The sequence below is a fragment of the Streptomyces sp. NPDC005151 genome (genome assembly GCF_053599875.1).
The window spans coordinates 119,585-177,255 of the sequence record NZ_JBSFYR010000002.1; the positions used below are offsets into that span (position 1 = coordinate 119,585).

At 69.2% G+C, this 57,671-nt stretch carries 49 protein-coding genes and 4 pseudogenes (1 of these 53 cut by a window edge); 38 read left to right on the forward strand and 15 right to left on the reverse strand.

Annotated elements, in window-relative coordinates:
* The 5 genes and pseudogenes from ACWD6R_RS02085 to ACWD6R_RS02105 form a co-directional block, all read left to right on the forward strand.
* Positions 1-668 (forward strand): MSMEG_4193 family putative phosphomutase (locus tag ACWD6R_RS02085; protein ID WP_451816918.1); only part of this gene is annotated, 668 nt, incomplete at its 5' end.
* 106 nt (positions 669-774) lie between these two features.
* Entirely contained in the window at positions 775-1,365 is a 591-nt protein-coding gene (locus tag ACWD6R_RS02090; protein ID WP_451816919.1) for a DUF3090 domain-containing protein, read from the forward strand.
* Positions 1,329-2,174: an SCO1664 family protein gene (locus ACWD6R_RS02095; RefSeq protein WP_451816920.1), complete on the forward strand. Its 846-nt coding sequence runs from the start codon at positions 1,329-1,331 to the stop codon at positions 2,172-2,174. The genes ACWD6R_RS02090 and ACWD6R_RS02095 overlap by 37 nt, the downstream gene beginning before the upstream one ends.
* Before the next feature lie 580 nt (positions 2,175-2,754).
* A complete protein-coding gene (gene mshC, locus ACWD6R_RS02100; RefSeq protein ID WP_451816921.1) occupies positions 2,755-3,984 on the forward strand; it encodes a cysteine--1-D-myo-inosityl 2-amino-2-deoxy-alpha-D-glucopyranoside ligase in 1,230 nt (409 codons plus the stop codon).
* 245 nt (positions 3,985-4,229) lie between these two features.
* A pseudogene (locus tag ACWD6R_RS02105) lies at positions 4,230-5,608 on the forward strand (DUF5110 domain-containing protein); the annotation flags it as partial.
* 136 nt (positions 5,609-5,744) lie between these two features.
* Here ACWD6R_RS02105 and ACWD6R_RS02110 read toward each other — a convergent pair.
* Complete coding sequence (locus tag ACWD6R_RS02110; RefSeq protein ID WP_451816922.1) at positions 5,745-6,794, reverse strand: PAC2 family protein; 1,050 nt, start codon at positions 6,792-6,794, stop codon at positions 5,745-5,747.
* Positions 6,795-7,050: 256 nt separating this feature from the next.
* On the opposite strand from ACWD6R_RS02110, the gene ACWD6R_RS02115 reads away from it, so the two are divergent.
* The 5 genes from ACWD6R_RS02115 (at position 7,051) to ACWD6R_RS02135 (ending at position 12,990) form a co-directional block, all read left to right on the forward strand.
* Positions 7,051-8,394 (forward strand): L-fuconate dehydratase, encoded by a 1,344-nt coding sequence (locus tag ACWD6R_RS02115; RefSeq protein ID WP_451816923.1) that lies wholly within the window; start codon positions 7,051-7,053, stop codon positions 8,392-8,394.
* Entirely contained in the window at positions 8,394-9,173 is a 780-nt protein-coding gene (locus tag ACWD6R_RS02120) for an SDR family NAD(P)-dependent oxidoreductase (protein WP_451816924.1), read from the forward strand. Before ACWD6R_RS02115 ends, ACWD6R_RS02120 begins: the two co-directional genes overlap by 1 nt.
* Positions 9,174-9,246: 73 nt before the next feature.
* Complete coding sequence (locus ACWD6R_RS02125) at positions 9,247-10,287, forward strand: sugar ABC transporter substrate-binding protein (RefSeq protein WP_451816925.1); 1,041 nt, start codon at positions 9,247-9,249, stop codon at positions 10,285-10,287.
* Between the two features lie 133 nt (positions 10,288-10,420).
* Positions 10,421-11,941, forward strand: coding sequence for a sugar ABC transporter ATP-binding protein (locus ACWD6R_RS02130; protein WP_451816926.1), 1,521 nt, complete (start codon positions 10,421-10,423; stop codon positions 11,939-11,941).
* Entirely contained in the window at positions 11,938-12,990 is a 1,053-nt protein-coding gene (locus ACWD6R_RS02135) for an ABC transporter permease (RefSeq protein ID WP_451816927.1), read from the forward strand. Before ACWD6R_RS02130 ends, ACWD6R_RS02135 begins: the two co-directional genes overlap by 4 nt.
* Before the next feature lie 218 nt (positions 12,991-13,208).
* Here ACWD6R_RS02135 and ACWD6R_RS02140 read toward each other — a convergent pair whose 3' ends face one another.
* The 5 genes from ACWD6R_RS02140 to ACWD6R_RS02160 form a co-directional block, all read right to left on the reverse strand.
* Positions 13,209-13,880, reverse strand: a complete 672-nt coding sequence (locus tag ACWD6R_RS02140; protein ID WP_451816928.1) for a FadR/GntR family transcriptional regulator — start codon at positions 13,878-13,880, stop codon at positions 13,209-13,211.
* Between the two features lie 761 nt (positions 13,881-14,641).
* The gene (locus ACWD6R_RS02145; RefSeq protein ID WP_451816929.1) at positions 14,642-16,252 is read right to left on the reverse strand and encodes an FAD-dependent oxidoreductase; all 1,611 of its coding nucleotides are present in this window, start codon (positions 16,250-16,252) and stop codon (positions 14,642-14,644) included.
* 5 nt (positions 16,253-16,257) lie between these two features.
* Complete coding sequence (glpK, locus tag ACWD6R_RS02150) at positions 16,258-17,784, reverse strand: glycerol kinase GlpK (RefSeq protein WP_451816930.1); 1,527 nt, start codon at positions 17,782-17,784, stop codon at positions 16,258-16,260.
* Between the two features lie 55 nt (positions 17,785-17,839).
* On the reverse strand, positions 17,840-18,631 hold the full coding sequence (locus tag ACWD6R_RS02155) for an MIP/aquaporin family protein (protein ID WP_451816931.1): 792 nt from the start codon (positions 18,629-18,631) through the stop codon (positions 17,840-17,842).
* A 231-nt stretch (positions 18,632-18,862) separates the two neighbouring features.
* Positions 18,863-19,627, reverse strand: a complete 765-nt coding sequence (locus ACWD6R_RS02160) for an IclR family transcriptional regulator (RefSeq protein WP_451816932.1) — start codon at positions 19,625-19,627, stop codon at positions 18,863-18,865.
* 239 nt (positions 19,628-19,866) lie between these two features.
* Here ACWD6R_RS02160 and metH point away from each other — a divergent pair, with 239 nt between their 5' ends.
* The 3 genes from metH to ACWD6R_RS02175 all read left to right on the forward strand — a co-directional run bounded on the left by metH (position 19,867) and on the right by ACWD6R_RS02175 (position 26,165).
* Entirely contained in the window at positions 19,867-23,379 is a 3,513-nt protein-coding gene (metH, locus tag ACWD6R_RS02165; protein ID WP_451816933.1) for a methionine synthase, read from the forward strand.
* Positions 23,380-23,499: 120 nt separating this feature from the next.
* Positions 23,500-24,201, forward strand: coding sequence for an HAD family hydrolase (locus ACWD6R_RS02170; RefSeq protein ID WP_451816934.1), 702 nt, complete (start codon positions 23,500-23,502; stop codon positions 24,199-24,201).
* Positions 24,202-24,563: 362 nt separating this feature from the next.
* On the forward strand, positions 24,564-26,165 hold the full coding sequence (locus ACWD6R_RS02175; protein ID WP_451816935.1) for an ABC transporter substrate-binding protein: 1,602 nt from the start codon (positions 24,564-24,566) through the stop codon (positions 26,163-26,165).
* 46 nt (positions 26,166-26,211) lie between these two features.
* On the opposite strand, the gene ACWD6R_RS02180 is transcribed toward ACWD6R_RS02175, so the two are convergent.
* Both ACWD6R_RS02180 and ACWD6R_RS02185 read right to left on the reverse strand, forming a co-directional pair.
* A complete protein-coding gene (locus tag ACWD6R_RS02180; protein WP_451816936.1) occupies positions 26,212-26,883 on the reverse strand; it encodes a response regulator in 672 nt (223 codons plus the stop codon).
* A 9-nt stretch (positions 26,884-26,892) separates the two neighbouring features.
* Positions 26,893-27,738 carry a RecB family exonuclease gene (locus ACWD6R_RS02185; RefSeq protein ID WP_451817065.1) on the reverse strand — a complete coding sequence of 282 codons (846 nt, stop codon included), beginning with the start codon at positions 27,736-27,738 and terminating at the stop codon, positions 26,893-26,895.
* Positions 27,739-27,941: 203 nt separating this feature from the next.
* Here ACWD6R_RS02185 and ACWD6R_RS02190 point away from each other — a divergent pair, with 203 nt between their 5' ends.
* The 3 genes from ACWD6R_RS02190 to ACWD6R_RS02200 all read left to right on the forward strand — a co-directional run bounded on the left by ACWD6R_RS02190 (position 27,942) and on the right by ACWD6R_RS02200 (position 31,189).
* Positions 27,942-29,189, forward strand: a complete 1,248-nt coding sequence (locus ACWD6R_RS02190; protein WP_451817066.1) for a site-2 protease family protein — start codon at positions 27,942-27,944, stop codon at positions 29,187-29,189.
* Positions 29,190-29,468: 279 nt separating this feature from the next.
* The gene (locus ACWD6R_RS02195) at positions 29,469-30,377 is read left to right on the forward strand and encodes a tRNA (adenine-N1)-methyltransferase (RefSeq protein ID WP_037700492.1); all 909 of its coding nucleotides are present in this window, start codon (positions 29,469-29,471) and stop codon (positions 30,375-30,377) included.
* A 230-nt stretch (positions 30,378-30,607) separates the two neighbouring features.
* Positions 30,608-31,189 carry a hypothetical protein gene (locus ACWD6R_RS02200; protein ID WP_451817067.1) on the forward strand — a complete coding sequence of 194 codons (582 nt, stop codon included), beginning with the start codon at positions 30,608-30,610 and terminating at the stop codon, positions 31,187-31,189.
* Positions 31,190-31,228: 39 nt separating this feature from the next.
* On the opposite strand, the gene ACWD6R_RS02205 is transcribed toward ACWD6R_RS02200, so the two are convergent.
* The gene (locus ACWD6R_RS02205; protein WP_327247296.1) at positions 31,229-31,540 is read right to left on the reverse strand and encodes a ferredoxin; all 312 of its coding nucleotides are present in this window, start codon (positions 31,538-31,540) and stop codon (positions 31,229-31,231) included.
* Positions 31,541-31,781: 241 nt separating this feature from the next.
* Here ACWD6R_RS02205 and arc point away from each other — a divergent pair, with 241 nt between their 5' ends.
* The 6 genes from arc (at position 31,782) to prcA (ending at position 37,939) form a co-directional block, all read left to right on the forward strand.
* Positions 31,782-33,548 (forward strand): proteasome ATPase, encoded by a 1,767-nt coding sequence (gene arc / locus ACWD6R_RS02210; protein WP_451816937.1) that lies wholly within the window; start codon positions 31,782-31,784, stop codon positions 33,546-33,548.
* 236 nt (positions 33,549-33,784) lie between these two features.
* On the forward strand, positions 33,785-35,296 hold the full coding sequence (dop, locus tag ACWD6R_RS02215) for a depupylase/deamidase Dop (protein ID WP_451816938.1): 1,512 nt from the start codon (positions 33,785-33,787) through the stop codon (positions 35,294-35,296).
* Between the two features lie 121 nt (positions 35,297-35,417).
* Positions 35,418-35,636, forward strand: a complete 219-nt coding sequence (locus ACWD6R_RS02220; RefSeq protein WP_383753714.1) for a ubiquitin-like protein Pup — start codon at positions 35,418-35,420, stop codon at positions 35,634-35,636.
* A gap of 5 nt (positions 35,637-35,641) precedes the next feature.
* Positions 35,642-36,247, forward strand: a complete 606-nt coding sequence (locus ACWD6R_RS02225) for an endonuclease VII domain-containing protein (RefSeq protein WP_451816939.1) — start codon at positions 35,642-35,644, stop codon at positions 36,245-36,247.
* Positions 36,199-37,044 (forward strand): proteasome subunit beta, encoded by an 846-nt coding sequence (gene prcB / locus ACWD6R_RS02230; protein WP_451816940.1) that lies wholly within the window; start codon positions 36,199-36,201, stop codon positions 37,042-37,044. Before ACWD6R_RS02225 ends, prcB begins: the two co-directional genes overlap by 49 nt.
* 58 nt (positions 37,045-37,102) lie before the next feature.
* Positions 37,103-37,939, forward strand: a complete 837-nt coding sequence (gene prcA / locus ACWD6R_RS02235; RefSeq protein WP_451816941.1) for a proteasome subunit alpha — start codon at positions 37,103-37,105, stop codon at positions 37,937-37,939.
* Positions 37,940-37,994: 55 nt separating this feature from the next.
* On the opposite strand, the gene ACWD6R_RS02240 is transcribed toward prcA, so the two are convergent.
* Positions 37,995-39,026 (reverse strand): LacI family DNA-binding transcriptional regulator, encoded by a 1,032-nt coding sequence (locus ACWD6R_RS02240; RefSeq protein ID WP_451816942.1) that lies wholly within the window; start codon positions 39,024-39,026, stop codon positions 37,995-37,997.
* Between the two features lie 141 nt (positions 39,027-39,167).
* Between ACWD6R_RS02240 and ACWD6R_RS02245 the strand changes: the two genes are divergently transcribed.
* The 13 genes and pseudogenes from ACWD6R_RS02245 to ACWD6R_RS02305 form a co-directional block, all read left to right on the forward strand.
* Complete coding sequence (locus ACWD6R_RS02245) at positions 39,168-40,427, forward strand: MFS transporter (protein ID WP_451816943.1); 1,260 nt, start codon at positions 39,168-39,170, stop codon at positions 40,425-40,427.
* A gap of 9 nt (positions 40,428-40,436) precedes the next feature.
* Positions 40,437-41,798, forward strand: a complete 1,362-nt coding sequence (gene pafA, locus ACWD6R_RS02250; protein WP_393300360.1) for a Pup--protein ligase — start codon at positions 40,437-40,439, stop codon at positions 41,796-41,798.
* A 126-nt stretch (positions 41,799-41,924) separates the two neighbouring features.
* Entirely contained in the window at positions 41,925-42,872 is a 948-nt protein-coding gene (locus ACWD6R_RS02255) for an FKBP-type peptidyl-prolyl cis-trans isomerase (RefSeq protein ID WP_451816944.1), read from the forward strand.
* A gap of 43 nt (positions 42,873-42,915) precedes the next feature.
* Complete coding sequence (locus tag ACWD6R_RS02260; protein ID WP_451816945.1) at positions 42,916-43,287, forward strand: FKBP-type peptidyl-prolyl cis-trans isomerase; 372 nt, start codon at positions 42,916-42,918, stop codon at positions 43,285-43,287.
* A gap of 197 nt (positions 43,288-43,484) precedes the next feature.
* Positions 43,485-44,438, forward strand: coding sequence for a helix-turn-helix transcriptional regulator (locus ACWD6R_RS02265; protein WP_451816946.1), 954 nt, complete (start codon positions 43,485-43,487; stop codon positions 44,436-44,438).
* A 15-nt stretch (positions 44,439-44,453) separates the two neighbouring features.
* Positions 44,454-45,410, forward strand: a complete 957-nt coding sequence (locus tag ACWD6R_RS02270; protein ID WP_266987641.1) for a helix-turn-helix transcriptional regulator — start codon at positions 44,454-44,456, stop codon at positions 45,408-45,410.
* Between the two features lie 18 nt (positions 45,411-45,428).
* Complete coding sequence (locus tag ACWD6R_RS02275) at positions 45,429-45,707, forward strand: hypothetical protein (RefSeq protein WP_451816947.1); 279 nt, start codon at positions 45,429-45,431, stop codon at positions 45,705-45,707.
* 51 nt (positions 45,708-45,758) lie between these two features.
* Positions 45,759-45,956, forward strand: a complete 198-nt coding sequence (locus ACWD6R_RS02280) for a hypothetical protein (protein ID WP_037700534.1) — start codon at positions 45,759-45,761, stop codon at positions 45,954-45,956.
* Positions 45,957-46,204: 248 nt separating this feature from the next.
* Positions 46,205-46,495: a Sec-independent protein translocase subunit TatA gene (gene tatA / locus ACWD6R_RS02285; protein WP_451816948.1), complete on the forward strand. Its 291-nt coding sequence runs from the start codon at positions 46,205-46,207 to the stop codon at positions 46,493-46,495.
* 61 nt (positions 46,496-46,556) lie between these two features.
* Positions 46,557-47,507, forward strand: a complete 951-nt coding sequence (tatC, locus tag ACWD6R_RS02290; protein WP_451816949.1) for a twin-arginine translocase subunit TatC — start codon at positions 46,557-46,559, stop codon at positions 47,505-47,507.
* A gap of 18 nt (positions 47,508-47,525) precedes the next feature.
* Positions 47,526-48,416 carry a diacylglycerol kinase gene (locus ACWD6R_RS02295; protein WP_451816950.1) on the forward strand — a complete coding sequence of 297 codons (891 nt, stop codon included), beginning with the start codon at positions 47,526-47,528 and terminating at the stop codon, positions 48,414-48,416.
* Positions 48,417-48,466: 50 nt separating this feature from the next.
* Positions 48,467-51,301, forward strand: a complete 2,835-nt coding sequence (locus tag ACWD6R_RS02300; protein ID WP_451816951.1) for a DEAD/DEAH box helicase — start codon at positions 48,467-48,469, stop codon at positions 51,299-51,301.
* A gap of 135 nt (positions 51,302-51,436) precedes the next feature.
* Positions 51,437-51,547 (forward strand): annotated as a pseudogene (locus ACWD6R_RS02305) (TetR family transcriptional regulator); the annotation flags it as partial.
* A 130-nt stretch (positions 51,548-51,677) separates the two neighbouring features.
* Here ACWD6R_RS02305 and ACWD6R_RS02310 read toward each other — a convergent pair.
* Entirely contained in the window at positions 51,678-52,115 is a 438-nt protein-coding gene (locus ACWD6R_RS02310; RefSeq protein ID WP_451816952.1) for an SPW repeat protein, read from the reverse strand.
* Positions 52,116-52,303: 188 nt separating this feature from the next.
* Positions 52,304-53,392 (reverse strand): annotated as a pseudogene (locus ACWD6R_RS02315) (molybdopterin-dependent oxidoreductase); the annotation flags it as partial.
* 186 nt (positions 53,393-53,578) lie between these two features.
* Here ACWD6R_RS02315 and ACWD6R_RS02320 point away from each other — a divergent pair.
* Positions 53,579-53,680, forward strand: a pseudogene (locus ACWD6R_RS02320) (DUF1295 domain-containing protein); the annotation flags it as partial.
* Between the two features lie 38 nt (positions 53,681-53,718).
* Here ACWD6R_RS02320 and ACWD6R_RS02325 read toward each other — a convergent pair.
* The 3 genes from ACWD6R_RS02325 to ACWD6R_RS02335 are packed head-to-tail and all read right to left on the reverse strand — an operon-like array spanning position 53,719 to position 56,451.
* Positions 53,719-55,083, reverse strand: coding sequence for a cryptochrome/photolyase family protein (locus ACWD6R_RS02325; RefSeq protein WP_451816953.1), 1,365 nt, complete (start codon positions 55,081-55,083; stop codon positions 53,719-53,721).
* A gap of 13 nt (positions 55,084-55,096) precedes the next feature.
* The gene (locus ACWD6R_RS02330) at positions 55,097-55,852 is read right to left on the reverse strand and encodes an anti-sigma factor (protein ID WP_451816954.1); all 756 of its coding nucleotides are present in this window, start codon (positions 55,850-55,852) and stop codon (positions 55,097-55,099) included.
* A gap of 14 nt (positions 55,853-55,866) precedes the next feature.
* Positions 55,867-56,451 carry a sigma-70 family RNA polymerase sigma factor gene (locus tag ACWD6R_RS02335; protein WP_451816955.1) on the reverse strand — a complete coding sequence of 195 codons (585 nt, stop codon included), beginning with the start codon at positions 56,449-56,451 and terminating at the stop codon, positions 55,867-55,869.
* 206 nt (positions 56,452-56,657) lie between these two features.
* Here ACWD6R_RS02335 and ACWD6R_RS02340 point away from each other — a divergent pair, with 206 nt between their 5' ends.
* Complete coding sequence (locus ACWD6R_RS02340; RefSeq protein WP_451816956.1) at positions 56,658-57,320, forward strand: PadR family transcriptional regulator; 663 nt, start codon at positions 56,658-56,660, stop codon at positions 57,318-57,320.
* A 202-nt stretch (positions 57,321-57,522) separates the two neighbouring features.
* Positions 57,523-57,671: the start of an ATP-binding cassette domain-containing protein gene (locus ACWD6R_RS02345; protein WP_451816957.1), read on the forward strand. Its footprint extends 865 nt past the window's final position; only the first 149 of its 1,014 coding nucleotides appear in the window; its start codon is at positions 57,523-57,525; the stop codon falls past the right edge of the window.

The following is a 57,671-nucleotide window of genomic DNA, read 5'->3' on the forward strand; positions in this document are numbered from 1 at the left end:
CCGGGCGGTGGGGGCGCGGCGCCGGCGGCGGCCCGGGGGTGAGGCCGGGGGGGGGCGCCGGGCGGCCCCCGCCCTGCGCCCCGCGGCTCGCCTCCCTGCCCCTCGCCGCCGCCGTCAGCAGCCCGCTGCAGCGCTGCCGGGAGACTCTGCAGCCGCTGCTCGACGCCCGGCCGGGGCTGCCGCTGCACACCGAGGAGCGGATCAGCGAATGCGACTACGGCGACTGGGCGGGGCGCAAACTCGCGGAACTCACCGACGAGCCGCTGATGGCCGTCGTGCAGCAGCACCCCTCGGCCGCGGCCTTTCCCGGCGGTGAGTCGATGCGGGTGATGCAGGCGCGGGCCGTCGATGCCGTACGGGAGTGGAATGCCCGGATCGAGGCCGAGCACGGTGACGGCGCGGTGTACGTGATGTGCTCGCACGGCGACATCATCAAGTCCGTCGTCGCCGATGCGCTCGGGATGCATCTCGACCTCTTCCAGCGGATCCAGGCCGAACCCTGCTCGGTCACCGCGATCCGCTACACGCGGCTGCGGCCCTTCCTGCTGCGGCTCGGCGACACCGGGGACTTCGCGTCGCTGGAGCCGCGCGAGGAGAGCGCCGGCGCGGCCACGGATACGGAAGCAGGTACGGATGCGGTGGTCGGCGGCGGCGCTGGGGCGCCGTGATCGCTCCGCGCAGTAGGGTGGACGCGCCGTAGGCGCCCTTCCCTCCGGGACTCTCCCGGAACCCGGCCGCCCCTCATTTGCCGTCAATTCTCAAGGGAGACAGGACGTGTCCCGTCAGGTGTTCCTCTACGACCCCCCGGACCGTTTCGTGGCCGGTACGGTCGGGCAGCCTGGACGCCGTACGTTCTTCCTGCAGGCTTCCTCAGGCGGACGTGTCACCAGCGTGGCCCTGGAGAAGACCCAGGTCGCCGCGCTTGCCGAGCGGATCGACGAACTGCTCGACGAGGTCGTGCGGAGGACCGGCGGGAACTCGCCGGTGCCCGCAGTGGCCCCGATGGACGTCACCGACACCGCTCCGCTCGACGTGCCCGTCGAGGAGGAGTTCCGGGTCGGGACGATGGCTCTCGCCTGGGACGGCGAGGAACAGCGCATGATCGTCGAGGCGCAGGCCCTGGTCGAGCTGGACGCGGACTCCGACGACGATCTCGCGGAGGCCGAGGAACGGATGCTGCAGGACGAGGAGAACGGTCCGCCGATGCTCCGGGTCCGGCTCAGCGGCGCGCAGGCGCGCGCGTTCGCCAAGCGCGCCCTGGACGTCGTGAACGCCGGCCGTCCGCCTTGCCCGCTGTGCAGCCTGCCGCTCGACCCGGAAGGACACGTATGCCCGCGCCAGAACGGATACCGACGGGGAGCCTGACGGACACCCGGCTGATCACTCTGCTCACCGAGGGACAGCTCACTGTCCGCGGTCAGATCCGTGACGCGTCCAATGCGGTGCTCTACTGCACGGTCGCGTACGAGGGCGAGGAGCGCACCTGCGTATACAAGCCCGTCGCCGGGGAACAGCCGCTGTGGGACTTCCCCGACGGCACGCTCGCCGGGCGCGAGGTCGCCGCGTACGCGATCTCCGAGGTGACGGGGTGGGGGCTGGTGCCGCCGACCGTGCTGCGGGACGGGCCGTACGGGGAGGGGATGTGCCAGCTGTGGATCGAGGCGCCCTCGGAGGCAGCCCCGGACGGTGAGCCTCCGCTGCTGGCGCTCGTCGAGGACGAGGGGCCGGGGGACGGGTGGAAGGCCGTTGCCCAGGCCGAGGTGGGCGAGGGGAGGACGGCTCTGCTGGTGCACGCGGACGATCCGCGGCTGCGGCGGCTGGCGGTCCTCGACGCGGTGATCAACAACGCCGACCGGAAGGGCGGGCACCTGCTGCCGGCGCCGGACGGCCGGCTGTACGGCATCGACCACGGAGTGACGTTCAATGCGGACGACAAGCTGCGGACGCTGCTGTGGGGGTGGGCGGGGGAACCGCTGACGGCCGAGGCCGTCGATGTGCTGGACCGGCTGGCGGAAGAGCTGGCCCCGGGGACGGCGCTGGTCACCCGACTGGCGGAGCTGATCACTGCGGCGGAGATCGATGCGTTGCGGGGGCGGGTGGAGGCGCTGCGGGTGACGGGGCGGCACCCGGGGCCGAGTGGCGGGTGGCCCGCGATCCCCTGGCCACCGGTGTGACGGGCCGGGGGCCGTTTCCCCTGCCCGCTCCTCCCCGGACCCGGAGGCGCCGCCCCCCGACCTCCGCTTCTCAAGCGCCGGAGGGGCTGGTTTTCGGGGGCTCTGCCCCGGACCCCGTCCCGTGAAGGTCCGGGCGGAATCTTCCCGGCGGTGGGTGGCCGAAAATCGAGCCCGTCCGGCGTTGGAGAACGTCCTTGAGCCCGCCCGGCGTCGAGGGCGTCCTTACGGCTTCCCCCACGACAGGGAGTGGGCTCCCGACGCCCTGCGACTCCGCTTGCGGCGTTGTTGTCGGTCACCGACGCTCCGCGTCGACTCGGTCCTCCGCCTTGCCGTCGAAGCCGCATGACGCCGCTCGCTGATCCACTCCCCGTCGTGGGGGAGGCCGTTACGCCGTCCGAGGGGGCCTGCGGGCCTCGCACAGCCCGTCCGGCGACGGAGGGACCGGGGGCCCGGACAGAGCCACGGTTCCGGGACGCGGCGGGGTGGGGGAGCGAGCACCGCGGAAGCGCAAGACCGTCTCTCCGGCCAGGATCCCGTATCCGGTTCGTATCCGGAAGCGACGTCCGGTTACGCTCATGACATGTATGCCTGGCCCGCTTCTGAGGTCCCCGCCCTGCCTGGCAAGGGCCGCGACCTTCGGATCCACGACACCGCGACCGGCGGACGGATCACTCTTGACCCCGGTCCCGTCGCCCGCATCTACGTCTGCGGCATCACGCCGTACGACGCGACCCACATGGGTCATGCGGCGACCTACAACGCGTTCGACCTCGTTCAGCGCGTGTGGCTCGACACCAAGCGGCAGGTTCACTATGTCCAGAATGTGACCGACGTGGACGATCCGCTGCTGGAGCGGGCCGTGCGCGACGGTCAGGACTGGACCGAGCTCGCCGAGCGCGAGACGGCCCTCTTCCGCGAGGACATGACCGCCCTGCGCATGCTTCCGCCGAAGCACTACATCGGCGCGGTGGAGGCGATACCCGGCATCGTCCCGCTCGTCGAACGGCTCCGGGACGCCGGTGCCGCCTACGAACTCGACGGAGACGTGTACTTCTCCGTCGAGACCGACCCGCACTTCGGCGAGGTGTCCAACCTGGACGCCGAGGCGATGCGGCTGCTCTCCGCAGAGCGCGGGGGCGACCCGGAGCGCCCGGGGAAGAAGAACCCGCTCGACCCGATGCTCTGGATGGCCGCCCGCAAGGGTGAGCCGAGCTGGGACGGTGCCTCGCTCGGTGCCGGCCGGCCCGGCTGGCACATCGAGTGCGTGGCCATCGCCCTGGACCACCTCGGCATGGGCTTCGACGTCCAGGGAGGCGGGTCCGACCTCGCCTTCCCGCACCACGAGATGGGCGCCTCGCATGCCCAGGTGCTGACCGGCGAGCACCCGTTCGCCCAGGCGTACGTGCACGCCGGCATGGTCGCTCTGGACGGCGAGAAGATGTCCAAGTCCCGGGGCAACCTGGTCTTCGTGTCGGCGCTGCGCCGCGACGGCGTGGATCCGGCCGCGATCAGGCTGGCGCTGCTCTCGCACCACTACCGGTCGGACTGGGAGTGGACCGACCAGGTGCTCGCCGACGCCGTCGAGCGGCTCGCACGGTGGCGTTCCGCCGTCTCCCGGCCCGACGGACTGTCCGCCGACGCCCTCGTCGAAGAGGTCCGCGAGGCCCTCGCCGACGACCTGGACGCACCGGCCGCTCTGGCCGCCGTGGACCGCTGGGCCGAGCGCCAGAACGCCGAGGGCGGTACGGACGAGGGTGCACCGGGCCTCGTCTCGCGCACCGCCGACGCGCTGCTGGGTGTCGCGCTGTAACACCCTGTAACAACCCGTCTTTCTCCGCCTGTCGGCCGGCCTCGGACTTCTCCACGAAGTTCGGGGCCGGTTCCGTTTTGTCCATGGTCAAATGCTTGTAGCTGCGCTAAAAGCTCTCTATACAATCATCAACGCGCATCAGAGTGGTGGCAGTTGCAGCTTTGCTGGGACTGGTCGCCGTGTTTGCGGGACCCGGCAGCGCACAGGCCGAACCCGCCGCGCCCGAGGCCACGACGGTCGGCGATCTGAGCGGTTTCTCCGCCGACGGGTCCGTCTACCACCTCAGAGCCGGCTCCGCCGAGGCCCGGGTCAGCTTCGTCACCGACGAGACCTTCCGTATCGAACTCGCCCCGGACGGTACGTTCTCCGACCCGACCGGCGACGACATCGTCCTGCCGCAGGGCGCCCCGCCGCACACCCGGTGGAAGGAGAAGAGCGACCGGTACGAGCTGTCCACCGGCAGCGTCACGCTGCGCGCCTACAAGTCGCCGCTGCGCTTCGAGCTCCACCGGGCCGACGGCAGCCTCGTCTGGTCCGAGGCCAAGGGGCTGAGCTGGGACGGGAAGCGCACCACCCAGACGCTGGCCCGCGGCGCCGACGAGCAGTTCTACGGCGCCGGCATGCAGAACGGGCGCGGCAACACCTCGCACCGCGACAAGACCGTCGAGGTCGGCGTCGACTACAACTGGAACGACGGCGGTCACCCCAACTCCGTGCCGTTCTACCTCTCCTCCGCCGGGTACGGCGTACCCACCGAGACGGGATCTATCTGCCGAAGGGCACCTGGATCGACTACTGGAGCGGCCGCACCTACCAGGGGCCCACGACCGTCGACCACTACAGCGCCCCGCTCGACACCCTGCCGCCCTTCGTGAAGGCCGGAGCCAGTGTGACGATGTGGCCGGGCATCCGCTCGTACCAGGACCGGACCGCCGACTCCTCGCTGGCCTGGGACATCTACCCGCAGGGCGCGTCCTCCTTCACGCTGTACGAGGACGACGGTGTCACCCGGCAGCACCGCGACGGCAGGTACGCCACCCAGCGGGCGGACGTCGACGCACCCGTCCGGGGCGCGGGCGACATCACTGTGAACATCGCTGAGAGCAAGGGGGACTTCACCGGCAAGCAGAGCAGGCGGCCGTACGAGTTCAGCGTGCACACCGGGTCCGCGCCGAGCGCGGTGAAGCTCGACGGCAAGCTGCCCCGGCTGGGTTCCGCGGCCGCGTACAAGACCGCGAAGCAGGGCTGGTGGTACGACCGGGACGACCGCGGCGGAGTCGTGAAGATCAAGACCGCACCGCTCTCCACCGGCAAGAAGTTCAGCGTGAAGCTGGAGGACACCAGCGCCGTCGGCGGGAAGAACGCGGCCGCCACGGCTGTCGTCTCCGCGCCGGACGGGCAGGAGGTCGGGGCGGGCGTCGCGGGCACGGTGGCCGTCGACGTCACCGCGGGCAGCGCCGATGTGACGGACGCCGCGGTCAGCCTGGACGTCCCCGAGGGCTGGCAGGTCACCCCGGCGAATACCGTGGACCGGATCCCGGCGGGCACCACCCGGCGGGTCGAGGTGGCGGTCACCCCGGCGAAGGACGCCACGGCCGGCGAGGCCCCGATCACCGCGCTCGCCCTGAAGGTCACCGACACCAACGGATCCAAGACCGGTGACCACGGGGACTGGGCCGCGGCGCGCTTCAGCTGCTCCTGAGCGGCCGGCTGGGCAGTGGTGCGCCGGGCGGGTCGAGTGCCCGCCCGGCGCACTGCCGTCAGTCCTCCGATGAACCTTCGGAGTCGTTGTCGTCGTCGGAGGGTTGCTCCTGAGTGGGCTCACCAGAGGTTCCCGGTGGTGTCCCCGTCTCCGGCCGCGACGGCTTCGGCGGCCTGGTGCGGCCGCTCGACGTGTCGCGCAGATACGCGGCGTCGCCGCCCTCCGTCGCATGCCCGCCCGGCGCCTGGCCCGGTCCGGAGCCCGGGCCGATGTCCCGGTGCCGCAGATACCGCTCGAACTCCCGGGCGATGGCTTCGCCCGTCGCCTCGGGAAGCTCCGCGGTGTCCCGGGCCTCCTCCAGCGTCTGCACGTACTCCGCCACTTCGCTGTCCTCGGCGGCCAGTTGATCGACCCCGAGCTGCCAGGCCCGCGCGTCCTCGGGCAGCTCGCCCAGCGGGATGCGCAGTCCGAGCAGGTCCTCCAGGCGGTTCAGCAGTGCCATGGTGGCCTTCGGGTTGGGCGGTTGCGACACATAGTGCGGCACGGCCGCCCAGAGGCTCACCGCGGGCACACCCGCATGCGTGCACGCCTCCTGAAGGATGCCGACGATGCCCGTCGGTCCCTCGTACCGGGTCTCCTCCAGATCCATGGCCCGTGCCAGATCCGGGTCGGAGGTGACTCCGCTGACCGGCACCGGGCGGGTGTGCGGGGTGTCGCCGAGCAGCGCGCCCAGCACCACCACCATCTCGACGCCCAGCTCATGGGCGAAGCCCAGGATCTCGTTGCAGAACGAGCGCCAGCGCATCGACGGCTCGATACCGCGGACCAGGACGAGATCGCGGGGCTTGTCCCCGCCGATACGGACCACGGAGAGCCGCGTGGTGGGCCAGGTGATCTTGCGTACCCCGCCGTCCAGCCAGACCGTCGGCCGGTTGACCTGGAAGTCGTAGTAGTCCTCGGCGTCGAGCGCCGCGAACACCTCGCCCTTCCACTCCCGGTCCAGGTGCGCGACCGCTGTGGAGGCGGCGTCACCTGCGTCGTTCCACCCCTCGAACGCGGCCACCATGACCGGGTCGATCAGCTCGGGAACCCCCGCGAGCTCGATCACCCAGGCCTCCTTCCGAAGTTCCCTTGCGTACGCACCAACCTTACGGCGTCGGGGCTCCATCGCCGCAGCCCCTGTCCACTGCCGGGTGAACCTGGCCCCAGGGGGTGCATCACCGGCCCAACCAGGGCACCGGCCTCCGAATTCATCCGAGCTGTGTCCCGTCAATTTCGGCTCAACTCTGGACGTTGGTGCCTTCGTGACGCTATACATCGGATGACCAGAGCAGAGGTCCGATGTTATTCCCCTGGGGGCGCACATGAGTCAGACCGTCACGGACTTCGAGGTCCACGACATCCGTTTCCCGACCTCGGAGCAACTGGACGGCTCGGACGCCATGAACCCCGATCCCGACTACTCCGCCGCCTATGTCGTACTGCGTACAGATGCCCCGGACAGCTCGGACGACGACGGAGCCGCTATCGAGGGTCATGGCTTCTGCTTCACCATCGGGCGCGGCAACGAGGTGATGGCGGCCGCGATCGACGCGCTGCGCCCGTACGTGGTCGGCCGTCCGGCGCCCCGTACCGCCGCCGATCTCGGCGCGCTGTACCGCGAGCTCACCCATGACTCGCAATTGCGCTGGCTCGGCCCGGAGAAGGGCGTAATGCACATGGCGGCGGGCGCGGTCGTCAACGCCGCATGGGACCTGGCCGCGAGGCAGGCGGGCAGACCCGTCTGGCAGTTCCTCGCGGAAATGACTCCGGAGGAGCTCGTCTCCCTCGTCGATTTCCGCTATCTCACCGATGTCCTCACCCCGGACGAGGCCCTCGAGATCCTCCGGACGGCCGAACCGGGCCGCGCCGGGCGAGCCGAACGGCTGCGTGCCGAGGGCTACCCCGCGTACACCACGTCGCCCGGCTGGCTCGGCTACGCCGACGACAAGCTGGTCCGACTGGCGAAGGAGGCCGTCGCGGACGGCTTCACCCAGATCAAGCTGAAGGTCGGCGGAGACCTCGGCGACGACGTCCGCAGGCTCTCCCTGGCCCGCGAGGCCGTCGGACCGGACATCAGGATCGCCGTCGACGCCAACCAGCGGTGGGACGTCGCCGACGCGGTGGAGTGGCTGACCGCGCTCGCGCCGTTCGACCCGCACTGGATCGAGGAGCCGACCAGCCCCGACGACATCCTCGGGCACGCCGCAGTCCGGGCCGGGCAGCCGGTCAAGGTCGCCACCGGTGAACACGTCGCCAACCGCGTCGTGTTCAAGCAGCTGCTCCAGGCCGGCGCCGTCGACTTCGTCCAGATCGACGCGGCGCGCGTCGCGGGCGTCAACGAGAACCTGGCGATCCTGCTGCTCGCCGCCAAGTTCGGCGTACCGGTCTGCCCGCACGCGGGCGGCGTCGGACTGTGCGAGCTGGTGCAGCATCTGTCGATGTTCGACTACGTGGCGGTCTCCGGCAGCTGGGAGAACCGCGTGATCGAGTACGTCGACCACCTCCACGAACACTTCGCCGACCCCACCGTGATCGAAGGGGGCCGCTACGTCGCCCCGAGCTCCCCGGGCTTCTCCGCCCGGATGCTCCCCGACTCGATCGCCGCACACCGTTACCCGGAGGGCCCCGTATGGCAGGCCCGCCGCACGCCCGAGGAGGCCAACTGATGGCCGGAACAAGCGACTTCGAGGGGATGTCCGCCCTGGTGACGGGCGGTGCCTCCGGTATCGGAGCCGCCGTCGCGACACTGCTGCTGGAACGCGGCGCGCGCGTGGCTGTGCTCGACCGGGAGACCGCGGGCGCCCCCGAGGGCACCCTCGCCGTGAAGGCGGACGTCACCGACGACGACGCCGTGCGCGAGGCGGTGGACCGGGCAGCCGCCGAACTGGGCTCGCTGCACACCGTCGTGTCCAACGCGGGCATCGGCTCGATCGGCACCGTCGAGGACAACGCCGACGACGAGTGGACCCGGGTCCTGGACATCAATGTCCTCGGCATGGTCCGCACCGCCCGGCACGCCCTGCCCCATCTGCGGCGTGCGGCGGCCGACCGGCCCGGCGCCGTCTCGATCACCCACACCTGTTCCATCGCGGCGACCGCCGGACTGCCGCAGCGCGCCCTGTACAGCGCCAGCAAGGGCGCGGTGCTCTCGCTGACCCTCGCCATGGCCGCCGACCACGTCCGCGAAGGTGTACGCGTCAACTGCGTCAACCCCGGCACCGCGGACACCCCGTGGATCGGCCGGCTCCTCGGCCAGGCCGACGACCCGGCCGCCGAACGCGCTGCACTCGACGCCCGTCAGCCGCTGGGACGACTCGTGTCGGCCGACGAGGTCGCCGCCGCGATCGTCTACCTCGCCAGCCCCGCCGCCGCCTCCGTCACGGGCACGGCACTCGCGGTCGACGGCGGAATGCAGGGCCTGCGCCTGCGGCCCGCCGGCAACTGAACCACCCCACCGAACCCGAGCCGCACCATCCAACCGAGCACCGAGCCAGTACTCCACGAAGGACGGGACACCAATGAGAGTGCGTACGACGAGTGCGGCAGCCTGCGCCGTGCTGCTGGCCGTCACTGCCCTCGCGGGCTGCAACCGCGAGTCCACCGATGACGGCGCGGGCGCCGGGAAGGTCGGTATCGACCTGCCGCGCAGCGACAGCGACTTCTGGAACTCGTACCAGAACTACATCGAGAAGGGCGTCAAGGCGGGTGAGGTCAAGGCACTTCCGCTGACCAACTCGCAGAACGACATCGGCAAGCTCGTCGCCAATGTCCAGACGTTCACCGACCAGGGCGCCAAGGCCGTCGTGATGGCCCCGCAGGACACCGGCGCCATCGCCGAGTCGCTGAACTCGCTGAACGACAAGAAGATCCCGGTCATCAGCGTCGACACCCGCCCCGACAAGGGCAACGTCTACATGGTCGTCCGCGCCGACAACAAGGCGTACGGAACCAACGCCTGCAAGTACCTCGGCGAGCAGCTGAAGGGCAAGGGCAAGGTCGTCGAGTTCCAGGGCGACCTGTCCTCGATCAACGGCCGCGACCGGTCCGAGGCGTTCAAGGCCTGCATGGACAAGGACTACCCGGGCATCAAGGTCTTCGAGCTGGCCACCGACTGGAAGGGCGACGTCGCGTCCGCCAAGCTCCAGTCCACGCTCGCCGCGCACCCCGACATCAACGGAATCTACATGCAGGCCGGCGGTGTCTTCCTGCAGCCGACCCTCGCGCTGCTGGAGCAGAAGAAGCTGCTGAAGCCGGCCGGTACGGCGGGCCACATCACGATCATCTCCAACGACGGCATCCCGGAGGAGTTCGACGCCATCAGGGCGGGCAAGATCGACGCGACGATCTCACAGCCCGCCGACCTGTACGCGAAGTACGCGCTGTACTACGCCAAGGCGGCCCTGGACGGTAAGACCTTCAAGGAAGGCCCGACCGACCACGACTCGAACATCATCAAGATTCCCAATGGTTTCGAGGACCAGCTTCCCGCGCCCCTGGTGACCAAGGACAACGTGGACGACCCGAAACTGTGGGCCAATCAGCTAGAGAAGAAGAGCTAGCCGTGACTCCTCCCTCTCGTTGCCGAGAGGGCTTCCCTCTCGGCAACGAAGAGCCGAGACGCGGCCAAGCCCTGACCGCCGCCCGAGGGCAGGGCACCGACATCACTACAGCGCTTCGCTGAGAAGGGGTCTGATGGAAAAGGCACCACCTGCCGTACAGGCGGAAGGCGTCGTCAAACGCTTCGGGCCCACCGTGGCGCTCGACGGTGTGCAGCTCACCGTGCAGCCCGGGGAGTCCCATGCCCTCGTCGGCCGTAACGGCGCGGGCAAGTCCACGCTGGTCAGCGTCCTGACGGGGCTGCACAAGGCGGACGCGGGCACGGTCCGCTTCGGCGAGGAGCCCGCGCCCGCCTTCGGGGACACCACGGCCTGGCAGTCGAAGGTCGCCTGCGTCTACCAGAAGTCCATGGTCGTCCCCGATCTGACCGTCGCCGAGAACCTCTTCCTCGGCCGGCTGGACGACGAGTCGCGGTGGATCAGCTGGGGGAGACTCCGCAGGCGTGCGGAGCAGCTCCTCGCCGAGTACGGGGTCCAGGTCGACCCCAACACCCGGGCCAGGGATCTGGCCGTGGAGCAGCGGCAGTTCGTCGAGATCGCCCGGGCGCTGTCCTTCGGCGCCCGGCTGATCATCCTCGACGAACCGACCGCCCAGCTCGACGCCCGCGGCATCGGGCGGCTCTTCGACAAGCTCAGGGAGCTGCAGAGCCAGGGAGTGGCGTTCCTCTTCATCTCCCACCATCTGCAGGAGGTGTACGACCTGTGCACCGCGGTCACCGTCTACCGCGACGCCCGCCACGTCCTGACCGCCCCGGTCACCGACCTCACCAAGACCGAACTGGTCACGGCGATGACGGGCGAGAAGGGCAGCGGACCCGCCGCCTGGCACGCGGGCGGTGACAGGGCAGCGGTACGGGACGCGTCGGCGGAGCCCGTCCTGCGCACCGAAGGGCTTTCCCTGGAGGGCCAGTTCGAGCCGCTGGACCTCCAGGTCCGCCCCGGCGAGGTGCTCGGCCTCGCCGGATCCGCGGCCAGCGGCAACACCGCACTCGGTGAGGCGCTCGCCGGGATGCGGAAGGCCGGCGGCGGCACGGTCTACGTACACGGGAGGACGGTGCCGTCCGGCAGCGTGCCGCACGCGCTGGACGCCGGGATCGGATACATCCCCGAGGACCGACACGACCAGGGCCTCGTCCTGGGACGCAGCGTCGCCGAGAACGCCACCCTCACGGTCACCGACCAGCTCGGGCCGTGGGGGACCGTACTGCCGTCCCGCACCAGGGAGTTCGCACGGTCGATGATCGAGTCGCTGGATATCAAGACACAGGGACCCGAACAGCCCGTCGCCGGGCTGTCGGGCGGCAACCAGCAGAAGGTGGTGGTCGCCCGCGCACTGGCCCGCAAGCCGAGCGTGCTGGTCGCGGTCCGGCCCACCGCGGGTGTGGACGTCAAGTCCAAGGACTCGCTGCTCGGCGTCGTCCGGCGGGTCGCCGACGAGGGCAATGCCGCAGTCGTCGTCTCGGACGAGCTGGACGATCTGCGGGTCTGCGACCGGGTGCTCGCCCTGTTCCACGGGCGCGTGGTCGGGGCGTTCGGAAGCGGGTGGACCGACGGGGAACTCGTCGCCGCCATGGAAGGTGTGGGGGAAAGGGAATGACCGGCACGATACGGCCGTCGACGGCCGACGACATCAACGGGGGACTCAAGGGCGGGCTCGGCGACGACAGCCCGCTGAGCCGGCTCAAGCTGATCCGGTGGAGCGACTTCTCCCTGGTGCCGGTGATCCTGGTGCTGATGGTGATCGGCTTCATCGTCTCGCCGGTCTTCCTCACCTCCGACAACCTGATCAGCGTCGTCCAGCAGTCCTCCGAACTCAGCCTGCTGGTCCTCGGCCAGGCCCTGATCCTCATCTGCGGACGGATGGACCTGTCGCTGGAGTCGACGATCGGTATCGCGCCCGTCGTCGCCATGTGGCTGGTGCTGCCCACCGAGGGCGGCCGCTTCGCCGGCCTCGGCCTGCTGCCCACCTGGTCGGCGATCCCGCTCTGCCTGCTGGTGGGGCTCGCGATCGGCGCGATCAACGGCTTCCTGATGCTGAAGCTGCGGGTCAACGGCTTCATCGCCACGCTCGGCATGCTCACCATGCTGCGCGGACTCCACATCGGCATCACCGAGGGCAAGTCCATCACCGACGTCCCGGAGTCGTTCCGCTACCTCGGCAAGAGCGAGTGGCTCGGCGCACCGGCCGCGGTCTGGATCTGCCTGGTGCTCTTCGCGATCGGCGGTGCGGCGCTGGCCTGGCTGCGCCACGGGCGTTCGCTGTACGCGATCGGGGGCAACCCGGAAGCGGCACGGGCCGCGGGCATCCGGGTCGACCGGGTCACCTGGATCGTGCTTGCCATCGGCGGTCTGCTGGCGGCCTTCGCGGGCATCCTCTACACCGGCCACTACGGGGCGGTCGCCGCGACGCAGGGCAACGGCTGGATCTTCCAGGTGTTCGCCGCGGCGGTCATCGGCGGCATCAGCCTCAAGGGTGGCCGTGGCACGCTGTTCGGTGCGCTGACCGGCGTACTGACGCTGCAGCTGGTGGTCAATGTGATGACCCTCGGCGGCGTCCCCGCGCTGTGGAACCAGTTCCTCAACGGCGCGATCATCATCGTCGCCCTGGTCATCTCGCGCTTCGCGAGCGGCGAGAAGCAGGACTGAGACCGGCCGGCAAATGGGGGGCGGCGTCGCGGGGCTGGGCACGCACATCTGCCGCGTTGTCGTCAATCACCATGGCTCCGCCATGTCTCAATCCTCCGCCTTGCAGCTGCACGCACGCAGCCCCGCTCCTTCTCCCACCCCCCATTTGCCGGCCGGTCTGAACCGGGGTCCGTACGGGCCGGTGCGCGGAACCCTCCGCGCACCGGCCCGTACACATGTCACAGCGTCGACCTCAGCCACTGCTCCACGCTCGCCACATGCACCGTCGCCCAGGCCCGCGCAGCCTCCGCATCCCGGTCCCGCAGCGCCGACACGATCGCCCGGTGCTCGTGCAGCGTCCGGCTGACCGCGTCCTCCTGCGTCAGTCCGCGCCAGACACGGGCCCGCGTCGTCGGCCCGGAGAGACCGTCGAGCAGCGAGCAGAGCACCGAATTACCGGACGACTGCACGATGCCGCGGTGGAACTCCAGGTCGCAGGCGACCAGTTCCTCCACCGACGGCTGCGCGCCCAGCGCGTCCAGCTGGGAGCTCAGCACATCCAGCTGCGCCTCGCTGATCCGCGTCGCCGCCATCGCCGTCGCGGCGGGCTCCAGGATCCGGCGGACCGCCAGGAACTCCAGCACCGTGTCGTCGCGGTGGAAGTCCACGACGAAGCTCAGCGCCTCCAGCAGCAGCTGCGGGTCGAGGCTGGTGACGTACGTGCCGTCGCCCTGCCGGACGTCGAGGATGCGGATCAGCGACAGGGCGCGGACGGCCTCCCGCAGCGAGTTGCGGGAGAGCCCGAGTTCCGCCGCGAGTTCGCTCTCCTTGGGCAGCCGGTCGCCTGGCCGTAGCGCACCCGAGACGATCATTTCCTTGATCTTCTCGATCGCCTCGTCGGTGACAGCCATGACGGTCCTCCTGGATTCGGACGGGATCAGACCCCGGCACAAGACATCCGATGTATCCCTTCATTATGGGGGTACACAACTGCTGGGCGGGCAAGTCGTTTTGGCGCAGTTGGGCACGTTTGAGTGAACGGCGTGACGATCTGCTGGTGTGCCTGGTGGGGTGTGCGTAGCGTGGTCGGTGCGATCTGGGACGCCGGGTGTGGTGTCAGCAGTCGGGGCCCCCGTGTCACCAGCGAGATGGTTCGGGGCCTCCCCGTCGCCTTTGGCCTCACCCATATGGCCAGGTCGTGAGGGATTCCGCCCGTCTGGGAGGGACCGCATACGGGATATGCGTCGCCGCCCAGGACGAGAAAGCGGAGGACCAGTGCGCCCAAGACCGTTCGGGGCGTGCCAGTGAGACAGGACTCACTCCTGCTCACTGTTCAGGAACGGTCGGATCAGACGGAAGAACCCCGTCTGCCGGAGGAGGCGATCGATCGCTCACTTCCAGAGCGTCGAGGGAGCCTCGCGCCGTACCACCGGAGCGACTTCCTCCGCGAAGCGCTGCAGCGTCTCGATCTGTTCGGGGTGGCTCAGCCCGAACCCGCTCGATCTGGCCGCGGGAGATCTGGCCGAGCGTCGCGAAGTCCTCGGCGACCCGCACCGGACAGCGGTATGGCACGTCCACCGGCCGCCCCAGGTCACAGCGGGTACGCGGGCGGGGGCGGCTCCCCCCGTGGGAACCGCCCCCGCCCGTGCGTGCGTGCGTCAGCCGGTGCCGGTCAGCCCTTGTCGGCCAGCATTCCCTCGACCCTGGTCCGGATCTCGTCCGTGGCCAGGCCCCGGATCGTCAGCGTCGTGCGGCGGCGCAGCACGTCGTCGGCCGTCTCCGCCCACTCGTGGTCACGCGCGTAGGCGACCTGTGCCCAGATCTCCGGCGCGTCCGGGTGGATGCGCTCGCCCAGCGCCGGGTTCTCGTTCGCCAGCCGCGCGATGTCGAAGGAGAGCGAGCCGTAGTGCGTGGCGAGGTGCCGGGCGGTGTCGGCGGACATCCGCGGTCCGGGCGTTCCGCCGTCGATCAGCAGCCGGTGCGCGACCGCGTTCGGGTTGGCGATACCGGGCAGCGGGAGCTTCTTCGGCAGATGCGCCATGGGCTCCATGTCATCGGCCAGCGGGTGCCCGGGGAGCGCGGCCAGCTTGTTCATCACCGTACGGCCGATGTGGCGGAACGTCGTCCACTTGCCGCCCGCGACCGACAGCATCCCGCCGCGGCCCTCCGTCACGACCGTCTCGCGCTTGGCCTTGGAGGTGTCGCCGGGACCGCCCGGCAGCACCCGCAGGCCTGCGAAGGAGTACGTGATCAGATCGCGCGACAGCTGCTGGTCCTTGATCGAGAACGCCGCCTCGTCCAGGATCTGCGCGGTGTCCTTCTCGTTGACCGCGACGTCCGCCGGATCGCCCTCGTACTCCTCGTCCGTCGTACCGAGCAGCAGCATGTCCTCCCAGGGCAGGGCGAACGTGATGCGGTACTTGTCGATCGGGGTGGCGAGCGCGGCCTTCCAGGGGCGGGTGCGCTTCAGGACGAGGTGCGCGCCCTTGGACAGACGTATCGAAGGCGCCGCGTTCGGGTCCTCCATCTTCCGCAGGTGGTCGACCCACGGGCCGGTGGCGTTCAGCACGAGCCGGGCGGTGACGCCGAACTCCGTGCCGTCCGTACGGTCCTCCAGGTCGGCGCCCGTCACCCGGCCCTTGGTGAACCGCAGCCCGGTCACCGCGGCGTGGTTGAGGACGACCGCGCCCGCGTCGACGGCCGCGCGGACCGTCATCAGTGCCATCCGGGCGTCGTTCATCTGGTCGTCGCCGTAGACCGCGACCGCCTTCAGATTGTCCGTACGCAGCTCCGGCACATCGCGCTGCGCCTTCGCCGGGCTGATCACATGGCCGACGCCGTCACCGAACGCGGACAGCGCCGAGTACGCGAACACACCCGCACCCAGCTTGGCCGCGCCGTGCGGTCCGCCCTTGTAGACGGGCAGGTAGAAGGTGAGCGGGTTGGCCAGGTGCGGGGCCACCTGACGGGACACCGCACGTCGCTCGAAGTGGTTCTCCGCGACCAGCTTCACCGCGCCGGTCTGCAGGTAGCGCAGGCCGCCGTGGAGCAGCTTGGAGGAGGCGGAGGAGGTGGCGCCGGCGAAGTCGCCGGCGTCCACCAGGGCCACCCGCAGCCCGGACTGCGCGGCGTGCCAGGCGGTGGAGATGCCCAGGATGCCGCCACCGATCACCAGGAGGTCGTACGTCGCCTTGGAGAGCTGCTCCCGAGTCTCGGCGCGGCTCGGAAGGGAGCCGGAGGCCGGGTGCGTCCCGAGGGCCGGGACGCTCTGCAGGGTGGTCATGTCGATTACTCCTCGTCTTCGATCCAGCCCATGGTCCGTTCCACGGCCTTGAGCCAGCTCTTGTACTCGCGTGCGCGGGTGTCCGCGTCCATGCGGGGGGTCCACTCGGCGGCCCGGCGCCAGTTGGCGCGCAGCGCGTCGGTGTCCGGCCAGAAGCCGACGGCGAGACCGGCGGCGTAGGCGGCGCCGAGGCAGGTCGTCTCGGCGACCATGGGCCGCACCACGGGCGCGTCCAGGAAGTCGGCGAGCGTCTGCATCAGCAAGTTGTTGGAGGTCATACCGCCGTCGACCTTGAGGGCGGCCAGCTCGACACCGGAGTCCTTGGTCATGGCGTCGGTGATCTCGCGGGTCTGCCAGGCGGTGGCCTCGAGGACGGCACGGGCGATGTGCGCCTTGGTGACGTACCTGGTGAGTCCGGTGATGACACCGCGGGCGTCGGAGCGCCAGTACGGGGCGAAGAGACCGGAGAAGGCGGGCACGAAGTACGCGCCGCCGTTGTCCTCGACCGACGAGGCCAGCGTCTCGATCTCGGCGGCGGACTTGATCAGACCCATCTGGTCGCGCATCCACTGCACGAGCGAACCGGTGACGGCGATGGAGCCTTCCAGGGCGTAGACCGGCTTCTGGTCGCCGATCCGGTACCCGACGGTCGTCAGCAGTCCGTTGTACGAGTTGACGGGCGTTTCGCCGGTGTTCATGAGCATGAAGGTGCCCGTGCCGTACGTGGACTTGGCCTCGCCCTCGGAGAAGCAGGTCTGGCCGAAGAGGGCCGCCTGCTGGTCGCCGAGCGCGGACGCGACCGGGACGCCGGCCAGGACGCCGTCCTTGGCGACGCCGTACACCTCGGCGGAGGACCGGATCTCCGGCAGCACGGCGGCGGGGATCTCCATCGACTGGAGGATCCGCTGGTCCCACGTCAACTCGTTCAGGTTCATCAGGAGGGTGCGCGAGGCGTTCGTGACGTCGGTGACGTGCACGCCGCCGTCGGCGCCGCCGGTCAGGTTCCAGATGACCCAGGAGTCCATGGTGCCGAAGAGGATGTCGCCGCGCTCGGCGCGCTCGCGCAGTCCCTCGACGTTGTCGAGCAGCCAGCGGACCTTGGGTCCGGAGAAGTACGAGGCAAGCGGCAGCCCGGTCTCGCGGCGGAACCGGTCCTGGCCGACATTGCGGCCGAGCTCCTTGCAGAGCGCGTCGGTGCGGGTGTCCTGCCAGACGATCGCGTTGTGGACGGGCTCACCGGTGTTCTTGTCCCAGAGCACCGTGGTCTCGCGCTGGTTGGTGATGCCGATCGCCTTGACGTCGGCGGCGCTGATGCCCGCCTTGACGATGGCGCCGGCGACGACCTCCTGGACGTTCTCCCAGATCTCGGTCGCGTTGTGCTCGACCCAGCCGGGCTTCGGGAAGATCTGATCGTGCTCCTTCTGGTCGACGGAGACGATCCGGCCGTCCTTGTCGAAGACGATGCAGCGGCTGGAGGTGGTGCCCTGGTCGATGGCCGCGATGAACGGGCCGGTGGTGTGTGCGTCGGTCACGGTGTGCTCCTGGAGGTCTGTGAGATCTGAGGGTTACGGCTCTGAGCTCTACGGCTCACGCGAAGGCGACGTTGTAGAGCCCGCCCGCGATCGCACCGCCGATGAGGGGGCCGACGACCGGGATCCAGGCGTAGCCCCAGTCGGAACCGCCCTTGTTCGGCAGCGGCAGCAGCGCGTGCACGATACGCGGCCCGAGGTCGCGAACCGGGTTGATTGCGTAACCGGTCGGGCCGCCGAGCGAGAGACCGATGGCGACGACGACCAGGGAGGTGATCAGCGCGCCGAGCGTGCCGAGGCCGTCACCGTTGTTGTTCAGACCCTGCGTGAGGATCGCCAGGACCAGCACGACGGTGGCGATGACTTCGGTGATCACGTTCTGGACGGCGTTCCGGATCTCCGGGCCCGTCGAGAAGATGCCCAGCACCGGGCCGGCCTTCGGGGCGGCGGCCTGGTCGACCATGCCCTCTTCACTCGGCTGGCTGTACAGGGTCGCCGGGTCGGTCAGATGGGCCCGGAACTGCCCGTAGTACGTCAGCCAGACCAGCACCGCGCCGATCATCGCGCCGAGCAGCTGGGAGCCGAGGTACAGCGGCACGTCGCTCCACTCGGTGCTGCCCTTGATCGCAAGGCCGATGGTGACCGCGGGGTTGAGGTGTGCCCCCGACACCCCGCCGGCCAGATACGCGGCGGTCAGCACCGCGAAGCCCCATCCGAAGGTGATGGCGAGCCAGCCGGCGTTCTGTGCCTTGGAGTGCTTGAGAGTGACGGCGGCACAGACACCGCCGCCGAGCAGGATGAGTACGGCGGTACCGATGGTCTCGCCGATAAAGATGTCGGAGCTGGACACCCGTGACTCCTTTGTCCTTCGTCCAGGGAAGCCGAACCCCGGGTCCCTCCGGTGGTCCGTGCCCTCAGATGAGGGCTTGACCGGCCGTTGGCACTGTCACACCTTAGCGTGTATTGCCGTTAGGCGTTCGACAATGCCGACCGATGAACGGCAGTGTTTCCCCCTGGTGAATGAAGCGTCAAGAGTTCCTGGGCCCTTGATCCGATCGTTACCGATGATCCGCCAGTACGGTCAGAAGCGCCCGGCGCCGAGATCCCGGGAAACCGCCCGGGCGCAGTCCCGTACTGCCGCGACCAGCTCCGGACGGAGCTCGCCCCCGGAGCAGACGCGTTCCACTGCTCCGGTCACGGCAACCGCGCCGACCGGCATCCGGCGCCGGTCGTGGATCGGTGCGGCCACCGCGGCCACCCCCTCCCACGTCTCCTCCACGTCGTCCGCCCAGCCGCGCGCCCGGGTCAGCGAGAGCACCGACTCGAACTCCTCCAGGTCGGTGACGGTGCGTGGGGTGAAAGGCTGCCGCTCGGCCTCGACCGCCTCGGTGTGCGCCACCGGGTCGTACGCCGCGAGCACCTTGCCCAGCGCGGTGGAGTGCAGCGGCTGCATGGCCCCGACCTCCAGGACCTGCCTGCTGTCGTCGGGGCGGAAGACGTGGTGCACGATCAGGACGCCCTGCTGGTGCAGGACCCCCAGGTGGGCACTCTCGCCGCTGGAGCGGGCCAGGTCGTCCGTCCAGACCAGGGCGCGCGCCCGCAGCTCGTGGACGTCCAGATAGCTGTTGCCCAGGCGCAGCAGCTCGGCGCCCAGCTGATAGCGCCCCGAAGCCGTGTCCTGCTCCACGAAGCCCTCGTGCTGCAGCGTGCGCAGAATGCCGTGCGCGGTGCCCTTGGCCAGGCCCAGGGAGGAGGCGATGTCGGACAGCCCCAGCCGTCGATCGCCGCCCGTCAGCAGACGCAGCATTGCCGCCGCCCGTTCGAGCGACTGGATGTTCTTGGCCATGGCGCCGTACTCCTCCACTATGGTTCGACAATGCTGAACACTATCGGTCGATGCCGACCAATGCTCGATCGTGCGGCGATCCTGCTCCGCCGTACCGACCCGGACATTCCTCCGCACAGCATGCCGTCCGTTCCGTGGGACACAGTGACGGTCGAAGGCGGCGCCCGGCTACCCTGACGGGGTGCGGCCTCCACCGAAGCCGCAAAGCCGACAGCCGTCGCATCCCTGGGAGTACATCCATGGCCCCGTCGCCGACCTCTTCCGCCGACAGCCGGAACCGAGCCGAAGCCCTCCGCGAGGCACTCGCCACCCGCGTGGTGGTGGCCGACGGTGCCATGGGCACCATGCTCCAGGCACAGGACCCCACCCTTGAGGACTTCCAGCACCTCGAGGGCTGCAACGAGATCCTCAACGTCACCCGCCCGGACATCGTGCGCTCGGTGCACGAGGAGTACTTCGCGGTTGGGGTGGACTGCGTCGAGACGAACACCTTCGGTGCCAACCTCGCCGCCCTCGGCGAGTACGACATTCCCGAGCGGGTCTACGAACTCTCCGAGTCCGGCGCGCGCATCGCCCGTGAGGTCGCCGACGAGTTCACCGCCTCCACCGGACAGCAGCGCTGGGTCCTCGGCTCCATGGGCCCGGGCACGAAGCTGCCGACGCTGGGCCACGCCTCGTACGACAAGCTCCGCGACGCGTATCAGCGCAACGCCGAGGGCATGATCGCCGGTGGCGCCGACGCCCTCCTGGTGGAGACCACCCAGGACCTGCTGCAGACCAAGGCATCGATCATCGGCGCCCGCCGCGCCCTGGAGGCCACCGGCGCCAACCTGCCGGTGATCTGTTCCGTAACCGTCGAGACGACCGGCACGATGCTGCTCGGCTCCGAGATCGGCGCGGCACTCACCGCCCTGGAACCCCTCGGCATCGACCTCATCGGCCTGAACTGCGCCACCGGCCCCGCCGAGATGAGCGAGCACCTGCGCTACCTCGCCCGCCACTCGCGCGTCCCGCTCTCCTGCATGCCCAACGCCGGCCTCCCGGTCCTCGGCAAGGACGGCGCGCACTACCCACTGTCCCCGGCCGAGCTGGCCGACGCCCAGGAGACCTTCGTCCGCGAGTACGGCCTCTCGCTGGTCGGAGGCTGCTGCGGTACGACTCCGGAGCACCTGCGCCAGGTCGTCGAACGCGTCCGCGGCGTCGCCCTCACCCCCCGCGACCCGCGCCCCGAGCCCGGCGCCGCCTCGCTGTACCAGACCGTCCCGTTCCGCCAGGACACCTCGTACCTCGCCATCGGCGAGCGTACGAACGCCAACGGATCCAAGAAGTTCCGCGAGGCCATGCTGGAGGCCCGCTGGGACGACTGCGTGGAGATGGCGCGCGAACAGATCCGTGAGGGCGCGCACATGCTCGACCTCTGCGTCGACTACGTCGGCCGGGACGGTGTCGCGGACATGGAGGAGCTGGCCGGACGCTTCGCCACCGCCTCCACGCTCCCGATCGTGCTCGACTCCACCGAGCTGCCGGTCCTGCGGGCCGGCCTGGAGAAGCTCGGCGGCCGGGCCGTCCTCAACTCCATCAACTACGAGGACGGCGACGGACCCGAGTCGCGCTTCGCCAAGGTCACCCAGCTGGCCGCCGAGCACGGCGCCGCGCTGATCGCCCTGACCATCGACGAGGAGGGCCAGGCCCGCACCGTCGAGCACAAGGTCGCCGTCGCCGAGCGGCTGATCGAGGACCTGACCGGCAACTGGGGCATCCATGAGTCGGACATCCTCATCGACACCCTGACCTTCACCATCTGCACCGGCCAGGAGGAGTCCCGGGGCGACGGCGTAGCCACCATCGGCGCCATCCGCGAACTGAAGCGGCGCCATCCCGAGGTCCAGACCACACTCGGCCTGTCGAACATCTCCTTCGGTCTCAACCCGGCCGCCCGGGTCGTCCTGAACTCCGTCTTCCTCGACGAGTGCGTCAAGGCCGGTCTCGACTCCGCCATCGTGCACGCCTCGAAGATCCTGCCGATCGCGCGCCTGGAGGAGGAGCAGGTCAAGGTCGCACTCGACCTCATCTACGACCGTCGCGCCGAAGGCTACGACCCGCTGCAGCGGCTCATGGAGCTCTTCGAGGGCGTCAACATGAAGTCGATGAAGGCCGGCAAGGCCGAGGAGCTCCTCGCGCTGCCGCTCGACGAGCGCCTCCAGCGCCGCATCATCGACGGGGAGAAAAACGGCCTGGAGACCGACCTCGACGAGGCACTGCAGACCCGTCCGGCTCTCGACATCGTCAACGACACGCTGCTCGAAGGCATGAAGGTCGTCGGCGAGCTGTTCGGCTCCGGTCAGATGCAGCTGCCGTTCGTGCTCCAGTCCGCCGAGGTCATGAAGTCCGCCGTGGCCTACCTGGAACCGCACATGGAGAAGTCCGACGCGGAGGGCAAGGGCACGATCGTGCTGGCCACCGTCCGCGGCGACGTCCACGACATCGGCAAGAACCTCGTCGACATCATCCTGTCCAACAACGGCTTCAACGTCGTCAACATCGGCATCAAGCAGCCGGTCTCCGCGATCCTGGAAGCCGCGGAGGAGCACCGCGCCGATGTCATCGGGATGTCCGGCCTCCTGGTGAAGTCCACTGTGATCATGAAGGAGAACCTGGAGGAGCTGAACCAGCGCAAGCTGGCTGCCCAATATCCGGTGATCCTCGGCGGCGCGGCTCTCACCAGGGCCTATGTCGAGCAGGACCTCCACGAGATCTACGAGGGCGAGGTCCGCTACGCCCGCGACGCGTTCGAGGGACTGCGCCTGATGGACGCCCTGGTCGCGGTCAAGCGCGGCGTCCCCGGCGCCGCCCTCCCCGAGCTCAAGCAGCGCCGCGTCCCCAAGCGGGAGACCGCCGTACTGGAGGTCGAGGAGCCCGAGGACGGCGTACGGTCCGATGTCGCCACCGACAACCCGGTACCCGAACCGCCGTTCTGGGGCACCCGTGTCGTCAAGGGCATCCAGCTCAAGGAGTACGCGTCCTGGCTCGACGAGGGTGCGCTCTTCAAGGGCCAGTGGGGCCTCAAGCAGGCCCGCGCCGGTGACGGACCGACGTACGAGGAGCTCGTGGAGACCGAGGGCCGCCCGCACCTGCGCGGCTGGCTCGACAAGCTGCACACGGAGAACCTGCTGGAAGCCGCCGTGGTCTATGGCTACTTCCCGTGCGTCTCCAAGGGCGACGACCTGATCCTGCTGCACGAGGACGGTTCCGAGCGCACCCGCTTCACCTTCCCGCGCCAGCGCCGCGGCCGCCGCCTCTGCCTCGCGGACTTCTTCCGCCCGGAGGAGTCCGGTGAGACGGACGTGATCGGCCTCCAGGTCGTCACCGTCGGCTCGAAGATCGGCGGCGAGACCGCCAAGCTCTTCGAGGCCAATTCCTACCGCGACTACCTGGAGCTGCACGGTCTCTCCGTCCAGCTCGCCGAGGCCCTCGCCGAGTACTGGCACGCCCGGGTCCGTTCCGAGCTCGGCTTCGGCGGCGACGACCCGGCCACAGTCGAGGACATGTTCGCGCTGAAGTACCGCGGCGCACGCTTCTCCCTCGGCTACGGAGCCTGCCCCGACCTGGAGGACCGGGCGAAGATCGCCGACCTGCTGCAGCCCGAGCGGATCGGTGTCCACCTCTCCGAGGAGTTCCAGCTCCACCCTGAGCAGTCCACGGACGCGATCGTCATCCACCACCCGGAGGCGAAGTACTTCAACGCGCGGTAAGGAAATGTCCGACGCGCCGTAGCGGGACGAGTCGTAGACTGGTCGGTCCAGAGCAGGCCGGCCGCCCTTTCCCCTGGAAAAGGCGGCCGGCCTTCTCGTCCCTCATGGAAGGTGTGCCGCATGACCAGTACGGTCTCCGCGTCCTTGATCCGTACGGCGGAAGGCGCCGCCCTGCAGGCCGTCTTCCTCGACATGGACGGCACCCTGGTTGATACCGAGGGTTTCTGGTGGGAGGCCGAGGTGGCGGTCTTCGCCAGCCTCGGGCACCGGCTGGACGAGGCGTGGAAGGACGTGGTCGTCGGCGGGCCGATGACCCGCAGCGCCGGGTATCTCATCGAAGCCACCGGTGCGGACATCACCCTCCCGGAACTCACCGTGCTGCTCAACGACCGCTTCGAGGAGCGCATCGACCGCGGTGTGCCACTGATGCCGGGCGCCGCACGGCTGCTCGCCGAACTGGTGGCGCACGAGGTCCCGACCGCCCTGGTCTCCGCCTCGCACCGGCGCATCATCGACCGGGTGCTGGACTCGGTCGGCCACCACCACTTCTCGCTCACCGTCGCAGGTGACGAGGTCTCCCGGACGAAGCCGCACCCGGAGCCCTACCTCACCGCCGCCTCCGGCTTCGGGGCGGCCCCCGAGCGCTGTGCGGTCATCGAGGACACCGCAACCGGTGTCGCGGCGGCAGAGGCCGCCGGCTGCTGGGTCGTCGCCGTACCGTCCGTCGCACCGATCGCACCCGCGTCGGGCCGGGTCGTGGTGGGCTCCCTCGAAGAAGTCGATCTCGCATTTCTCCGCGGCCTGGTCACGGGAACGCATTGACCCCCGTACCGAGAGTATTTCTGTGAATGAATAGAAAAACTCTCGGCGTGGCCGTGTGCGCGTTTCGTCACGCATACGTAGGGAAAAGTCGGGAGCATGCCAAGGCGGAGAATGGCCCGGGGGTGAGCTTTGTCACCTCGAAGGCTCGCGGTCTCCCTCAAGATTGCCCGATCTATCCGTTTTGATCCACCCAATTGTCCCGATTCGTGGAGTCCTGTATGGACCCTTCCCCGCCCGGGAAATCAGCTCGGCGACAATTCCCTTCACCATTCGATTACGCATGGGGAGCAGCCGGTCAGGGATTACCGGCGGCTCCCACTAATGTCGTTTTCTCAATGGCCGGATGAGGGAGAACGTCCAGGATGAACCGCAAGACTCTGGTGCTGCCGGCCGTCGTCGGCCTGCTCGCCCCCGTACTCGCCGCCTGCGGCGCGACGGACGGCGGAAGCGATGGCAACGCCGCCATCATTGTCGGCACCACGGACCAGTTCGTCGCCACCGAGGACAACCCCGCGCCGCTCGACCCCGCCATCGGCTACGAAGCAGGCGTCTGGAACGTCCTGCGGCAGACCGTGCAGACACTGACCCACGTCCCGCGCGGCGGCGGCGAGCCCGTCCCCGAGGCCGCCGAGAGCTGTACGTTCACCGACCGGCAGAACGAGAGCTACCGCTGCAGGCTGCGCAGCGGTCTCACCTTCGCGAGCGGCAAGCCCGTCACCGCCGAGGACGTCAAGTACTCCATCAACCGGGTCATCGGCATCGACCGCGACAACGGACCCGTCGGCCTGCTCGCCAACATCGACACGATCGAGACCCGCGACGACAACGAAGTCATCTTCCACCTGAAGACGCCGGACGCGACCTTCCCCTACAAGCTCGCCACCCCGGCCGCCGGCATCGTGCCGAAGAGCAAGTACCCGGCGAAGTCCCCGCGCGAAGGCTTCCAGGTCGACGGCTCCGGCCCCTACACGATGAAGCCGGAAGTCAGGAACAACCAGGTCGACAAGGTCGTCTTCACCAGGAACCCGACGTACAAGGGCGATCTGAAGGTCCTCAACGACAAGGTCGAACTCGACCTCTTTCCCGACGCCACGGCGATGGGCAAGGCACTTGACGACAAGAAGATCGACATGATGACCCGCACCATGTCGCCCGGCCAGGCCAAGCAGATGCTGGAGAAGCCGAAGGACGGCATCAAACTCACCGAGATACCCGGCCTCGCCATCAGCTACCTGGGCTTCGACACCACCGACCCCGCGGTGAAGAACAAGGCCGTCCGCCAGGCCATCGCCCAGGTCATCGACCGCGGCCAGATCGCCGGCCAGGTCTACGGCACCACCGCCGAGCCGCTCTACTCGCTGATCCCGTCCGGCATCACCGGGCACACCAACTCGTTCTACAACAAGTACGGCGAGCCCAGCACCGGCAAGGCCGCCGCCCTTCTGCAGGCCGCCGGCATCGAGACCCCGGTGAAGTTCACCCTGCACTACACGACCGACTACTACGGTCCGGCCACCGCCGACGAGTTCAAGACGCTGAAGAAGCAGCTGAACGACACCGGGCTGTTCGACGTCACCACCCGGGGCACCCCCTGGGCGACGTACCGAGCGGCACAGAAGCGCGGCGACTACGCCGTCTACGGCCTGGGCTGGCTCCCGGACTTCCCGGACCCGGACAACTACACGGCGCCGTTCCTCGACAAGAACAACTTCCTCAACTCGCCCTACAGGTCCACGCTGGCCCAGAACACGCTGATCCCGCAGTCCCGCCGCGTCGCCGACCGCGCCGCCGCCTCCAAGACCTTCCAGAAGCTCCAGGACCTCGTCGCCACCGACGTCCCTGTGCTCCCGATCTGGCAGGGGAAGCAGTACATTGCCTCCCGCGACGGCCTCACCGGCGTCGAGTGGTCGGTCAACTCCTCCGCCGACCTCCAGTTCTGGGAGCTCGGCCGCAGCACCGCCTGAACCACGGCGCCGCTCCGGCGCCCGGTCCCGGCCGAACCGTGCCGGATCACTGGGCGCCGGGGCGCACCAGTCCGCTCTCGTACGCGTACACCGCGGCCTGCACCCGGTCGCGCAGCCCCAGCTTCGTCAGCACATGGCCCACATGCGTCTTGACCGTCGTCTCGCTGACGAACAGATCGGCGGCGATCTCCGCATTCGACAGACCGCGCGCCACCAGCTTCAGCACCTCCACCTCACGCTCCGTCAGCGTGTGCAGGGTGTCCGGCACGGGATCCTCGCCCGACGGCAGATGATCCGCGTACTTGTCCAGCAGCCTGCGCGTGATGCTCGGGGCCAGCATCGCCTCGCCTGCCGCGACCACCCGGATCGCCTGCACCAGCTCAGTGGCCGGAGCGTCCTTCAGCAGGAAGCCGCTGGCACCGGCGCGCAACGCCTCCACCACGTACTCGTCGAGATCGAACGTGGTCAGCACCAGCACCTTTGCCGGGCCGTCCCGGCCCGGCCCCGTGATCTGACGCGTCGCCTCGACCCCGTCCATCCGCGGCATACGGATGTCCATCAGCACCACATCGGGCTGCAGTGCCCGCACCTGATCGAGAGCCTGGAGACCGTCACCGGCCTCGCCCACCACCGCCAGATCCCCCTCCGCCTCAAGAATCATCCGAAAGCCGGTGCGCAGCAGCGGCTGGTCGTCGACCAGTAGGACGCGGATTGCCACCAGATCTCCTCAAGCTCCTTCAACGGCCGCCGGCCGGGCGGCCTCGGCCTGGACCGGGTCCATTCTGCCCTGCACACCCTGCCCCGGAACGGCCGGGCGGACCGGCAGCGGATAGACCGGGGGAGTCCCGCCGAATTCCGGACAGACCGCCTGGTGGTCGCACCAGCCGCACAGCTTCGTCGGCCGCGGCCGCCACTCGCCCGTCTCCGTGGCCAGCCGGATCGCGTCCCACAGCGCCAGCAGCTTCCGCTCCACCCGCTCCAGATCCGCCACGACCGGGTCGTACGTCATGACGTCGCCGCTGCCCAGATAGACCAGCTGCAGCCGGCGCGGCACCACACCCTTCAGCCGCCAGATCACCAGGGCGTAGAACTTCATCTGGAACAACGCGCCCTCCGCATACTCCGGCCGCGGCGCCTTCCCCGTCTTGTAGTCGACGATCCGGACCTCGCCCGTCGGTGCCACGTCGATCCGGTCGATCACCCCGCGCAGCCGCAGCCCCGACTCCAGCTCCGTCTCGACGAACATCTCCCGCTCGGCCGGCTCCAGGCGCGTCGGATCCTCCAGCGAGAACCACCGCTCCACCAGGCTCTCCGCCTCCGACAGCCAGCGCGCCAGCCGCTCGCCCTCCGTATCCTCCGCGAACAGCTCCGACAGCTCCGGCTTCGACTCCAGCAGCCGGTCCCACTGGCCGGGAACCATCGCCGTCGCCCGGCCCGCCGTACGCTCCGCCGCCGGTGCGTCGAAGAGCCGCTCCAGCACCGCATGCACCAGCGTGCCCCGGGTAGCCGCCTCACTGGGCTTCTCCGGCAGCCTGTCGATCACCCGGAACCGGTACAGCAGAGGACACTGCATGAAATCGCTCGCCCGCGACGGCGACAGGGACGAAGGCGGCTGCGGCGGCCGGGGCACGGAAGTCATGACGAAGACCCTACGGCCCGCCACTGACACTCGCGGCCTCCCCGCGATAGGGCGGGAGGCCATGGGCGGCATACCATCGACGACAGACCCTCGCACACTGCATGATCGTGCCGAAAGGCACCGACCGAAGGGACCCCGTGGACGAGAGCGGCGACAGCGGGCAGCCGCAGCCCGGAGCCGGCGGAACGGACCCCGCCGCGCCCGAGAACGGCAAACCGCAGCGCCCCCGGGAGCCGGGCGGCGGGCTCCTGATGGGCCGCCCCTTCGGCGTGCCGGTATACGTCGCGCCCAGCTGGTTCCTTGTCGCGGCGCTCATCACCTGGGTCTTCGGCGGCCAGCTCGACCGCGTCCTGCCGGAACTCGGCGCGGTCCGCTATCTGGTCTCCCTCTTCTTCGCGATCGCCTTCTACGCCTCCGTGCTCGTCCACGAACTCGCGCACACGGTCGCCGCGCTCCGCTACAAGCTCCCCGTGCGCCGCATCCAGCTGCAGTTCTTCGGCGGCGTCTCCGAGATCGAGAAGGAGTCCGAGACTCCCGGCCGCGAATTCGTACTCGCCTTCGTCGGCCCCCTGCTCTCCCTGATACTCGCCGGCGTCTTCTATGTCGCCATGAAGTTCGTCGAACCCGGCACCGTCCCCGGCGTCCTGCTCGCCGGACTGATGATCTCCAACCTCATCGTCGCCGCCTTCAACCTGCTGCCAGGCCTCCCGCTCGACGGCGGCCGCATGCTCCGTGCCGTCGTCTGGAAGATCACCGGCCGCGCCATGAGCGGCACCGTCGCCGCCGCCTGGGTCGGGCGCGCTCTCGCCGTCGCCGTCCTCATCGGTCTCCCGCTCCTCACCCGCACCGGCGGGCTCGGGAACAACCCCGACGACGTCAGCGGCATGGACACCGTCACCAACGCCCTGCTCGCCGCGATCCTCGCCGCCATCATCTGGACCGGAGCGGGCAACAGCCTCCGCATGGCCCGCCTGCGCGAACACCTCCCCGACCTGCGCGCCCGCACCCTCACCCGCCGCGCCGTCCCCGTGGAAGCCGCCACTCCCCTCTCCGAAGCGCTCCGCCGCGCCAACGAGGCAGGTGCCCGCGCCCTCGTCGTCGTCGACGGACACGGCGACCCCAAGGCCGTCGTCCGCGAGTCCGCCATCGTCTCCGTCCCCGAACACCGCCGCCCCTGGGTCGCCGTCAGCGCCCTCGCCCAGGACCTGACCGCCGGAATGATGATCTCCGCCGAACTCACCGGCGAAGAACTCCTCGACACCCTGAAGGCCAGCCCCGCCACCGAATACCTGGTTCTCGAAGAGACCGGCGAGATCTACGGAGTCCTCTCCACCGCCGACGTCGAACGCGCCTTCGTCGCCGCCATGGCCCGCCCCGCCGCCTGAGAGCCTGTCGGGTGACCTCTGATCGGGCGGCCACGCCCTGGCACGCACGCTTCCCGCGTTGCCGAAATGCCCTAGGAGCTCCTTCCCCAAGCTCTCAGCTTCGTTCGAGCAGGGGAGACCCCATCCGAGGGCCTTACGGCGCCTTGGAATCGCACGCACCAGACCGCGTCCGCTTTCCGATCGAAGGTCACCCGACAGGCTCTGAGGGCTGTCCGGCCGGTCAGGCCGGGCTCTCCGGCGCGCGGTCGGAGCCCCTGGAAACACCGGTACGCTGGTCACATGTCTGAACCGACCGGTGCCGCCCGCCGACGCGGGCCCTTCAAGGTCGGGGACCAGGTCCAGCTCACCGACCCCAAGGGACGCCACTACACCTTCACGCTCGAAGCCGGAAAGAACTTCCACACCCACAAGGGTTCTTTCCCGCACGACGAGCTGATCGGTGCTCCCGAGGGCAGTGTGGTCCGAACCACGGGAAACGTCGCCTACCTCGCGCTGCGCCCCCTGCTCCCCGACTACGTCCTGTCCATGCCCCGCGGCGCCGCCGTGGTCTACCCCAAGGACGCGGGGCAGATCCTGGCGTTCGCCGACATTTTCCCCGGCGCCCGCGTCGTGGAAGCCGGCGTCGGCTCCGGCTCGCTCTCCACCTTCCTGCTCCGTGCCATCGGCGACCAGGGCATGCTGCACTCGTACGAGCGCCGCGAGGACTTCGCGGAGATCGCCCAGCAGAACGTCGAGCGCTACTTCGGCGAGCCACACCCGGCGTGGCAGCTCACCGTCGGCGACCTCCAGGACAACCTCTCCGACACCGATGTCGACCGGGTCATCCTCGACATGCTCGCCCCCTGGGAATGCCTGGAGGCCGTCTCCAAGGCGCTCGTCCCCGGCGGCATCCTCTGCGCCTACGTCGCGACCACCACCCAGCTCGCCCGGACCGTCGAGTCCATCCGCGAGATCGGCTGCTTCGCCGAACCGCAGCCCTGGGAATCGATGATCCGCAACTGGCACGTCGAGGGTCTCGCGGTCCGCCCGGACCACCGCATGATCGGCCACACCGGCTTCCTCGTCACCGCGCGCCGCCTGGCCGACGGTGTGGAGGCCCCGCTGCGCCGCCGCCGGCCCGCCAAGGGTGCGTACGGCGAGGACTACGACGGTCCCGGCAGCCAGAGCGGCTCCTCCTCCCGCGGCTGACCCCGCACAACGCACCGGCGCCGCCGCAGGGTTCCCGGACCGACCCGGGAACTCCGCGGCGGCGCCTATTCGTTGCCGGCGCGGGGCTGCGCACGGAATCCGAATCCGTACCGACCCCACCGTTTCACTGCCCTGTGAGGTGTGGCACGATGCTGGCCACCCCCACCTCACGGCTGACGCCCCGCCTTCCCGGCATCGCCGCACCACAGGAACCACAGGAGACATCCCGCGTGCAGACCTCCGAGCTCCCGGACCTCGCGCACACCGACACCAGGCCGATGCAGTGGCTCGTGACCGCGACCGCCATGGCCGCCGTCGTCGCGGCAGCGGGCATGCTCCAGCCCGATGCCGCCACCGCCTCGGCCTCGACCCCGCACCGCACCGCCACGCAGCACGGCACCGCGCCCGCGGCCGCCCCCGATCCGGCCCGGGCGACCTTCCCGCTGGACTGCGGGACGGTGGGGAGCACCGTCGCCAAGCAGGTCCCCGGTGACCTCGACGGCGACGACCGGCCGGAAACCGTCGCCGTGGTCCACTGCGCGGCCGGATCCGGCACCCCGCCGAGCGGTGTCTACGTCCTCACACGGGGAAGCGGGGCCGCACCCCGGGTCGTTGCGACCCTGGTGGACCCCGCCCAGGAGATGAGCATCGGCGACTTCACCGTGCGTGACGGAATCATCTCCGCCACGCTCCTCGGCTACTCCTCGCCCGAGACCCCGCGCTGCTGTCCCGACCAGCAGGAAAAGGTGACCTGGCAGTGGCGGAACGGCGCATTCGTCCGCGCCGCGCAGAGCGAAGCGAACAGCGCCTGACCGGTCACTCCCCGTACCCGGCAGGCCGGAGCCGGCGGATCAGGCTGCGTCGGGGCCGTAGACCTCGACCCTGTCCGAAACGCGACGTACATGAATGCAGTCGCCCGGGCACTCCTTGGCCGAATCGACCACGTCCTGAAGCAGCGGAAGCGGAACGGGTGTCGTCGCCCCCTTGTCCTGCAACAGCTCGTCGTCGCCGCTCTTCACGTACGCCAGACCGTCGATGTCCAGCTCGAAGACCTCGGGTGCGTACTGGACGCAGATCCCGTCTCCCGTGCAGAGGTCCTGGTCGATCCAGACCTCCAGGTCCTGCGTGTCGCTTCCGGTGGGAGCGTCCTGCTGCACGGTCATTTTTCCTGCCGTTCCCTGCGTATCCGAACCAAAAATAGCCAGCCCTGACGGGTGTTGACCGGTTCGACGATACAACCGGCCGCTTTCCGATGTTGAACGGTGGGTATTCCCCTGGCGTGAGGGAGAGCGCAAGGGTGAAGATCGGACACACCCCGCAGTCTTTGTGATCTAGGGGTTTCAATCATCACCCACCCAGGTAGGGTCAGGAAGCGTCCAGCTCCCCTTGGAGGAGGTGAGGACCGTGGCAGCCCACGACGACGACATCAACCGCGGCATCCGGCCCGGGCGGGGGTCCGAAGACCCAGCCGGCCAGGTCGCCTATCTTGAGCAGGAAATCGCCGTCCTGCGACGTAAGCTCGCCGACTCTCCGCGCCATACGAGGATTCTCGAAGAGCGGATCGTCGAGTTGCAGACGAACCTCGCAGGCGTGTCCGCACAGAACGAACGGCTCGCCAACACCCTGCGCGAGGCCCGCGACCAGATCGTGGCCCTCAAGGAGGAAGTCGACCGGCTCGCACAGCCGCCGGCCGGCTTCGGAGTCTTCCTGCAGGGCAACGAGGACGGCACCTGCGACATCTTCACCGGGGGCCGCAAGCTCCGGGTGAACGTCAGTCCCAGTGTCGAGATCGACGACCTCCGGCGCGGCCAGGAAGTCATGCTCAACGAAGCGCTCAACGTGGTCGAGGCCATGGAATTCGAGCGGGCCGGGGACATCGTCACCCTCAAGGAGATCCTCGAGGACGGCGAGCGCGCCCTGGTCATCGGGCACACCGACGAGGAACGAGTGGTACGGCTCGCCGAACCGCTCCTCGACATCAATATCCGGCCCGGCGATGCGCTCCTGCTCGAACCCAGGTCCGGTTACGTCTACGAAGTGGTCCCGAAGAGCGAGGTCGAGGAGCTCGTCCTCGAAGAGGTTCCGGACATCGACTACTCCAAGATCGGCGGCCTGGGCGACCAGATCGAGCTGATCCGGGACGCGGTCGAGCTGCCCTACCTCCACCCCGACCTTTTCAAGGAGCACGAACTGCGGCCGCCGAAGGGCATCCTGCTCTACGGTCCGCCCGGCTGCGGCAAGACACTCATCGCCAAGGCCGTCGCCAACTCCCTGGCCAAAAAGGTCGCGGAAGTCAGCGGCCAGCCCGCCGGAAAGAGCTACTTCCTCAACATCAAGGGTCCGGAGCTCCTCAACAAATATGTCGGTGAGACCGAGCGGCACATCCGTCTCGTCTTCCAGCGGGCCCGCGAAAAGGCCAGCGAGGGTACCCCCGTCATCGTCTTCTTCGACGAGATGGAGTCCCTCTTCCGCACCCGCGGATCCGGTGTCAGCTCGGACGTGGAGAACACCATCGTCCCCCAGCTGCTCGCCGAGATCGACGGCGTGGAGGGCCTGGAGAACGTCATCGTGATCGGCGCCTCCAACCGCGAGGACATGATCGACCCCGCGATCCTGCGGCCCGGCCGTCTCGATGTGAAGATCAAGATCGAGCGTCCGGACGCGGAGGCGGCGAAGGACATCTTCGCGAAGTACCTCACACCTTCTCTGCCGCTGCACGCCGACGATCTCGCCGAGCACACCGGTTCCAAGGAAGCCGCAGCTCACGCCATGATCCAGTCCGTCGTCGAGCGGATGTACACCGAGTCCGAGGAGAACCGCTTCCTCGAAGTCACGTACGCCAACGGCGACAAGGAAGTCCTGTACTTCAAGGACTTCAACTCCGGCGCGATGATCCAGAACATCGTCGACCGGGCCAAGAAGATGGCCATCAAGGCCTTCCTCGACCAGGGCCAGAAGGGCCTTCGCGTCTCCCATCTCCTCCAGGCGTGTGTGGACGAGTTCAAGGAGAACGAGGACCTTCCCAACACCACCAACCCCGACGACTGGGCCAGGATCTCCGGCAAGAAGGGCGAGCGGATCGTCTTCATCCGTACCCTTGTCACCGGAAAGCAGGGCGCAGACACCGGTCGCTCCATCGACACGGTGGCAAACACCGGGCAGTACCTGTAGAACGCAGACCGGCTGCGGATGCCCGGCCGGGCATCCGCAGCCGGTTGCTTTCCGGACAGCTCCCACGACACCGGAGCAATGACGTAATTGATCTCCCCACCAGCGCAGAGGCGCTCTAGGCTCTTCCGTACCGCCCAGTCGCGCAGTGCGGGGACGGGCACCGCACACGCACCGGACAAGCAGCGGTACTTGAGCGCCGATCCCGGAAGGGAACGCCGCCGGGCAAGGAGGGCCGCATGACCGTACGGCGAGTAATGGGCATCGAGACGGAGTACGGCATCTCCGTGCCCGGACACCCCAACGCCAATGCCATGCTCACCTCGTCCCAGATCGTCAACGCCTACGCGGCGGCGATGCACCGGGCGCGACGCGCCCGCTGGGACTTCGAGGAGGAGAATCCGCTGCGCGACGCGCGAGGCTTCGACCTCGCCCGCGAAACCGCCGACTCCAGCCAGCTCACCGACGAGGACATCGGCCTCGCCAATGTCATCCTCACCAACGGTGCCCGGCTCTACGTCGACCACGCACACCCCGAGTACAGCTCGCCGGAGATCACCAACCCGCGGGACGCCGTCCTCTGGGACAAGGCCGGCGAACGCGTCATGGCCGAGGCCGCCGAGCGCGCGGCCCAGCTCCCCGGCGCCCAGCCCATCCACCTCTACAAGAACAACACCGACAACAAGGGCGCCTCGTACGGCACGCATGAGAACTACCTGATGAAGCGGGAGACCCCGTTCTCCGACATCGTGCGCCACCTGACCCCGTTCTTCGTCTCCCGCCAGGTCGTCACCGGCGCGGGCCGCGTGGGAATCGGCCAGGACGGCCACGAGCACGGCTTCCAGATCAGCCAGCGGGCGGACTACTTCGAGGTCGAGGTCGGCCTCGAAACGACCCTCAAGCGCCCCATCATCAACACCCGCGACGAACCCCACGCCGACGCCGAGAAGTACCGCCGTCTCCATGTGATCATCGGCGACGCGAATCTGTCGGAGATCTCCACCTATCTCAAGCTCGGCACCACGGCGCTCGTCCTGTCCATGATCGAGGACGGCTTCATCAACGTCGATCTGGCCGTCGACCAGCCGGTGCGCACCCTGCACCAGGTCTCCCACGACCCGACCCTGCAGCATCTGATCACGCTCCGCAGCGGCCGGTCACTCACTGCGGTGCAGCTCCAGATGGAGTACTTCGAGCTGGGCCGCAAATACGTCGAGGAGCGGTACGGGGCGGACGCCGACGAGCAGACCAAGGACATCCTGATCCGCTGGGAGGACACCCTCAACCGGCTGGAGAACGATCCGATGAGCCTGTCGGGCGAGCTCGACTGGATCGCCAAGCGGGAGCTCATGGAGGGCTACCGCCGCCGCGACGGCCTGGACTGGGACGCGGCCCGGCTGCACCTGGTGGACCTCCAGTACGCCGATGTGAGGCCCGAGAAGGGCCTCTACAACCGTCTCGCGGCCCGCGGGAAGATGAAACGCCTGCTGGACGAGCGCGAGGTCGAGGAGGCCCGTACGAAGCCCCCTGAGGACACCAGGGCGTACTTCCGCGGTCGCTGCCTGGAGCAGTACGCGGACGACGTCGCCGCGGCCTCCTGGGACTCGGTCATCTTCGATCTGCCGGGCCATGACTCGCTGCAGCGGGTCCCCACCCTGGAACCGCTCCGGGGGACCCGTAGCCACGTCAAGGAGCTCCTGGACCGCTGTCGCACGGCGGAAGAGCTGGTGCGGGTGCTGTCCGGCGGCTGAAACGGCCGCCGACTGGGAATCATCGAGATGGTCCCCGGGCGTTGTAGAGAACTACCGGGCCAATGTCGGACCTCGTAGGTAGGGTCTGATCAAGTGCTTCGAACCGAGCGGGGTGAGCTACATGGCGACCAAGGACACCGGCGGCGGACAGCAGAAGGCGACGCGCTCCACCGAGGAGGTCGAGGAGCAGGCGCAGGACGCGCAGGCTTCGGAAGACCTCAAGGAGCGGCAGGAGAAACTGTCGGACGATGTGGACGACGTTCTGGACGAGATCGACGACGTACTCGAGGCTAACGCCGAGGATTTCGTTCGTTCATTTGTGCAAAAAGGCGGACAGTAGCGGACATGTCCGACTCGTTTGCGGTGAAGCGGTGCACGGGTTGTGAGCGCAAGCTCCCGCTCGCCTCGTTCGCTGGTGACAAGAACCGCGCCGACCGTCTCCAAGTGCGGTGCCGGGAGTGCGTAGCGGAGTACGGAGCCGCGCGCTACCGGCGCCGCCGGGAGGCACAGGGCAAGACAGTGCGGGAGCGTGTGGAGGTCCCGCAAGGGCACAAAGAATGTCGGACGTGCGGTGAAGTGAAGCCGCACAGCGAATGGCACCGCAACTCGACTGCCTCCGACGGCCTGTCGACACGCTGCAAAGCGTGCAGGGCCGCTCAGGGGCGTGCGGGCCATCTCAAGCGTCAGTACGGCATGACCGAAGTCGAGCGCGACGAGATGATCTCGTCGCAGATGGGCATCTGCACGATCTGTCTGGCTGCCCCCGCCGTGCATGTTGATCACTGTCACGAGACGGGTAAGGTCCGGGGCGTACTGTGCTTCAACTGCAATTCGGCCATCGGCAAGTTGGGAGATGATCCTGACGCCTTGCGCAGGGCCATCGCTTACCTGGAGGGAAACGCGTGGAAGCCAACACTCGTAGCACCGGGCGTCTACCAGCTGCCTTCCTGACGCCGGGATCCTCTTCGTTCATGGACTTCCTGTCCGACCATTCTCCCGAGATGCTCCCGGGCAACCGGCAGCTGCCGCCGCTGCAGGGGGCGATCGAGGCGCCGCACGGGACGACCATCGTCGCCGCGACGTTCCCCGGTGGCGTGGTGCTCGCCGGTGACCGGCGGGCGACCATGGGCAACATGATCGCGCAGCGCGACATCGAGAAGGTCTTCCCGGCCGATGAGTACTCGGCGGTGGGCATCGCCGGTACGGCCGGGCTCGCCGTGGAGATGGTCAAGCTCTTCCAGCTGGAACTGGAACACTTCGAGAAGGTCGAGGGGGCCCAGCTCTCCCTGGAGGGCAAGGCGAACCGGCTCTCCACGATGATCCGCAGCAATCTGGGCATGGCCATGCAGGGCCTCGCCGTGGTTCCGCTCTTCGCCGGCTTCGACGTCGACCGCGAGAAGGGCCGGATCTTCTCGTACGACGTCACCGGTGGCCGCTCCGAGGAGAAGGGCTACGCGTCCACCGGCTCCGGGTCGATCTTCGCCCGCGGGTCGATGAAGAAGCTCTACCGCGAGGACCTGACGGAGCAGGAGGCGCTCACCCTGGTCGTGCAGGCGCTGTACGACGCCGCGGACGACGACTCGGCGACCGGCGGGCCCGATGTGGCCCGGCGGATCTATCCGATCGTCACCGTCATCACCGACGAGGGCTTCCGGAGGCTTGCCGATGCGGAATCCTCCGACATCGCGCGGTCGATCCTGGAGCGCCGGATGGAACAGCCCGACGGCCCGCGCGCCGCGCTGCTCTGATCCGGATCCCGGGGCCTCTTCGATGCACTCGTCACTGACAGAAAGGGACGGATAGCCGGTGTCGACGCCGTTCTATGTCTCACCTCAGCAGGCCATGGCCGACCGGGCGGAATACGCCCGGAAGGGCATTGCCCGTGGTCGCAGCCTGGTTGTGCTGCAGTACGCCGACGGCATTGTGTTCGTCGGCGAGAACCCGTCCCGTGCGCTGCACAAGTTCAGCGAGATCTATGACCGGATCGGTTTCGCCGCCGCCGGTAAGTACAACGAGTACGAGAATCTGCGCATCGGCGGCGTCCGTTACGCCGATCTCCGCGGATATACCTACGACCGCGACGATGTGACGGCTCGTGGGCTGGCCAACGTCTATGCGCAGACCCTGGGCACCATTTTCTCCAGTGCGGCGGAGAAGCCGTACGAGGTGGAGCTGGTGGTCGCCGAGGTGGGCGTCGAGCCCGAGGGCGATCAGATCTACCGGCTGCCGCACGACGGCTCGATCGTGGACGAGCACGGTTCGGTCGCGGTGGGCGGCAATGCGGAACAGATCAGCACGTTCCTGGATCAGCGCCACCGTGACGGAATGACGCTGGCGGAGGCGCTCAAGCTGGCTGTGCAGGCACTGTCCCGTGATCCCAATGGGAGCGAGCGGGAGATTCCCGCGGAGCGGCTCGAGGTGGCGGTCCTGGACCGTACGCGGCCTCAGCAGCGGAAGTTCAAGCGGATCGTCGGGCGGCAGCTGGCGAGGCTGCTGGAGGCCGACGGCGGGGCCACGCCGACGGATGCCCCGTCGGACCTGGAGGACGGCGAGGGGGGCGAGGCTCCCACCGATGTCACGAAGTCGTCGGGGGCTGCCGAGTCCGCGGAGCCGCCGGCGTCCCCGGAGTCGTCGGAGGGGTAGCCCTGCCGGATGTTCCCGTGCCCCGGTCCGCCGTTCGCGGTGGGCCGGGGCATCGTCATGAACGGGGTGGCGGGGGCCCGGAGGAGCCGCGGACGACCAAGTGCACCGGCAGGCTGCCTGGTTCGGCCGGGCAGCCGTCGAGCACGGACAGGAGGGCGGTCATTCCGCGCTCGCCGACCTGCTCGGCGGGGAGCTGAACGGTGGTGAGTTCGGGTTCGACGGCGGTCGCCAGAGCCAGGTCGTCGAAGCCGGTGACGGAGAGGTCGTCGGGGACCCGCAGGCCGAGCCGGCGGGCGGCCTTGCAGGCGCCCGCGGCGAGGATGTCGTCGTCGCAGATGATCGCGGTCGGCCGGGGGCCGGGGGCGGCCAGAGCGTGTTCCGTGGCTTCCCGGCCGGCCCGTACGTCGAGCGCTGCCGGGACGGTCCGTACGGAGGTGCCGGGCACGCCCCGCAGGGTGTCGCGGACGGCCCCGGCGCGCACGGCGAAGGTCCAGGAGTCGATGGCCGACGCCAGGTGCAGGAAGCGGCGGTGGCCGAGGGTGAGGAGATGGTCCGTCACCTGCCGCATGCCGTCGGCGATGTCGAGGTTGACCCGGGCCGCGACGCCGGTGTCCGCGGGGTCGCTGTCCAGCATGACCAGAGGCAGGTCGGCGCCGCGCAGGGCGTCGAGGGCGTCGGCGGCCATGGACGAGGCGATGACCCCGTCGAGGGCGGCGCGGGCGGAGGCGAAGGGGTCCCTGGCCGGACCCGTGCCGTCGGGGGAGGGGTAGAGGACGACCCCGAAGTCGTGTTCGGCGGCGACGGCGGCGGCGCCGGTGTAGACACGCGCGAAGAATTCGTTGGTGAGCGCCGGGACGACCAGCAGCGCGGTCCTGGTGCGGCCGAGGCGGAGGCTGCGGGCGGCGAGATTGGGCCGGTAGCCGAGGTCCTGGGTGGCGGCGCGGACGCGCGCGGCAGTCGCCTCGGAGACCCTGCCGCGCCATTTGCCGCCGAGGACGAGCGAGACGGTGGCCTGGGAGACGCCTGCGGCCCGCGCGACGTCGCGGCTGGTGGGCCGGGCCGGGGCGGGCTGGGATGCGCTGGTCACGGGGGCCTCCGGGCTGGGTGGGTGCGGTGCTGGTGCGGGCGGTGAGGTGGACCTGAGGACAGGGCACATGGTACGTATGAAGCTCGACGTTATACGTAAAACCACAGGTGTCCGGAAGGCGCCCGGCGGAGAGGGGCGGACATGGCCGCGGGATATCTGGACATCCTCCGGGCGCGGCATGCCGTACGGCTGCTGATCGGCACGCTGGTGGGACGGCTGCCGAGCGGCACCGCCCACATCGCGATCGTCCTGTTCACCCGGGCCGAGGGCGGCAGCTACACCCTCGCGGGGGCGCTCGCGGCGGTGTACGGCCTCGCCACGGCGGTCGGGCAGCCCCTGCTGGGCCGGGCGGTGGACCTGTACGGCCAGCCGCGCGTCCAGCTCCCCGCGTCCGTCGTCTCCGCGCTGGGCATGTCCCTGCTGGCCCTGGTGGGCCTCGGATCGCTTCCGCTGGCGTACGGGGCCGTGATCGTGGGAGGGGTGTTCACACCGCCGCTGGAGGGCGGTCTGCGGGCGCTGTGGCCGACGGTCCTGGGGAGCGAGGACCGGGTGCACCGGGCGTACGCCATGGACGCCGTGGCCCAGGAGGTCATGTTCACCGTGGGCCCGCTGCTGGTGATGGTGCTGGTCTCGCTCCGGTCGCCCGCCGCCGCGCTGCTCGTCATCAACACGATAGGAGTGCTGGGCGCGCTCTCCGTGGTGGTGTCGGAGCCCTCCCGCACCTGGCGCTCGGCGCCCCGCGAGGCGCACTGGCTGGGTGCGCTGCGCTCGCCGGGGCTGCTGGCGCTTCTCGGTTCCTTTTTCTTCGTCGGGGTCGCGCTGGGCTCGATCACGGTGGCCGGCGTCGCGTACGCCGACGACCACGGCCGGGAGGCGGTCTACGGCTGGCTGATGGCCGCGCTCGGTCTCGGTGCGCTGATCGGCGGGGCGGTGTACGGGGCACGTCAGTGGGCCGGAGCGCCGGAGCGCCGGCTGCGGGTCATCGTCGCGCTGCTGGCCCTCGGCTATCTGCCGCTGATGCTGACACCGGATGTAGTGGCGATGACCGCCCTGGCCGCGCTCGCCGGGGTGTTCCTGGCGCCGGCGATCGCGTGTTCGTTCATCGTGGTGGACCGGCATGCTCCGCGGGGCACGGTGACGGAGGCATTCTCGTGGCTCGTGACGACGTTCGGGGTGGGCGCGGCGGCGGGAACGGCCCTGGCGGGCCCGGCCGTCGAGCTGGGCGGTACGGCGTGGAGCTTCGCCGTCGCGGGGGCCGGTGGAGTGGCCGCACTGATGGTTCTGCTGGCGACGGGAAGGGTCCTCGCAGTTCCCGGGCGTACGGACGTTTCCGTGCAGGGATCGGAAAATGATCGAAGCGGTGCTGTCCAACCCGGTTTCAGCTCGGGCCATCAGGCGTAATGTTCAGTCATGGACCGCCGCATTTTCGGGCTGGAGAACGAGTACGGCGTCACGTGCACGTTCAGGGGACAGCGCCGACTGTCTCCTGACGAAGTGGCGCGCTACCTCTTCCGCCGTGTCGTGTCATGGGGCCGCAGCAGCAATGTCTTTCTGCGGAACGGCGCCCGCCTCTACCTCGACGTGGGATCGCATCCGGAATATGCAACCCCCGAATGCGACAATCTGACCGAGCTGGTCACCCACGACAAGGCCGGCGAGCGCATTCTCGAAGGCCTGCTTGTCGACGCCGAACGCCGCCTGCACGAGGAGGGAATCGCGGGCGACGTCTATCTCTTCAAGAACAACACCGATTCGGCGGGAAACTCCTACGGGTGCCACGAGAACTACCTCGTGGCGCGGCACGGAGAATTCTCCCGGCTCGCGGACATCCTCATTCCCTTCCTCGTCACGAGGCAGCTGATCTGTGGTGCGGGCAAGGTGCTGCAGACCCCGCGCGGCGCGGTCTACTGCGTCAGCCAGCGTGCCGAGCACATCTGGGAGGGCGTCAGCTCCGCGACGACGCGCTCCCGTCCGATCATCAACACCCGTGACGAACCGCACGCGGACGCGGAGCGGTACCGCCGCCTCCATGTCATCGTCGGTGACTCCAACATGTCCGAGACGACGATGCTGCTCAAGGTCGGCGCGACGGACCTGGTGCTCCGCATGATCGAAGCGGGCACGGTGATGCGTGATCTGACGCTGGAGAACCCGATCCGGGCGATCCGTGAGGTCAGCCACGACATCACGGGGCAGCGCAAGGTGCGCCTCGCCAGCGGCCGCGAGGCGTCCGCCATCGAGGTGCAGCGGGAGTACTACGAGAAGGCCGTGGACTTTGTCGACCGCCGTGGCATCCGCACCGGCACCGTCGAACAGGTCCTGGAGCTGTGGGGCCGTACGCTCGACGCGGTCGAGGCCGAGGACCTCGACCGGATCGGGACCGAGATCGACTGGGTGATGAAGTACAAGCTCATCGAGCGGTACCGGGCCAAGCACAACATGACGATGTCGCATCCGCGGGTCGCCCAGATAGACCTCGCCTACCACGACATCCACCGGCGCCGCGGGCTGTACTACCTGCTGGAGCGGAAGGGGCAGGCCGCCCGTATCTGCAACGACCTGAAGATCTTCGAGGGCAAGTCCGTGCCCCCGCAGACCACCCGGGCGCGGCTGCGCGGTGACTTCATCCGAAGGGCCCAGGAGCAGCGGCGGGACTTCACCGTCGACTGGGTCCACCTCAAGCTCAACGACCAGGCGCAGCGCACGGTGTTGTGCAAGGACCCGTTCCGTTCCGTGGACGATCGAGTGGAGAAGCTGATCGCGGGTATGTGACCGGGCGCAGGACGCGCCTCGGCTCTTGTGCGACTCGGGCCCCGTACGTTCATCGTGCGGGGCCCTGTGTACGCCCTAGAGTGTCGGGGACCCAATCAACTGTGTCGTCTGAGATCTGAGGAACCAGTGCGCCGACTTGCCGGCCTTCTCGTTGTCCCCCTGCTGCTGTTGACAGCGGCGTGCGGCGGCAACGGCAAGGGATCCGCCTCCGCTTCAGCCTCCGCCTCGAATAACGCATTTCCCGCGATCACCGCGGGTGCGAAGTTCGGTGAGAAGCCCACCCTGTCCAAAGGAGAGGGCGATCCTCCCAAGGATCTGAAGACGCGTGTCGTCAGTGAGGGAAAGGGCGCGACGCTGAAGAACGGCGACGCGATCCAGGTCAACTACCTGGGGCAGGCGTGGGACTCCACGAAGCCGTTCGACAACAGTTTCGACCGTAAGCAGCCGTTCGATCTGACCCTCGGTGCCGGCATGGTCATCAAGGGCTGGGACCAGGGGCTCCTCGGGAAGAAGGTCGGCAGCCGCGTCCAGCTCGTCATTCCGCCGGACCTCGGTTACGGCGCGCAGGGCCAGGGCGACATCAAGCCGAACGCCACCCTCGTCTTCGTCGTGGACATCCTGAAGGCGACGCACATCCCGGCGTCGGCCCAGGGCACCGCGGTCGCCCAGGACAACATCGACCTGCCGAAGGTGGGCACCAACACCGACGGCAAGGCTCCGACGGTCAAGATCCCGGAGAAGACCGACCCGCCGACGAAGCTGGTCTCCAACTACATCCTGGAGTCCAAGGGTGAGGTCATCAAGGAGACCGACAGCGTCGTCGTGAACTACGTGGGCCTGCTGTGGAAGGACGGAAAGACGTTCGACAGCACGTACGCCACGGGCAAGACCCAGACCTTCCCGCTGGCCCAGGTGACCCTCAAGGGTCTGAAGAACGGACTGATCGGCAAGAAGGTCGGCAGCCGTGTCCTGCTGGTCATCCCGCCGGACCAGGCCTTCGGCGACAAGGCTCAGCAGTCCATCCCCGCCAATTCCACGCTGGTCTTCGCCGTGGACCTGCTGGCAAAGATGTAAGACTGTCCCGGTTGCCCAGTTATTCATGTGGAGGAGCAGTTCAGTGAGCATCGAGAAGCCCGAGATCGACTTCCCGGGCGGCGAGCCGCCGGCCGACCTGGAGATCAAGGACATCTGGGAGGGAGACGGTGCGGTCGCCAAGGCCGGCGACATGGTCAAGGTCCACTACGTGGGCGTGGCCTTCTCCACCGGCGAGGAGTTCGACGCCTCGTGGAACCACGGCACCCCGCTGCAGTTCCAGCTCGGTGTCGGTCAGGTCATCTCCGGCTGGGACAAGGGCGTGCAGGGCATGAAGGTCGGCGGCCGTCGCCAGCTGACCATCCCCGCGCACCTCGCGTACGGTGACCGCGGCGCCGGCGGCCGTATCGCCCCCGGCGAGACGCTGATCTTCGTCTGCGACCTGATCGCCGTCTGATCCGTCCCGCGGACACATCACGAGGGCCCGTGCTGGACTGCACGGGCCCTCGTTCCGTGGAGCGTGGGCTCCAGGAGGGTGCTGAAGATCTTGGCCGCTCTCGCGCGCCGAGATCTTCAGCACCCTCCTCGCTTTTGTCCGGACACTCCGGAGCGGTACGGTCGAGGGTCGTAGAGCATGTGAGAGAAAGGGCGCCGATGGCGATTGCCAAGGCCGAGCGGCTGATGAACCTGGCGCTGTGCCTGCTGGGGACCCGGCGCCCGCTCAGCAAGCGCGAGCTGCGAGGTTCCATCGAGGCCTATCTGGAAGCGGGCTCCGACGACGCCTTCAACCGGATGTTCGAGCGGGACAAGGACGATCTGCGCGAGCTCGGTCTGGTCATCGAGACCGTGGAGAACCTGGACGGCGACATCGGCTATCTGGCCCGCCGGGACAGCAACCGGCTGCCGCCGATCACGCTGGACGCCGAGGAGGCCGCGGCGCTCGGCCTCGCGGCAAAGGTGTGGCAGCAGGCCCGGCTCGCGGGCGCGGCCAGTGGCGCGCTGCAGAAGCTTCGGGCCGCCGGGATGCCGGAGGCCGAGGACGCGTACGAGGTGCACAGCGCCCTCGAACCCCGTATCCCGGTCCATGAGGCAGCGTTCGAGCCGTTGATGCTGGCGTGCCGGGACCGCCGTCCGGTCACCTTCGACTACCGCAAGGCCAACGCCGCCCGCCCGGAGCAGCGCCAGGTCGAGCCCTGGACGCTCGAGTGCTGGCGCGGTCACTGGTATCTGGCCGGCTGGGACCGGGACCGTCGTGCCGAGCGGGTGTTCCGCCTCTCCCGGATCACCGGCCGGGTCCGTTCGCGGGCCGGGGTCTTCACCGCCGAGGTGCCCGACGTGGTGACCGTCCGGGAGACCGTCGAGAGCTGGGCGGGGGAGACGGCGACCCGGACCGCGCTGATCCGGTTGCGGTCCGGCTCCGGATACCCGCTGCGCTCGCGGGCGATATCGGTGCGGGAACTCGGCGACGGCTGGGAAGAGTTGGAGATTCCGTACGGACACGGTCTCGACGCCTGGCTCGTCGAGTTCGGCCCGGACGTCGTCGTGCAGGAACCCGCGGATCTGCGGGCCGATGTGTTGGACCGGCTGCGCGCCGTGGCCAAGGACTGAGGAGGGACCGTATTCATGGCGACGAACGCGATCGACCAGACGCGCCGGATGCTGTCCCTCGTGACGTATCTGAGGGAGCGCCCCGGCGCCCATGTGCAGGACGTGGCCCGGGCATTCGGGATCACCGAGGACGAGCTGATCTCGGACCTCGACGTCCTGCCCATGTGCGGGACGAGCTTCCGGGGCGGCGATCTGCTGGACATCGACACTGACGGCGACCGGATCTGGTGGCACAACCCGGACGACGTGGCGGAGCCGCTGCGGCTCGCGGCGGACGAGGCGACGGCCCTGCTGGTCGCGGCGCGCGCCGTGGCGACGCTGCCGGGGCTGCGGGAGAGCGACCGGCAGGCACTGCTGCGGGCCACCGCCAAGCTGGAGACGGCGGCCGGTGAGGTCGGGGCGGCGAGCTCCCGGCTCTCGGTCACCTTCGAGTCCGAGGGCGGCGTCTTCGCCGATGTCGACCGGGCGATCTCGGAGCGGCGCCGGCTCTGGCTGCGGTACTACTCACCCGCGCGCGACGAGCTCACCGAGCGCGAGGTGGACCCGATCCGGCTGTTCGCCGTGGGGCATACGTACATGGAGGCCTGGTGCAGGTCCTCCGAGGACCGGCGTACGTTCCGGCTCGACCGGGTCGCCGAGATCCGGTTGCTGGACGAGCCGTCCGCACCGCCGGAGCTGGAACTGCGGGACCTGTCCGAGGGGCTGGTGCAGCCGGCGGCCGAGGACCCCGAGGTGGTGATCGAGGTCGGGCCCGGCGGCCGGTGGGTCGCCGAGTACTACCCGCACGACAGCGCGGAGGAACTGGCCGACGGCGGACTGCGGATCACCTTGCGCACGCCCGATCCGGCGTCGCTGCGCAGGCTTGCGCTGCGGCTCGGCGGGGAAGGGCGCATCGTCGCCCCACCGGAGCTGGCGCAGAGTGCGCAGCAGGCGGCGCGGGCGGCGCTCGCCGCCTACGACGGCCCTGCCTGAACGGATACCTGAGGAGATATGAGCAATATGTCTGTGATGTCGGGTATCTCAACTATGGTGGTACCGGAGTCCGTACGGTTCAAGGCGGCCTGCCCGGACTGCCGCGGGCGCTTCGAGCTCGCGGCGGGTGCCCTGCGCCTCGCCATCGGCTCCAGCCGTCGCACCACGTTCTACTCGTTCACCTGCCCCGAGTGCGGCGCCGCCGTCCGTAAGCCCGCCGGGGAGCGGATAGTGGAACTCCTCACGGGTGGGGGCGTGCGGACGCTGCGCCTCCACACCAGCCTTCAGAACTCCTGACACACGGACACCCGGTTCCTGCGACACCTAGACAACATCGAGGCTCTGCGCATGTTCTGGCCCATGCTCGCCATCGCCCTGGGATTCCTCGGGATTGCCGTCCTCGGCGTACTGGCCATCAAGGTGTTCGTCGAGGCCCAGCGCCTGGGGCGGCAGGTGACCCATACCACTCGGCGCATCAACCGGGCGGCCGAGGATCTCGAACGGGCCGCAACCGATCTCGCCGCCACCGGCGAGGCGTTGCGCTGACACGGACGAGGGAGCTGCGCGCCGGACCGGTCGGTCGGGGCGGGCGGGGCCTCCTGTTTCTCAGGTTCGGAGGGTACGCTGCTGGTGGCGGCCCTGAGAGCGAGGCGTGGGCCGTAATCGCAAGGATGCCTGGGTATTGCCCTGCGTTTACTTCTGCGGGATACGATCGCTGACAGTACGAAGATCGGGCGTCTGTCCGACGCTCGATCAGCCCCACCCCTGCTGCCTCGGTGAGAAGGTACACGCATATGTTCGGAAGGCTCGGCGCTCCCGAGATCATCCTGATCCTCGTCGTCATTGTTCTGCTGTTCGGCGCGAAGAAGCTTCCTGACATGGCTCGCTCGCTCGGCAAGTCGGCCCGCATCCTCAAGAGCGAGGCCAAGGCGATGAAGTCCGAGGGTGCCGCGACGGCCACCCCCGCGGACCCGCCGAACGATGCCTCCCAGGACCAGGCCGCCCCGCGCACCATCAAGGCCGCGCCCGGCGATGTGACGAGCTCGCGTCCGGTTGCCGAGCCGACCGACTCGACCAAGCGCTGACAACCGGGCCGACGCAGGCGCCGTGATGGTGACGGCCTGCTGCACGAGATGAGGACGTGGGTTGCTCAAGTCTGCCCGCAAGCAGGAGACGGACCCAGAGGGCCGCATGCCCCTGGTGGAGCACTTGCGTGAGCTGCGTAACCGGCTGGCGAAGGCTCTGCTGGCGATCGTCGTCGTCACGATCGTCGCCGCGTTCTTCTACAAGGGGATCATCGAGTTCTTCACCGACCCGGTGCTGAAGGCGGTCGGTTGTCAGTCGAGCTTCGCCGAACTCTCGAAGCAGGAGGACGGCACCTGTGCGCGCATCGTCCTGAACGGTCTGCTGACGCCGTTCACCCTTGCGCTCAAGGTCTCCCTCATGGCGGGTGTCGTCCTTTCGTCACCGATCTGGCTCTACCAGCTGTGGGCGTTCATCGCCCCCGGTCTGCACAAGCACGAGAAGAAGTACTCGCTCGCCTTCGTCGGCGCGGGCTTCCCGCTCTTCCTCGCCGGTGGCTTCTTCGCGTACAAGACGCTGCCCACGATGGCCAAGGTCCTGCTGGACTTCTCGCCGGCCGGCCTGGACAACCAGCTGCCGCTCGATGACCTGCTGGACCTGATCACGCGCATGGTGGTGGTCTTCGGACTCTCCTTCGAGCTGCCCCTGCTGCTCGTCATGCTGAACCTCGGCGGGGTCATCACCGGCAAGCGGATGCTCGGCTGGTGGCGCGGGATGATCATGGGAATCACGGTCTTCGCCGCCCTGGCCACGCCCAGTACGGACCCGCTCACCATGCTGGCCCTCGCCGGGCCGATCTGGGTCCTGTACTTCTGTGCCACGGCGCTCTCGCTCCTCAACGACCGCCGCAAGGCACGGCGCGCGGCGGAGGGACCTGCCGATGACGAGGCGTCGGAGCTGGACCTGACCCCCGAGGACATCGGTGAGATCGAATCGGTGTCGACGGCGGGGTCGCTGCCCGCACAAGCGGGGCCGGACCGTGACCGGGTGAACGGTTACGACGACATCACCTGACCTTGTAAGGTCCCCCGGGTGACCAGCGAGATCACCCTTTTCGTCAATCCCACCGCAGGACGCGGCCGGGGCGCGCACGCCGCGCAGCCGGCCGCTTCCGCGTTGCGGGCCGCAGGATTCTCCGTGCGCACGGTGCTGGGCGAGGACGCCGACGACGCGCTGCGGCGGGCCCGTGAGGCCGTCGCGGGCGGGACCGGTGCGCTGATAGCCGTGGGCGGGGACGGCATGATGTCCCTCGCCCTCCAGACCGTCGCCGGGACCATGACACCGCTCGGCGTCGTCGCCGTCGGCACCGGCAACGACTTCGCCCGCGCCCTCGGCCTGCCGATACGGGACCCGGCCGCCGCCGGACGGCTCGCAGCCGAGGCGCTCAAGGGCGGCAGCATCCGCGAGATCGACCTCGGCAGGGTCGGGGAGCGATGGTTCGGGTCGGTGCTCGCCTCCGGCTTCGACTCCCGGGTCAACGACCGGGGCAACCGGATGCGCTGGGCCGGCGGGCGGTTCAAGTACGACCTTGCGATCCTCGCCGAACTCGCCGCGTTCAGACCGATCCCGTACCGCATCAGGCTCGACGGCGGACCGGTCCAGGAGATCGAGGCGACGCTCATCGCCGTGGGCAACGGGTCCACGTACGGCGGTGGGATGCGGATCTGTGCGGACGCCGTCATGGACGACGGGCTCTTCGACGTGACCGTCGTCGGGGACTGCAGCCGCACCACCCTGCTCAAGGTGTTCCCCCGCGTCTACAAGGGCACGCACCTCGGCCATCCCCAGGTCACCGTGCACCGGGCCTCGTCGATCGAGCTGGTCGCGGCCGGTGTCACCGCGTATGCGGACGGTGAACCGCTCGGCGCCCTGCCGCTCACCGCGACCTGTGTGCCGGGCGCGGCCAGGGTTCTTGCACAGTGAATTAAAGATCGCGCTGACTGTCAGAGGTGACGGGTAGGCTCGTAACCAAGATGACAGAGGACCTCTCACCAGCTGAGCGATACCAGACTTTCCGGATCCGCGCCGCCGAGCAGGCCACGGCACTCGCGCCCTTCCGCGAGTTGTACGAGTTCGGTCTGGACCCGTTCCAGATCGATGCATGCAAGGCCCTGGAGGCGGGTAAAGGGGTGCTGGTCGCGGCCCCGACCGGGTCGGGCAAGACGATCGTCGGCGAGTTCGCCGTGCATCTCGCGCTGCGCCAGGGCCGCAAGTGCTTCTACACCACACCCATCAAGGCCCTGTCCAACCAGAAGTTCACCGATCTGGTGAAGCGCTACGGCGCGGACAAGGTCGGCCTGTTGACCGGCGACAACAGTGTCAACGGGGACGCACCCGTGGTCGTCATGACCACCGAAGTGCTGCGGAACATGCTGTACGCGGGCTCCCAGGCGCTCCGCGGCCTCGGCTATGTGGTGATGGACGAGGTGCACTACCTCTCCGACCGCTTCCGTGGCGCGGTGTGGGAAGAAGTGATCATTCATCTGCCCGATTCGGTGACCCTGGTGTCGCTGTCGGCGACCGTGTCCAATGCCGAGGAGTTCGGCGACTGGCTGGACACCGTCCGCGGTGACACCGAAGTCATCGTCTCCGAGAACCGGCCCGTGCCGCTCTGGCAGCACGTCCTGGCCGGCCGCCGGATGTACGACCTCTTCGAGGAAGAGACCGACCACGGCGGCCGCGGCGTCGGCCGCCGCGAGGTCAGCCCCGACCTCGTCCGGCTCGCCCGCATGGAGAACCAGCGCGGATACAACCCGCGCGAGCGCCGCCGCGGAAAGATGGTGCGGGAGGCCGACCGCGAGCGCGAGCGGCGCCAGCGCAGCCGGATCTGGACCCCGTCCAGGCCCGAGGTCATCGACCGGCTGGACGCCGAAGGCCTGTTGCCCGCCATCACGTTCATCTTCAGCCGGGCCGGCTGCGAGGCCGCCGTGCAGCAGTGTCTCCAGGCCGGACTGCGGCTCAACGACGACAGCAAGCGCCGCCTGGTGCGGGAGATCGTCGAGGAGCGGACCGCGTCCATCCCTCCCGAGGATCTCCATGTCCTCGGCTACTACGAGTGGCTCGAAGGTCTGGAGCGCGGCATCGCCGCGCACCACGCGGGCATGCTGCCGACCTTCAAGGAGGTCGTCGAGGAACTGTTCGTACGCGGGCTCGTCAAGGCGGTCTTCGCAACGGAGACCCTCGCCCTCGGCATCAACATGCCCGCGCGATCAGTGGTGTTGGAGAAGCTCGTCAAGTGGAACGGCGAGCAGCACGCCGACATCACCCCGGGCGAGTACACCCAGCTGACCGGGCGTGCCGGGCGGCGGGGGATCGACATCGAGGGCCATGCGGTGGTGCTGTGGCAGCGCGGCATGGACCCTGGAGCGCTGGCCGGACTCGCGGGTACGCGTACGTATCCGCTGCGGTCCAGCTTCCGGCCCTCGTACAACATGGCCGTGAACCTGGTGCAGCAGTTCGGGCGGCACCGGTCGCGCGAGCTGCTGGAGACCTCGTTCGCCCAGTTCCAGGCCGACCGCTCGGTCGTCGGGATCTCCCGGCAGGTACAGAGGAACGAGGAGGGTCTCGAGGGCTACCGCGAGGGCATGACCTGTCACCTCGGCGACTTCGAGGAGTACGCACGGCTGCGCCGTGACCTCAAGGACCGGGAGACGGAGCTCGCCAAGCACGGCGCGTCACAGCGGCGGGCCGCCGCAGCGGCGTCGTTGGAGAAGCTGAAGCCGGGCGACGTCATCCATGTCCCGACCGGGAAGTTCGCCGGGCTGGCCCTGGTGCTGGACCCGGGGCTGCCCGCCGGGCGGGCCAACACGCATCGCGGGCTCGAATACCAGGACGGGCCGCGGCCGTTGGTGCTCACCGCCGAGCGGCAGGTCAAGCGGCTCGCCTCCATCGACTTCCCCGTGCCGGTCGAGGCGGTGGAGCGGATGCGGGTGCCGAAGTCGTTCAACCCGCGGTCGCCGCAGTCGAGGCGCGATCTGGCGTCGGCCCTGCGGACCAAGGCAGGGCACATCGTGCCGGAGCGGCACCGCAGGGGGCGGGCCGAGGCCGCGGACGACCAGCAGATCGCCCGCTACCGGGCCGAGTTGCGGGCCCACCCGTGCCATGGGTGCAACGAGCGCGAGGACCATGCGCGGTGGGCGGAGCGCTACCACCGGCTGCAGCGGGACACGAAGCAGCTGGAGCGGCGGATCGAGGGGCGGACGAACACGATCGCCCGCACCTTCGACCGGATCGTGGCGCTCCTCACCGAGCTCGACTATCTGCGGGGCAATGAAGTCACCGAGCACGGGCGGCGATTGGCCCGGCTCTACGGCGAACTGGACCTGCTGGCCAGCGAGTGCCTGCGGGCAGGGGTCTGGGAAGGGCTGAACCCGGCGGAACTCGCCGCGTGTGTGTCGGCGCTGGTGTACGAGGCGCGGCAGGCGGACGACGCCGTGGCGCCGAAGCTGCCGGCCGGCCCGGCGAAGACGGCGATGGCCGAGATTGTCCGTATCTGGGGACGACTCGATGCCCTGGAGGAGGACTTCAAGATCAACCAGGCGGAGGGGGTCGGGCAGCGGGAACCCGATCTCGGATTTGCCTGGGCCGTCTACACGTGGGCGTCGGGGCGGACGCTGGACGAGGTGCTGCGCGAGGCGGAGATGCCCGCGGGGGACTTCGTACGGTGGTGCAAGCAGGTCATCGATGTGCTGGGGCAGATCGCGGCCGCGGCGCCGCCGGGCGCGGGCGCCGGGTCCGTGGCGCGCACTGCACGCAAGGCAACGGATGCGGTGCTCCGGGGGGTTGTGGCGTACAGCTCGGTGGGGTGACGGGGTGTGCGCTGCCGGTTCGGTCGGCCGGGCCTTGGGTGGGGCGCCTGCGGCGGTCCTGCCCGAGCCCGCCCCTTCCCGCTGTACCTGATGTGCGGCTCCGCCGCGGGGCGGGGCTCTGCCCCGGGCCCCGGACTCGAAGGCGTGATCCTGGTGCGCCGCTCCGGGCCGGAACGGCCGGTGGCCGCGTTCGCGGAGGCGGCGGCGGATGCGGCGCTGCGGATCGTGGGCGCGGAGCGCGCGTAGCCCGCGCACGGTTGCTGGTGGACGCGCACCCCGCGGACCCTCCCGGACATGCCTCGGCCGGTCCGCTGGGTGCGGACCGGCCGGAAGCTCACGCTCCTTCGTCGTTCGGGGACCGCCAGGGGGGCACCCCCTAGGTCCGATTGCTCTTCGCCGCCGCTCCGGCGCAGGCCAGCCCCAGCAGTACGGCCAGACCGCCGATGATGACGTTGTTGAGGATGACGCCCATGTCGGGGCTGCTGCCGACGACCCACGGCGAGACGATCATCCAGATGCCCATGGCGCAGATGGCCCAGCTCAGGCCGTACATCCGGTCCGGCATTGCTGTGAACCCGAGTCCCAGTACCGCGATCGCGATGCCCATGATCAGGTTGTGCTGCACGAGGGTGGGCTGGCTTGCCGTGAAGTGAAGTACCCAGGGCGAGACGGCGCAGTAGAGGCCGACGAGGAACACCGGTCCGTCCACGAGCGCCACATCGCGACCGCCGAGCATGCGGGAATAGCGCTCCCGCATTTCGGAAACATCCGGGTGACTGGTGATGTCAGCGCGGGTGTGTGAGACGTTGGACATGAGAGTCGTCTCCTTCGATCCTGCAGGCCCGACCGCGGTGTGAGGGGGGTGTGCCGTAGGCGCCTGCTCCACCATTCTGCGCTTATCTCGGCCTTATGCGTACATTTCGGACCACGTGGATCCTATGATTCCCGGGCGTCCAGGCGCCGGGCCAGGGCCGCCAGCTCGGGTGTGCGCAGGACCCGGTCCCCGTACCCCGGCAGCGGGACGTGCAGGGGCTCCGTCCAGCGTGGCGGGATCGCGCCCATGCCGTACACCGCCCCGGTCAGGGCGCCGATGACCGTCTCGACCGGCGTGCCGATCGTCATGCCGTCGACGGAACGCGCCACGATCTGGTCGGCGGGCCCGCCCTGCGACGGCGGCTCCACTCCGGCCTCGCGCAAGAGATCGGCCAGCCGCACACCGATCCACCGGGCATTGCCGACGTACGGGCCGCCGACCTCGTTGGAGACACACGCCAGGGTGATGTCGCGCTCGATGATCTCCCGCCCCAGCAGGTCCTGGAAGCTGACCGTGAGCGGGCGGGCGACCCCCTTGCCGTGGATCCACAGCCGCCACGAATCGGCGTCGATGCGGGGCACGACCAGGGCGGTGTCCACCCGGTAGAAGCTCTTGTTCGGGGTGATGAACGAGCTCAGGCCCCGGATCCGCAGATCCGCCCCGGGCGGTACGGCGGGCGCCGGTGACTCGGGGACCGGGAGGACCAGATCGTGCCGTGAGGCGGTGGCCCCGGCCTGCACGGAGGACGTCAGCCGCCGTCCCAGGAACCCCGCACCGGCCGAGGCCGCCGCCGCAGCGGTCGCCGCGATCACGAAACCGCGCCGGTCGAAGGCGCCGTCCCCCTGCCCGTCCCTCTCTCCAGCCGCTGGAGAGGGACGGAGCACCGGGCCGAGCCGTCCGACCAGGAGATGCAGCACCCCTGCGGCCAGTACGGCACCCACCACCGAGGGCAGGGCATCGGCGGGGCTGCCTTCCGGCCGTCCCACCGCCGCCACTGCCCCGACCACGCCGAAGACCAGAACGGCCGCCGAGCCGATCAGCCGGTGCCGCAGCGCCAGCAGCCCGACCGCCACGGCGGAAACCGCCAGCAGCGCCAGGATGCCCAGTTCGAGCACCAGCTTGTCGGCCGTGCCGAAGTGCCGTACGGCGAAGTCCTTCACGGCGGGGGGAGTGCGGTCGATGACCGCCCCGCCCACCGCCGCGACCGGACCCGCCTCCGGACGTACGACAGCCGAGACCAGTTCGGCCACGGCCAGGGCGCAGAACCCGGCGATCAGACCGCTGAGCCCGCCGAGACCGGCACGTGCCCAGCGGGACCGCCGGGACCCGGAGGACCCGTGCTCCTGCACGTTGTTCTGTTCCTCGTTCACATCCGGTGTTCGTCGCCGGACGCCCGGCGGATTGGTCCGTCACCCGATCGGATGAGAGGCGGTCATCGACCGATCCGTCTCGGCCCCGGCCGCGAATCAGCGCTGCTGGAACGGCATATGGCCGGGCGGCCCGGCCATGCCGACTACACCGACCGGACCAGCGGGTTCTTCCCACGGCCGCCGAGGAAGCGCTGAGCATCCGGGAGCCGGGAGCCGGCAGCCGTGGTCAGCTGTCAGCCGACGCCGCGCGCCCGTTCGAAGCGGGCGCGGGCCTCGGCCAGATCCACCACCGGGTCCGGATAGGCGAGCCGGGCACGGTCCGGGCCGGTGAGCTTCCACGGCTCGTGCACCGCAGCGCCGTCCAGGCCCGCAAGTTCCGGCACCCACCGCCGTACGTACGCGCCCCGTGGATCGAACCGCTTGCCCTGGATCAGCGGATTGAGTACACGGTTGGGGCGGGTGTCCGTACCGGTGCCCGCCACCCACTGCCAGTTGAGCTGATTGTTCGCCAGGTCCCCGTCGACCAGCAGATCCAGGAAGTGCCGGGCGCCGACGCGCCAGTCCACGTACAGCGTCTTGGTGAGGAAACTCGCGACCAGCATCCGGCCCCGGTTGTGCATCCAGCCCTCGTGCGCCAGCTGTCGCATCGCCGCGTCGACCAGCGGATAGCCGGTGAGCCCGGCACGCCACGCCTCGATCTCGTCGGGGTCGGACCGCCACCGGTCGCCGCGCGGACGGTAGTCGGCCCATGCGGCGTCCGGCCGGGCGGCGAGAACCTGGTGGTGGAAGTCCCGCCAGGCCAGCTGCCGTACGAACGCGTCGGCGCCCGGTCCGCCCTTCTCCCGTGCCCGGTGCACCAGTTCGGCTGCGGAGAGGCAGCCGAAGTGCAGAAACGGCGACAGCCGGGATGTCGCGTCCCCGGCGAGGTCGTCGTGGCCGGTCGCGTAGTCGGCCATCGGGCCGTGCAGCCAGGAGGCCAGCAGCCTGCGCCCTGCCGTCTCGCCGCCCTCGGTAACTCCCGTGGAGACGCCCGTCACCTCCGCTCGTGTCGGCAGCGGTGCGGACGTCGCCGTGTCCGGCACCCGTACCGTCCGCGGCCCGGTCAGTGTGCCCCGTACCCCCGCCGCCTCCCAACGGCGGAAGTAGGGCGTGAACACCGCGAAATGGTCACGGCCCGCCGGGACGACCAGGCCAGGGGCGAGCGCGGTGACCACCGCGTCATGGACGTGCAGGGCGCAGCCGACAGCCCCGAGAGCCGTACGCAGGCGCTCCTCGCGTTCCCTCGCGTACCCGCTCACCCCGGCCGCGATGTGCAGGCTCTCCGCACCCGTCTGCGCGACCATGGCGCAGGCCCCGGCCACCACATCGGTGCTGCGGACGACCAGCCGGCCGCCGCGGCGGCGCAGCCCCGCGTCGAGATCGACGAGGCAGTCGGCGAGGAACGCCCGCCGGTTCGGCGCGTCGAAACCGGTCCGGCGGATGCCGTCGTCCTGGACGAAGAGGGGGACGACGGCATCCGCGTCGCGCACCGCGGCGTGCAGAACGGGGTTGTCGTGCAGCCGCAGATCGGAGGTGAACAGCGCCACCGAGACGGTCATGGCAGGGAGCCCCTCATACGGTCGGGAAGGTCAGCAGTGCCAGTGGAGCGGACGTCGGCCGCACGGAGCCGCCGGCCGGCTCGACGGTGATTCCTATGCCCGACGCGCCGTCGACCGGCCCGTCCAGCAGTACCGTGTTGCTCGTCGCCGCCCGGTTCATCAGTCCCGCGGACCGCATGGTCCCGTGGTCGTCGAACCACAGCTGGTACACCTTGCCGTTGGGCGGCGTCTCCATCCCCGAGGCCACGAACACGGCCCGGTTCTCGCTGCGGGAGACCACGACCGTGCCCTTGGCCCCGCCCGTCAGCGCGCTGGACTTCGCCTTCGCGTCCGGCGCCGCGAGAACCTGCGCCACCTGCTCGCTCTGCTGCTGAGCCCGGTGTGCCTCCTGCTCTGCGTCCCGGGCGACCTGGTTCTGCCACACCGCGATCCCGCCGAACCCGGCAGCGGCGAGCAGAGACGCGGCGAGCGCGAAATCCGTCCAGCGGCCGGTCCGCTGGACGGAGACGGCCGAGCGGGTGCGCCGGCCGCGGGACGGGGATTCCTGCCGTACGGTCGTGATCTCTCGCAGCACCCGGTCGCGCAGTTCACGCGGCGGGGCCGCGGACACCGCGAGCCCGAGCCGGGTGGCGGTCTCGGACAGTTCCCGCACCTCCACGGCGCAGGCCTCGCAGTCGCCGAGATGGCGTTCGAACTCCCCGCGCTCCGCGTCCGGCAGCGCGTGCATGGCGTAGGCGCCGGTCAGCGTGTGCAGTTCGGCCCCGCTCATACGATCCACCTTGCTCATGCGCTCACCCCGAGGCAGTCGCGCAGCCGGATCAGTCCGTCGCGCAGTCGTGTCTTGATCGTCCCGAGCGGTACGGAGAGGAGTTCCGCCACTTCGCGGTAGGTCAGGCCGCGGTAGTAGGCGAGCGTGACGGACTGCCGTTGCAGCTCGGACAGGGACCGCATGCAGCGACGCACCTGCTCCCGCTCCAGCCGGCTCTCGACCTGCTCGGTGACCGCGTCGAACTCCGGCGTACGGTCAAGCAGCGCCGCCCGGTGCTCCCGGGCCGTCGTCGCCTCGACGGAGCGCACCCGGTCCACCGCCCGGTGATGGGCCAGCGTCAGCACCCAGTTCATGGCGCTGCCGAGGGAAGCCTGGAAGCGGGGGGCGGTCCGCCACACTTCCACCAGCACCTCCTGCGCCACCTCCTCCGACTGCGCGGGGTCGCGCAGCACACTCCGTACGAGACCGAGGACCGGACCGCAGACCGCGTCGTACACCTTGGCGAACGCAGCCTGGTCGCCGCGGCCGACCAGGCTCAGGAGTTCCTGGAGATCGGGCCCCGCCGATGGTGCTCCGCTGATGTGCACGGCTTGTTTCACGCGGGCTTCCTCCCAGGTTGCGCATCGGGTTCATGAGGTGGTTCGGAGCCGACGGCAGCGCGGACTGGTCAGCGCGTGAAATCTTTCCACGCCACCGCGAATTCGCGATACATCGTGGTTGACGCGTAAGGGTGCTCGCGATATGTTCGTGTACGAGTATTCGATGACGAAGTGATGATCTGACCAAGTGAAGGGCGGTGGGGGCGGTGGCCAAGCGGCGCAAACTCAGCAATCCTCTGGCGCTCACGGTGATGGTGCTGCTCGCCGAGCGGTCCATGCATCCGTACGAGATCGCCCAGACGCTTCGTCGACGCGGCAAGGAACACAGCGTCAAGATTAATTTCGGCTCGTTGTACACCGTGGTCCAGAACCTGGAGAAGCACGGGTATGTCGAGGTGGCCGGCGTGCAGCGCCAGGGCAACCGCCCCGAGCGCACGCTCTACGGCATCACCGAGGCGGGGCGTGCCGAGATGGTCGACTGGCTCTCCGATCTGCTCGCCGTTCCGGCCGCCGAGTACCCCGTCTTCGAGACCGCGCTCTCGCTGCTGCCGGTGCTGCCTCCGGAGGATGTCGCGGAGCTGCTGGAAACCCGGGAGGCGGCGCTGGCGGTCCAGTCAGCGGCGATACGGGGCATCCTCGGCCAACTGACGGAGAAGCTGCCCCGGGTCTTCGTGGTGGAGACCGAATACCAGCTCCACATGATCGATGCCCAGCTGGAGTGGATCAAGAAATTCCGTAGCGAGCTTCTCGACTCCACGATCAGTGGCATCGAGGAGTGGAAGTCCTTCCACGAGACCGGCGAGGTTCCGCAGGACTGGCAGGACCTGGACGAACAGGAGATCGTCCTCGATCCCGAGCGGAAGGCGTAGCGCCAAGCGGTACCGAAGAAAGAGAAAGACCCCGGCAGGAGCTGTTGGAGCAGCGCCCGCCAGGGTCTCGAACCCCGGACCGGCCATGCCGTGAGGGCGAGCCAGGCGATCGAGGTGCGGCACACCCAGGATAGCCCGGCTCCCGTCACGCGGATCGGTTCGGCATGCCCGAACACCCCGCTGACCACAGGAGAGCTCCGTCATGAGCACCCGTGCGCCCGCAGTAGAGGCGCGACAACTGATCAAGACCTATCCCGGCGATGTCACCGCACTGAACGGCATGGATCTCACCGTCGGTGCCGGCACGGTCTTCGGACTCCTCGGCCCCAACGGCGCCGGGAAGTCCACCAC

Coding starts and splice junctions, on each gene's coding strand:
- pafA (WP_393300360.1), top strand. CDS start 40,437: ATGGACCGCCGCATTTTCGGGCTGGAGAACGAGTACGGCGTCACGTGC.
- ACWD6R_RS02310 (WP_451816952.1), bottom strand. CDS start 52,115: ATGTCCAACGTCTCACACACCCGCGCTGACATCACCAGTCACCCGGAT.
- mshC (WP_451816921.1), top strand. CDS start 2,755: ATGTATGCCTGGCCCGCTTCTGAGGTCCCCGCCCTGCCTGGCAAGGGC.
- metH (WP_451816933.1), top strand. CDS start 19,867: ATGGCCCCGTCGCCGACCTCTTCCGCCGACAGCCGGAACCGAGCCGAA.
- ACWD6R_RS02205 (WP_327247296.1), bottom strand. CDS start 31,540: ATGACCGTGCAGCAGGACGCTCCCACCGGAAGCGACACGCAGGACCTG.
- ACWD6R_RS02135 (WP_451816927.1), top strand. CDS start 11,938: ATGACCGGCACGATACGGCCGTCGACGGCCGACGACATCAACGGGGGA.
- ACWD6R_RS02245 (WP_451816943.1), top strand. CDS start 39,168: ATGGCCGCGGGATATCTGGACATCCTCCGGGCGCGGCATGCCGTACGG.
- ACWD6R_RS02095 (WP_451816920.1), top strand. CDS start 1,329: ATGCCCGCGCCAGAACGGATACCGACGGGGAGCCTGACGGACACCCGG.
- ACWD6R_RS02160 (WP_451816932.1), bottom strand. CDS start 19,627: ATGGCCAAGAACATCCAGTCGCTCGAACGGGCGGCGGCAATGCTGCGT.
- ACWD6R_RS02120 (WP_451816924.1), top strand. CDS start 8,394: ATGGCCGGAACAAGCGACTTCGAGGGGATGTCCGCCCTGGTGACGGGC.
- ACWD6R_RS02325 (WP_451816953.1), bottom strand. CDS start 55,083: ATGACCGTCTCGGTGGCGCTGTTCACCTCCGATCTGCGGCTGCACGAC.
- ACWD6R_RS02185 (WP_451817065.1), bottom strand. CDS start 27,738: ATGCAGTGTCCTCTGCTGTACCGGTTCCGGGTGATCGACAGGCTGCCG.
- ACWD6R_RS02195 (WP_037700492.1), top strand. CDS start 29,469: ATGTCTGAACCGACCGGTGCCGCCCGCCGACGCGGGCCCTTCAAGGTC.
- ACWD6R_RS02280 (WP_037700534.1), top strand. CDS start 45,759: ATGTTCTGGCCCATGCTCGCCATCGCCCTGGGATTCCTCGGGATTGCC.
- ACWD6R_RS02220 (WP_383753714.1), top strand. CDS start 35,418: ATGGCGACCAAGGACACCGGCGGCGGACAGCAGAAGGCGACGCGCTCC.
- ACWD6R_RS02145 (WP_451816929.1), bottom strand. CDS start 16,252: ATGACCACCCTGCAGAGCGTCCCGGCCCTCGGGACGCACCCGGCCTCC.
- ACWD6R_RS02125 (WP_451816925.1), top strand. CDS start 9,247: ATGAGAGTGCGTACGACGAGTGCGGCAGCCTGCGCCGTGCTGCTGGCC.
- ACWD6R_RS02170 (WP_451816934.1), top strand. CDS start 23,500: ATGACCAGTACGGTCTCCGCGTCCTTGATCCGTACGGCGGAAGGCGCC.
- ACWD6R_RS02140 (WP_451816928.1), bottom strand. CDS start 13,880: ATGGCTGTCACCGACGAGGCGATCGAGAAGATCAAGGAAATGATCGTC.
- ACWD6R_RS02275 (WP_451816947.1), top strand. CDS start 45,429: ATGAGCAATATGTCTGTGATGTCGGGTATCTCAACTATGGTGGTACCG.
- ACWD6R_RS02225 (WP_451816939.1), top strand. CDS start 35,642: ATGTCCGACTCGTTTGCGGTGAAGCGGTGCACGGGTTGTGAGCGCAAG.
- dop (WP_451816938.1), top strand. CDS start 33,785: ATGACCGTACGGCGAGTAATGGGCATCGAGACGGAGTACGGCATCTCC.
- ACWD6R_RS02130 (WP_451816926.1), top strand. CDS start 10,421: ATGGAAAAGGCACCACCTGCCGTACAGGCGGAAGGCGTCGTCAAACGC.
- ACWD6R_RS02115 (WP_451816923.1), top strand. CDS start 7,051: ATGAGTCAGACCGTCACGGACTTCGAGGTCCACGACATCCGTTTCCCG.
- tatA (WP_451816948.1), top strand. CDS start 46,205: ATGTTCGGAAGGCTCGGCGCTCCCGAGATCATCCTGATCCTCGTCGTC.
- ACWD6R_RS02330 (WP_451816954.1), bottom strand. CDS start 55,852: ATGAGCGGGGCCGAACTGCACACGCTGACCGGCGCCTACGCCATGCAC.
- ACWD6R_RS02175 (WP_451816935.1), top strand. CDS start 24,564: ATGAACCGCAAGACTCTGGTGCTGCCGGCCGTCGTCGGCCTGCTCGCC.
- ACWD6R_RS02270 (WP_266987641.1), top strand. CDS start 44,454: ATGGCGACGAACGCGATCGACCAGACGCGCCGGATGCTGTCCCTCGTG.
- ACWD6R_RS02265 (WP_451816946.1), top strand. CDS start 43,485: ATGGCGATTGCCAAGGCCGAGCGGCTGATGAACCTGGCGCTGTGCCTG.
- ACWD6R_RS02300 (WP_451816951.1), top strand. CDS start 48,467: ATGACAGAGGACCTCTCACCAGCTGAGCGATACCAGACTTTCCGGATC.